This is a genomic window from Pseudomonas germanica (genome assembly GCF_019614655.1).
Classification (GTDB): Bacteria; Pseudomonadota; Gammaproteobacteria; order Pseudomonadales; family Pseudomonadaceae; genus Aquipseudomonas; species Aquipseudomonas neuropathica.
The window spans coordinates 3582372-3639227 of sequence record NZ_CP071586.1 but is presented as its reverse complement, the minus strand read 5'-3'; the positions used below and the strand labels follow the sequence as shown (position 1 = coordinate 3639227).

Here is a 56856-nt window from a genome sequence, read left to right as displayed (position 1 = left end):
GCCTCGTTCTCCATGCTCGAAAGCCATCTGGAGGCCGGTGCGAGCAGCGGTGATCGCCATCTGACCGACAGCTCGGAGCAGGGCGGTTATGTCCTCGAAGGCGAGCTGACCTTATGGCTGGGCAACGACGAAGAACCGATCACGCTGAAGGCCGGCGACAGCTTCCAGTTCGACAGCCATACCCGCTGCCGCTACGGCAACCTCTCCGAGCAGATGACCCGCGTGCTCTGGGTCTACACCTGATCACAACAAAGGATGAACACGATGGACGCTGTCTGCGCTGACCTGCTCGCCGAAGTGCGTGCCTTTCGCCAACGCTACCCCGAGGTGCGTTATGTCGATCTGATTTGCCTGGACATTCCCGGGCACTTCTATGGCAAGCGTTATCCAATCGACATGCTCGAAAAAGTCGCCGCCGGCAGCGTACTGAAGCTGCCGCAGAATTGCGTACTGTTGGGCGTGCAGGGTGGTTTGTTCCCGATTGGCGATTACTGCTTCAACGACGGCGATCCGGATGCGGTGCGCCGTCTGGTGCCGGGCACACTGAAACCGGTGACCTGGGAAGCGCAGCCGCTGGGGCAGATGCTGATCACTTCCGACGGCACTGAAAAGCCGATCGAATTCGAACCCCGTGAAGTGCTCGCACAGGTGCTTAAGCGCCTGGCGCGCAAAGGCATTCACCCGGTGGTGGCCTTTGAGCTGGAGTTCTACCTGTTCGATAAAAAGCTGCGCGACGGTTTGCCGCAATTTCCTCGCGACGACCTGACCGACGACGCCGATGATCAACCGAACCTGCACATCGAACGTCTTTCACGCTTCGCGCCGGTGCTCGATGACATGGTCGAAGCCACTCGGGCGCAAGGTATCGACGCCACGGTGATTACCGCTGAGCTTGGCCCTGGACAGTTTGAAATCAACTTCGGCCATCTCGACGACGGTTTGCGTGCGGCGGATTGGGCGGCGTTATTCTGCCGCAGCACGCGAGGTGTGGCGCTCAAGCATGGTTATCGCGCCAGTTTCATGGCCAAGCCGTACTTGCAACATCCGGGCAGCGGCATGCATGTGCATGTCAGTTTGTACGACGCAGCCGGCAATAATCTATTGGCGGCCAATGAGCAGCAGCCGTTACGCCATGCAGTCGCCGGATGCCTGGAATTGCTGCCGCACAGCATGCCGATCTTCGCGCCGAACCAGAACTCAATGCGCCGATTGGGCGGCACGGTGAACACCGCGACCAAAGCCAGTTGGGGTTTTGAGGATCGTGATGCGTGTTTGCGGATTCCGGAATCGGACGCAAAGAACCTGCGGGTTGAATATCGCTTGGCGGGGGCGGATGCCAATCCGTATCTGGTGCTGGCGGCGATTCTGGTGGGGCTTGAACACGGGCTGGAATCGGCTAAAGAACCGATCACACCGCTGAATGAAGACCGCAACAGCGGGATCGATTTTCCCAAGGAAATGTTAGAAGCCGTGCGTGCGATGCAGCATCAGCCGCAGTTGCGTGAGGGCTTGGGCGCAGAGTTTGTGGATGTATATTGCGAGAATAAACGCCAGGATCATTTGGCATTCATGCAGGAGATCAGTGCGCGGGAGTACCGGTGGTATTTGTGACACCTGCAAAGCAGTCAGCCTTGAAGGGGGCAGGTGCCGAGACTCCACTATACTGCCCCGCGACATCATGGAAGCTTCGTAACAGGGACGGCGATATCGATCATGAACTACAGACGACTGGGACGCTCGGGACTCAAGGTTTCCGCGATTGCGATGGGAACCGCACAATGCAACTGGTGGGTCGACGAGCCTACCTCACGCCGCTTGTTCGATGCCTATGTCGAAGCGGGCGGTAACCTGATCGACACCGCGGATGTCTACCCGGTTCTGGGCGACGGTGTCGGTGGCAAGGCTTCCGAGGCGTTCGTCGGCCGCTGGTTGCAAACCACGGCCAGGCGTAATGAGGTATTGCTGGCAACGAAGGTGTCCGGGCGCATGGGACCTGGGCCGAATGACGAGGGGCTTTCCTGGCGGCACATCGTCAAGGCTGTGGAGGGTTCGCTGGAGCGATTGCAAGTCGACTGCATCGATTTGTATCAGGCCCATGATGACTACGATGATATTCCGGTCGAAGAAACCCTGCGCGCCTTCGAACATCTGGTGCAGCGGGGCATGGTGCGTTACGTCGGTTGCTCCAACTTCAAGGCCTGGCGCCTGATGAAATCACTGGCGATCAGCGAGCGCAACGCACTGGTCGGCTACGTCAGTGTTCAAGAACGCTACAACCTGCTCGAACGGTGTCGTGTCGAATCCGAACTGCAGCCATTGTGCGTGGAAGAGGGCGTCGGACTCTTGCCGTATAACCCGCTCGCCAAGGGCTTTTTGTCTGGCCTGTACCACCCGCAGGCAGGATTGCCGGATTCTCCGCGCGCGCCGGGTGTACAGAGAGATTACTTCAACGAGCGCAACTGGCAGATCCTTGAATCACTGCGCCGGATTGCACGGGACTGCGACAGCACCTGTACGCAAGTCGCACTTGCCTGGTTGCTGGCGCAACCTGCGGTGGTGGCACCCGTGGTGGGGGCCAGTACTGTCGAGCAATTGCGCGAGATCATGGCGGCGCCACAACTGCACCTGCCGGCCGCCGATGTCAGTCATCTCAATCAGATCAGCCAGCCGCCGGTTCAATAGCCATCAAGCACTGCTTGCCGGCCGTCCGGTGCGCAAGCCCAGTCTGACTTGCCGCAGGTAATCCTGGCGATTGTAAGGGTTGGCCAAGGTGCGCTCCCGGCGAGGCGCAGTGCCCGTGACTGGCGTATACGTGGCCAATTGGCTTTCCATAAAACCAAGGCCGCTGGTGACATCGGGTATCTGGTGCTGCAACTTGTAGATTCGCGTGGTGACGATCGAGCCTTCGATCCGCGCGGTCTCTGCGTCCAGCGTGGTGCCATGGATTGTGGCCCCGGCCTTGGCCAGCAAACCATGCACCGCGCTGCTCAAGGCCGCCGGCACTTCGATGCTGAACTGGCTGCGCGGCTCGCAGACCGCGGTGCCGGCGCGGCTGATCGCTGCAGCCAGTACCAGCGGTGTGAGGTGTCGAAAATCAGCCGCAGTGCTTGAGGGCGATGCATAGTCGACGGTGGTCAATATCACCTCGCAATCGTGAACCATCCAGCCGCACGGGCCTTCCTTGAGACTCTCGAAGACCGATTCTTCAATCGCTTTGTAGAAGCTCGTCGGCATCAGCCCGGCATGGGCTTGACGAATGAATGTGAGTCCCGATCCTGCCGTCCCTGGACTGACACGAATACCAATGGTGGCGAGAAACGGGTTGTCGGGTTCATCGATTGATTCCTGGGCCTGACCAGACGCTTGCAAGGTTTCAACGCAGATCGCCGAGCTTTCCTCGAAGACCGCCTCGATGGCGTACTCCTCTTGCAGCGTGGCCAGGATGATTTCCTTTTGCACCTCGCCGTACAGCGAAACGAACATTAGCCCCGCCGGGTTTCGGCGCAAATCGATCAGTGGATCCTGTTCGGCCAGCAGGCTCAATGCTTCCCAGAGGGCTTTGGTCTGCGCTGGCAAAGCGGCTGAAACATGGGTTTCGATCGCCGGCGGGGTAAAGGTGCGCGCGGCTGTGTTGCGTTCTCTGCACGCGCCGATCCGATCGCCGATGCGCACGCCTTCAAGCCCGGTGACGCAAGCGATCTGGCCTGCGCGGGCAAGCGTTGCCGGTTGCAGACCGCCGCTTTCGGAGACCTGAATGGCGGTGATCCGGCTGGTGCCTTGCGGCGTCTCGATCGATTGGCGTACGTGCAGCGCGCCGGCCTGGACACAGACATGAAAACGCCGGTGCCCACCCCAGCCCCGGTCGATCTTGAATACCGAGGCAAGCACAGGTGCCTCGGCATCGTGACATCTGGCCGGGGCCAACCGCGTGAGCGTCTCGATCATCTGTGCGACGCCAACACCGGTAATGGCGGACCCGGCAAACACCGGATTGACCAGGCCTCTGCCCAGTTGCTCGCGCACCACTTGTTCAAGGCGCGAACCGTCGATTGTCTGCGCCGCCGTCACGTAGTCGTGCAACAACGTCTCATCGTGTTCGCACAGCACGTCCAGCCACTGTGACGTGACCTCGGCTGACGCCTGATCAATGCGTTCGACCGTGGCCTGTGCCGTGCCGGCGTCTCGCACAGTGCACAAGGCCAACGGGTGACTCTTGAGCTGAGCCTGGAGAGCCTCCAGGGTGCGCAGGAAATCGGCGCCTTTACGATCAACCTTGTTGATGAAGAAAACATGAGGTATCGCCATTCGTTGCAGGGCGTTGACCAGTACCCGGGTTTGCGCCTGAACCCCCTCGACGGCCGACACCACGACGACGGCGAGGTCGAGCAAGGCGAGCGTACGCTCCACCTCGGCAATGAAATCCGGGTGCCCGGGGGTGTCCAGCAGATTGATCAGCAGGTGGTTGAGCTCGAACGAGGCCACGGCGGATTTGATCGTGATGCCACGCTCCCGTTCCAGCAGCAGGCTGTCGGTGCAGGTGTTGCCCGAATCCACACTGCCCAGGCGCAAACGCGCACCGGCATCGAACAGGATCCGTTCGGTAAGGCTGGTCTTGCCGGCATCGACGTGCGCGAGGATTCCCAGATTAAGGGACTTCATGGTTGATCGCTCCTGATCATACGGCTGACGAGGCGGGTGTCGGCCGGTCGAACTCCATTCGAATGCGCTGTCCCACGGCGGATACATCCAGTTACCACCGGTGACGGTTGTTTAAACTAGTTGAGGTTTGTAGGTGCGTCAATTCACCACGGACTGTTGCAATTTGTTTCTGCTGTACCTTTTAACGCTGAAGGTGCCGAAATTGCGAGGCGCGACGGCGGGTAACTTTCTGTGCACCGTCGCGCATCGCAAAAAACATGATCGGGTTATTTTTCATTTAAACCATTGATACACGTCGAAAAACGCCAACGGAACTAACTAGAAGGTTCGTTTGGCCCTGGCGCGTGCCTTTCACAAACTTTCTTGACGTATCTTCGGACGACAGCTAAATCTTACGTCGCTGCAATTTGCAGCAAACTTTAAATCACATGGAGACAGTGAAATGATCAAATATCAAAGCGTACAAAATCGGATGCTGTCGGCGCTGTTCATCCTCTGAGAAGCAGTAACTTCCATTTCGGCCGCATTGAAAGATTCGGTCGTGAACGAAGTAACGGAATCGCATGGATATGCCATGCATACTTTTAAAAAGGAGCTTCAACATGATTAAGTTCAATAGCGTACAGAACCGAATCCTTTCGGCACTGTTCATCCTCTGATTGTCCGCTGTACACAAGATACCGGTGTCTTGTGAGGTACGGCCGAAGCATTGTTTCGGCCGTATTTAATCTCGACAGCGCAGTTTCTACATGTCATTAGGGAAAGTGATATGCACAGCAAATTGGACGATGCTTTTTCGCGCGCCGTGTTTTTCTATGATGACTCAGGTGCCCATCCGACGAATTGGTCGCGCTCCGTGTGTGCGGGGCTGGCGGAGCAGAACTTCGATGAGGTGCCTTACCGGGTGCCTCAACTGCTTGAGCCCTCAACGCTGATTGAAGTGGCGCAGCGCCACGCAATCGGTGTCGACGAACTGGAGTTTTTTTCTTACCCGATGGATGGCCCGGTGACCAAGGTCAAGTGGTTGGCCGACATGCTGGAATGGGCCCCGCCGGTGCAGAAATTGAGCCTTGCACAGTGTCTGGCCGCCAGTTGCAGGTACCGTTACGCCAATCAGGTATTGACCAAAATACCTTACGAGGCACTGTTTCCCGACCAGCGTGTGACATTTCATCTGACCCGGTTTGCCATTCAGAACCGTCTTGAAATGACCACTTCGCATCAGCAAGACTTCACTGCGCTCAAGGCATTGCTACAGGCTCAACGTATGCCACCGTCCAGGGTTCTGGACGTTTGCTCGCAGGCGATTGTCTGGAAACTGAAAGGCGATTCCATCGATGATGAATTGAATAAATGGTTCATCGACGCTGGCGAAAAGGCCGCCCGGCAGATTGCTTCGAGCGACGCGCCGGTGGATCTGGTTTCGCTGTCATCGTTCTATCGCGGACTGGCCATGGTGCCGGCAGCCCGGGGCGATGTGGCAACCACGCGACAATACATGCTGCTGGCCGAAGAATATGCCGATGCGGTCATCCGTGGAGAAAAAGGCGCGAGTATTCCGGCAAGGGAAGCGCGCAAGACTGTTTACGAATCCAAGCTCAAGGAAATGCTCTATGTCGCCCGCGACATCGAGAGCGCACGCCAGGTGGCCGACGAGTTGATCGCCTACGATCCTCACTGGAGCATTTCCTATCACGAGGCTGCCGAAATCGAAGTCAAGGATCAGCAGTGGCAGCGTGCGTTGCAACGTTATCAGCAAGCTTACGATATCGGTTTTCCACGCGTGACGTATTCGCAGTACATGATCGGTGCCTGTCATCAGCAAATGGGTAACTTCGATCAGGCACTGGCGGCATTCAAAGACACCTTGTCGCTGGACACGACCAATATATCCGCAGGCGTCGCCGGTTATGAGGTCGCCTTACAGCACCTTCCAGAACAATTACCTTTCTTCAGGTCCTGCATCGACCGTTGGCAAGCTGACGGTATATTGCCCGACGAATATCGAGGGTTAGTCCAATGAGCGCTGCACTCGACAAGATCAAGATAGTTGCTGTGGATCATATTCAACTGGACGTCGCCGACATTGAAGAGAGTCGCGATTTTTATGCGCGCGTGTTTGGCTTCGAAGTCAAGGAAGTGGGCATTCGCGCATTTACCCGCTGGATGACGATCGGTGCCAATGAAACACTTTACTTATGCATGCATGAATATGCAGAAGGCCGCGGCGTAAAAAACGACGGACTGGAAATTACCCACTTCGGGATTTTAGTAGAAGACTTCGATCGGGTGCTGACGCAACTTCGCGATCACGGCGTAAAGTTGCTGCCGGACTATGAAGTTCAATACCATTCTTCACGTTCCGTTTATTTTATTGATCCTAACGGTTACAAAGTCGAAATCTCCGAGAAGTACGGCGGCGGTATCGAAAGTGCCAGGCACACCTCATGCTGAACGGACCCGGAACGGCATATGCGCAGCACCTGCAAAGCACTTGGTACAAAAACAACCAGGCGCTGCGCAGCCACAGACCCTGGCGCGAAACCTCGCACAAGAACTGGCAGGCTCCTCCTGCTTTTCAACGCACGGTTTCCTGCGACGAGAGGGTATGGAGCATTCCCGGCAGGATCGCTGATGACCGGATTCTGTTCGGCTGCTGGGACAACAGCTTGCAGTGCGTACGCTTGAGTGACGGCGAGCCGCAGTGGCGGTTTGCGACTCAGGGACCGGTCTATAGCTCGCCCGCCGTGTCGGCGGACGGCAGTTTCGTCGTGGGCTGCGAGGACCATCTGCTACGTCGCATAACCTGTGACGGCGAATGCCTGTGGACGTTTCAGGCGCAAGGGCCGTTTCACGCCAGCCCGACCATCGACTCCGCCAGACATATCGTCTACGCCGGCAGCTACGACCATACGCTCTACGCCGTCGACCACGTTTCGGGCACGTTGCTGTGGAAGCAGTCCTTCGACGAGCAGGTTGAGGATGACCTCTATAGCTCGCCGGCACTGGACGGGAACGGCAATGTCATCGTCGGCACAGACAATGTGCTGATGTGCTTCAGCCCCGAAGGCGAGGAGCGCTGGAGAATTACCGAAACCAGCCGGTTTGAAGGCACTGCTGCGATCGATCATGCCTCGGGGCGCGGGATCATCGGCACCGAAGTCGACGGCAAGATCATTGTCTTCGATGCTGCCGACGGTACGGTGCTGCGGCAATTTCACACCGACGGTTTCGTGGTCTCGTGTCCGAGTCTGTCACCGGAAGGTGTGGCGTACGTCGGCAGCAATGACGGTCACGTGTACGGCATTGATCTGCACAGCCTGAAAATGTTGTGGCGGGTCAATCTCGCCTGCGAGTTCCGCTACACACCCTTTACCGTGCTGCCAAGCGGCGACGCGTTGTTCGTCGGCACCGACGAGCGTTTGCACTGCCTGGCGCAACATAGCGGACAAACCTTGTGGCAACTGGAGCACGACACGGGATTTCATTCCTCTCCGTTGCTCACTGATGATGGGCACCTGGTGATTGGCTCGCACCGTAACGCTGTGCATTTTTATCAATGGATCCGCTAGCGTGGATCGAACCCCGGCAGTAAACAGGAGTGGTGGATGAGTCACGAACTGCAAGTCGAGACGCTCTTCGACGAATGGGCCATCGAGGATGGCGCGGTGGACATGGCGCGCGAGCATTGGGCACGGGTCGAGCCGGTATTGTCCGCGCTTGAATCGTCTACAGGTCGCTACCTGGAGATCGGTCCGGGCAACGGATATGCCCTGGAGTATATGGCTCGCTCGAAGTTTGCCAACGGCTATTGCCGGGCTGTGGAGCTCAGTCAGGAAATGGCGCGCATGTGCAGAACCAGAGTCGAGGATTGCAACAATGTCGACATCGATGTCGAGAGTTTCATGAACTGGCGCCCACCGGCGGGCATGCAGTTTGAGCTGATTTTTTCCATGGAGGTGTTCTATTACTTCGAAGACGTCACCGCCGCTATCGAAAAAGCCGCCGGCCTGCTGGCGCCCGGTGGCGAGCTGATTGTCATGGTGGACTATTACGAAGAAAGCGAAGAGTCGCAGGGATGGGAGCAAGAGCTGGAGGTCAAGCTGACACGCTGGTCACGAAGCCGATTCCTCGAAGCTTTCGAAGCGGCTGGCCTGCAAGCCGTCAGCCAGGAGGAAAAACGTGGTGGTGTGCACGAGCATGGCGTAACGCTCTGCACCCGAGGCACAAAAGCCTCGACAGGCGTAGCTGCGTGACGCAGCGCAAAAAACCATTGCGGCAGTCGCCAGGTGTAGCGGGTGAGCGATGTGCTTTGCGGGGAAGGCGCCGGTGATTTCCCATCTGGATCACGTCGTCTACCCCGTGTCGCAAGGCCTGTTCGATGAGGTCATCGGTCAGTTCACCCGCGCAGGCTTCATGGCGCATACGCGACAAGTGCGTCACGATGATGGCCGCGTCAGCGCATTCTTCCGGTTGAGCGGCGGGTATCTGGAGTTCTGCACGGGCAACGCGCCGGGGAGCGATCGAGGCTGTTCAATCTGGCTGTGTTCAACGGATCTGATGGCACATCTGGCGTGCCTTTTGCCCTCGCAGCGCGCAGCCCTGGCCCTGTCGGCCAAGGCTCCGGCGGGCGAGACGGCGCCGGCCTGGCTGATCGCCGACTTACCCGCCGGTGATACGGGCGATGTCAGTGTGTCGCTCATCGAGTACGTGCGCGGCATCGGTGGCGACCTTGCCACTCAAGTCTCGGATAACGGTTTGTTTGCGCTCGGTGGAGTGTCATTGCTCTGTGCCCGGCCAAAGCAGGAACAACACCATTACTTCACACACCTGGATGACCGGGTCAGCATCGCAATGGAGCCGGGACGCTTGATGATCGGTCAGCAGCGTCTGGCCTTTCTTGAGCGTCAGGCGTTACCCGGCAACGCGTCGACCGCTCTGATGGCGGCGCCGTGTCTGGTGCACCTGATCACGGTCGACGTCGATCGGACGAAGGCGTTGCTGCAGGCGGCCGGTTTCAAACTGCAAGAAGTACTCGGCCTCGGCCTGTTGGCTCGATCGAGTCTGGCGCCTGCGGTTTGCCTGGTGATCGACGACGGTTTGTCTGTGCAAGCCCATCACGATCAACTGCTGGCTCGCCGTGGCTGAGTACGCCAACATACAGGGATCGCCACCGTTACATGCTGGCGTGTTGACTGAAGTGAAGGATGCGGGATTTCAAGGATAGGTATGTCAAAAGCAATCGAGCTGTGTGGTATCAGCAAGGTTTACGAGGTTTACCGGGCCCGTGACGACCAGTCGCGCAGCCTGTTGCGTTACTTTCGTCGCGAGAAGACGTACGTGCCGGCTGTTACGGATGTTTCCTTCTCGATAGACGCGGGTGAAGTGGTCGGTTTTCTCGGCGGTAATGGCGCGGGCAAGACCACCACGCTGAAAATGCTCTCGGGTATCGTGCGACCGAGCGGCGGCCATCTTTCGGTATTGGGCCATGACCCGTTCAAGCGGCGCGCGGAGTTCCTCAAGTCGATCGCCCTGGTGATGGGGCAAAAGCAGCAACTGACATGGGATCTGCCGGCGCTGGAGTCCTTCCATCTTCATGGTGCGCTGTACGATATTGCGCCTGTCGAATGCAGGCGCCGGATCGATGAGCTGTGCCAGTTGCTGTCGGCCGGTGACATCATTCGGCGTCCAGTCAGGAAGCTGTCGCTGGGCGAGCGGATGAAATGCGAGCTCATCCTGTCGCTGCTGCATCGCCCGAGTATCCTGTTTCTCGACGAGCCGACCATCGGCCTCGATCTGGAGATGCAGGTCGCCATCCGCAAATTCCTCCTTGAGTACAATCGCGAGTCCGGCGCCACGATTATTCTCACCTCACATTACATGGCGGACATCGAGGCATTGGCCAACCGCGTCATTGTGCTGGACCAGGGACGCGTGGTGTTCGATGGCGCACGTCAGGCACTGGTCAAGGCGCACGTCAATGAACGCCAGGTCAGCCTGCGCTTTTCCTCGCAAGTGGGCAGTGACGAACTGAGCGTTTACGGCACTCTGCTCAGCCTGGACAGTGATAGTGCCGAGTTGTTGGTGCCTGAAGAGCAATTCGCCGACACCGTGGGGCAACTGCTGGCGAACTTTCCGGTGACAGACATCTCGATCCAGACGCCCTCCCTGGAGCAGGCGTTTCCGCGCCTGCTGCTGCCAAAGGAGCACGCGTAATGGTTGCGCTGGCTTCGTGGCCCGGCATTGCCGGACGCCTGCTGCGCACAAGCGTGCTGGTGACCGTGGTCTACCGGGCGCAGTTGTTTGTCTGGTTGATCAGCGGCGTCGCACCGTTGTTCATGATGATGATTTGGTGGGAGCTGTCACGGGACAAGGTCATCGGCGGTTATGCGCCCAGTGATTTCGTGGCGTATTTCCTCGGCATCTATCTGGTCAGACAGCTGACTGCCGTATGGGTCATCTTCGTTCTGAACGACGAAATCCGCCAAGGCACGCTGTCCGGTCGACTGCTGAAACCGGTCGCACCTTTCTGGTTTCACGTGGCAGAGCATTTGGGGCAGATGGTGGTGCGCGCACCGATCGTCATCACCGTGTTCTGTGTCGGCGCCTCGTTGTTTGCCATCGACCTGGCAGCTGTCGCCTGGCGATTACCGTTGTTCCTCGTCTCGCTGGTGCTGGCCTGGATCATTATTTTCCATATCTATTACTGCGTCGGCCTGCTTGCGTTCTGGATGGCCAATTCGCTGGCGCTGGATGCAATGGTCTGGTCGATGTACACGGTGCTGGGCGGCATGCTGATTCCGGTTGACCTGTTTCCCGAAGCGACCCGTCATCTGGTGGCGCTGCTGCCGTTTTCCGCCTCACTGGATTTTCCGGTCAAGGTGCTGATCGGCAAGGCCGCCGACGGCGATCTGCTGCAGGGGTTTGCGGTGCAACTGTTCTGGGTGGTGCTGCTGGTGGGGCTGCGTCGGGGGCTGTGGCGCCAAGGGTTGAAGCGTTTTTCGGGGGCCGGCATATGAACCTGCGACCGTTGAAAGTGCTGCTGGCGCTGATCAGGCATTCGATGCTTGCGGAACTGGAGTTTCGTATCAATGCCGTCACCAATGCCCTGAACACGGTGGTCGGGATGCTCCTGGCGCTGTACTTCCTTGATGCCATGTTCAGCGAAGTCGGAAGTCTGGGCGGCTGGAACCTGCATCAGGTACTGGCGCTGTTCGGCGTGGCTCTGGTGCTGGAAGGTTTGCTTGAGGTCTGGCTGTTTCCGAGCCTGCATGCGCTGTCGGAGCAAGTGCGCACCGGGGATCTGGACTACATGCTGGTGCGCCCGGTCGACAGCCAGTTTCTGGTGTCATGCTCGAAAATCAGCCTTTGGGAACTGCCCCGCGTATTGATCGGGCTCGCGGTCGTTGTGTATGCGATGCACAGCGAAGGTGCGCTAGGGCTGGGCAATCTCGCGGCGTTTCTGGGGTTGATGGCGGCAGGGGTGGCGATTTTCTACTCGTTGTTCCTGATTACCTGCACCTTGTCGATCTGGTTTGTGAAGATCGGTGATGTCTGGATCATCAGCTACACGCTCATGGAGATCGCGCGGTTTCCGGTCACGGCGTTTCCGCAGACGATCCGCATGGTCCTGACGTTTCTGGTCCCGGTGTATTTCGTTTCCAATGTCCCGGTTGCGGCGGCGATGGGCATGGTCGGCTGGCAGGAAGTCATGGGCGCGCTGCTTTTTGCCGTCGCGTTTGTTTGTCTGTCACGGGTGTTCTGGCTGTTTGCGCTGCGCTCTTACAGCAGTGCCAGCAGCTAGCGCTTGAGAAACCGCGCAACTGGATGCGCGGCAATGAGGATCGTCTACACAGGGAAGTCTTCGATGAGTCGTTATTCCGGGCCTGTTTTCGACGCGCACGTGCACACCGAATTTGCGCGAACGGACAGTCTGCAAGCATTCAAGGCGCTGCAAGCGCGCTTCGACATCCGCGCATCCGTAACGGATTCGCATAACCCCGGTTGCGATGCCGGGCAGTTGCAGGCGCTGGGCGTGGCCAGGTGTGCGGTCATCGCTCAGCCTGAGTGGTCGCCAGCGTCGCTGGCGCAGGGACTGGCGCGCGGTATCTATGGGGCCATCAAAATCAATCTGGGATTTATGCATGTGCATGCTGACGATCCCAGGCTCATGCCGCTGTACGCTCTGGCGCGTGAGTTTGATGTTCCTGTGCTGTTCCACAGTGGCGACACAGGCTGGCATCGCTCCAAGCTCAAGTACGCCCACCCACTCAGCCTGGACGAGGTCATCGTGGACCACCCGGACGTGAACTTCGTTCTGGTTCACAGCGGTAACCCGTGGTTTACCGATGCCGCTGTGCTGGCGGCGAAAAACCACAATGTCTGGCTCGAACTCAGTTCGATCATCGAAGGATCGCTAAGCGACGTTTCGCAAGCCACGCTTGGCCGATTGATGGTCGAACCGATCCGCTGGATGCTCGATTACACCGGCAAACCGGAGCGGTTCCTCTTCGGATCGGGCTGGCCCAGCGTCGACTACCCTGGCTACGTGGCCGCGTGCGCCAGTGCCATCGACGAGCAGTATCACCGGCAAGTGTTCTTTGACAACGCCGCACGACTGTTCAAGTGGACGGAGGAAGAGGAGCCGACATGCGACGAGCGCTCCTGAAAAAAACCAGGCAAAAAAACTCTCGTGCCCCGGTGTTTCGCGGTTACCTGAAAAACAAGCTGCATGCGGCAGCGCTCGCCGACACCTGTCGAACCCTGGCCGGTGCCCGGTTTGCCGGGCGCGGGGCAGGGGAGCCCGGTGCGTGGCGAGCCTCCCTGTGGATTGCGCGAAAAGTACGGGCGCAGGGGTTGACGCCCTGGCAGGGCCGCCGGGGCCTGTTCCAGTCAGTACCTCTCGGTTGCGCCACGGCGCGATCCGGCGCCGAAAGTTGTCGGACGATTATTCAGGGTGATACCCGCTACGACCTCGAACAGGACGATGAACTGCTGATTCGCTCACAGCAAACCAGGGTTTGGCTCGACCACGCGCCTTTAGTCTTTGTCGGCTATGGCATTGTCGCTGCGCAGTTCGACTGGGACGATTACGCCGGACTGGATGTCGTCGGCAAAGTGGTCGTGGTGTTACCCAATGATCCTGGACGCAACAGCCCGGGAGGCGAACTGTTCCTCGGCCAGCGCATGAGTTACTACGGGCGCTGGGAATACAAGTACGAGGAAGCGGCCCGCCAGGGTGCGGCGGGCGTCATTATCGTCCACACCGATGAACTGTTCGGCAGCGCGTTTCACCTTGTGCAGGACGAAATGCGCCGGCCGTTTCGCTTTCTTCCGCACGCTGTGCGCAGTCGGCTGGATTTCGAAGGGTTCTGCAGTGAACGGTTTGCCCGGCGACTGTTAGCCGACGGCGGTGTTGACCTTGATGCATTCATCGCTGCCCCCAGGCCAATGGCGGGACGCCCGTGCCGGCTCGATGCACACCTGCAACTGCGGCTCGATTGCGACATTGTCATTCGGCATTGCCGGAATGTGCTGGCGATGAAAAAGGGCCGACTGTTTCCCCGCCAGTGTGTCCTGTTCTGCGCGCACCTGGATCACCTCGGCAAAACCGCCGACGGCAGAGGCTATTACCCCGGCGCTGTCGATAACGCGATCGGTGTGGCGGTCTTGCTTGAGCTGGCCAGGCGTCTGGCCGCCACGGCGCCGCTGCGGCGCACGGTGCTCTTTGCCTGGACGTCTGCCGAGGAGGTCGGCATGCACGGTTCCGCACGGGTCGCACAGTTGATCCGCGAGACGGGGCTGGATGTGGTGGCGGCGCTCAATGTCGATGGTTTCGTACCGATTGGCAGAACCCGTGACCTGTTTCTGGTGGACGGCGATCAGTCCGATTTGCCCGAGGTGTTTGTCAGCGCTGCCCACACCCTCGGGCGCAAAATCAGCCTCGATGAAGAGCCTTCGGCGGGATATTTTTTTCGCTCCGATCAGGCAAGTTTCGCCAAAATTGATATCCCCACGGTGCAGGTGAGCACTGGCGACGATTTGCTCAAAGGAGGCATCGAGGAAGGCATGAAGCGGCATGATTTCTATGACTCGAACACCTACCACCGCACATCCGATACGTTCAACCGCTACTGGGATTTCGCCAGCCTCATCGCTGACGTCGACGTCCTTGAAGAAACCCTGCATCTGCTCGGCGACTCGTCACTGCGTCCGGCGCTGCGGGGGCGTTAACGGCCGGGCTATCGACCTTGTAGGCAATGATGGCAATATGTCACCTCTTGGAGAGGTAGCGTCCGGCGCGAAGCGAAGCCGGATGTCATGCGTATAGGGACGAGGAATATGGCTTCGATTCAGATGGATGGTGAGGACAAAACCGCAAAGATCAGCGACTGGGCGATTCGCTGGAGCGACAAAGACGCATTGCTGGAGCTGACCTGTCACTACCCCTCCAGGAAAAAATACACCCGCCCGCTCAGTGATTGCCTGGTTTCGCCCACCCGCGAGTTGAGCAATGCCTTGCTGCACCAGCGCGGCAGCACCAAGCCCATCGCCAGCGCTACGATTTACGGTGAGCGCTATGCCGTTGTGCACTACCCGGACAGTAAAAAGCCCTATGTCTACAAGATGGACGGCATCGGCTTTTCCGCTCCGACACCGATGAAGGACACGCCGGTCTTCCGCTATCTCACTACCGTGGCGAACGCGCGACAGCATCACGCCAAGTCGCAGAATGATCGTGAAATTGCCGACAATGTGGTGCGCCAACTCGAAAAACTGCCGGCCATCGCTGGCACAGCCTTGCAAGCCTACTGTACCGGGCGCAACGGCACTCTGGCGCCGGGGCAGGGGCTCATCTATCCATTCGGGCTGAACGAGAGTCAGCTTCAGGCCGTCGAGCGGGCGTTCAGCGCGCAAGTCAGCGTAATCGAAGGCCCGCCAGGGACCGGCAAGACCCAGACAATCCTCAACATCCTCGCCAATATTCTGCTACGTGGGCAGACGGTCGCGGTGTTGTCCAACAACAATGCTGCTGTGGAAAACGTCTACGAAAAACTGGAGAAATACGGCCTAGGCCACTTGGTCGCGAAGCTTGGCAACCAGGACAAACGCAAGGCCTTCTTCTCCGACCTGCCTGCGTGGCCGTCAAGTGTGCCGGAGCCGGCACTTTCCCTGGATGAGATCCAGGCCTTGCTGGCCCGCTTGAAACAGCATCTCCAAAACCACAACAGGGCGGCGCAACTGCAAATCGAGCTGGACGAGTTGGTCATCGAGCGACGCTACCTGCAGCAGTGGCAGGCAGAAAGCGCTGTGCCGGTCACAGCCTCGCTCGACAAGTACGGCCTGACACCGCGCAAGACGGCGGACCTCATGGCCTACCTGGCTTACCTCGGCGAGCAGCGCATTCATCTCAAAGACCGTATCGAGCTACTGTTCAAATTCAGGATCTTTCGCACCAGGCCATTTGCCGACGGCGAGGCGCGGATGGCCGTTTTCCATGCACTGCAAATGCATTATTACGACCAGTCGCTGCGCGACAAAGAAGCGCAACTGCGCGAGTGTCGCGAAGCATTGGCACGCGCGAATTTCACGGCGCTGCTCAAAGAACTCACAACCGCTTCGATGCAGCATCTCAAGCGCCATATGCAACTTCAGGTAATGCCGTCGGACAGCTTTGATGTCAAAACCTACCGTGAGCGTTTCGATGCCTTTATGCAGCGCTTCCCAATCCTGGGCAGCGGCACGCACTCCATCGTCAATTCGATCGCGCCGGGAGCGGTCCTCGACTACGTGATCATCGACGAAGCCTCTTTGCAGGACATCGTGCCGGGTATCTTGCCGCTGGGCTGCGCCAAGAACCTGATTGTCGTGGGTGACAACCGCCAGTTGCCGCATATCCCCGTGAAACTTGGGCTTCAAGCGCCCGCCGAGGCCTACGATTGCGAGCGCTACAGCTTGCTGGATTCATGCATTGCCGTGTTCCAGGACGCGCTGCCCAGAACCCTGCTGAAAGAACATTACCGCTGCCACCCCAGGATCATCCAGTTTTGCAACCAGCAGTTCTACGACAACGCACTGGTGCCGATGACCGAGGACAACGGCGAAGAACCCCTGCGCCTGGTGGTGACCGCCAAGGGCAACCACGCCAGGCAGAACACCAACCTTCGGGAACTGGACTCCCTGTTGAAGGTGCTTGAGGAGGAGGGGCAACCCGTCGGAATAGACGGCGAAGGCCGCGGTTACATTGCCCCGTACAGGGCACAAGTCAACCTGTCCGGCACGCACTTGCCGGCGGATTTCGTCAAGGACACCGTGCACAAGTTTCAGGGGCGCGAATGCGACGAGATCGTGTTTTCCACGGTGCTCGACAAGAAACGCTACAACCAGGCGCGTACACGCCTGGATTTCGTCGACGACCCCCGCATGATCAACGTGGCCGTTTCGCGGGCCAAACATCGCTTCACCCTGGTGACCGGCGACGAGGTGTTCACGGACAACAATGGGCACATCGCCGCGCTGATTCGCTACATCAGTTATTACGCGCAAGACGAGCAGATCGTGCGCGCGCCCGTGGTGTCGGCATTCGACTTGCTGTACCGCGAGTACGACCAGTCTCTGGCACGCCTGGACGCCCGCTTGCGGCCCGAGGATTCACGCTACAGGTCCGAGCAGATCGTGGCACAGTTGCTGCGCGAAGCGCTGTCCGCCCCGGCGTGCCAGGCATTGAAGTACCACACACAGATCCAGCTGGATAAGCTTGCATCGCCGGTTGGCCTCAGCTGGACAGAGCCGCAGCGAGCGTTCATGCGGCGCGCCAGTTGCGATTTCGTGATCTATTTCAAAGTGGGCAAGCAACCGATAGGGGTGATCGAAGTCGATGGCGGGTATCACGACCACCCCGTACAGGCAGCTCGGGACGCCATGAAAAACGAGATTCTGGCTAGAAGTGGCATTCCCATTCTGCGGCTGCGGACCGTTGAGAGTGATATTGAGCGCAGAATTGGCGACTTTATCGGGCAGTGGGCCAGTCCTGCAGATAGCGCATAAGCACTGGACCAGAGGCCCTCAGATACTGAGGGTCTGTCCCCAATTGATCCGGGCAAGGAACCGATTGCGCCGCTGAATGAAGATCGCAGCAGCGGGATCGACTTCCCTAAAAAGATGTGCGAAGCCGTGCGTGCAATGCAGCCGCAGCCGCAGCCGCAGCCGCGTGGCGGGTTGGGCGCGGAGTTTGTCGATGATCTCCACAGTCGTTGCGCAGAGACGCAAGGAAAGTGATGCCGAGTAACAAATCGGCCCATTGAAAGGAATCATGTATGACCACCCCTTCACCTGCTCACACCCTGAGGGCGTTGCCTGATCTTGATTACTATCACAGCCGATCGGTGCTGCTGCCTGTTGAAATAACCACTCTTGATGCCTGGAACTGCATGCGGGCCAAGCCGGGGCTGGTCATGCGACTGGCGTTTCGAACGAGGGATGCGATTTCCTCGTTAGTTGGCGTGAAGCGCATCGGCGGTTTCTCTGGCGCCCGTCGAGAGGCAATACAGGCTGGCGAAAAGCTGGATTTTTTTCTGGTCGAGCATAGTGCCCCCGACGTGCTCGTTCTGAGCGTAAGAGACCGACATCTGGATGTCATGATCTGCCTGTCGATAACAGATCATGTGTTCACAATCACATCGTCTGTCGTAACGCATAACGTCTTTGGGCGCATCTATATGTTGCCGGTGGGCGTAGTCCATAAGGTGCTGATCAATAGGGACCTCGGGCGTCTCAAGCGGAATACTGGCGCCGCCCAAATGTAGTTAACGGCGCCAGCGGCGGGACAGCTGCTGTGGGGCAGAGGCAGACGTTGACGGTGGAACGAGTAGAAGCAAGAAGATTTGGAGTGGAACCATGCAATGCACCTGCAACGGTCAAGACAACCTGGTAGATATCAGTCAGTGTTACACGGCGTTTGTCGCAGGAATGCGCTGCCTGGCAACGGGTGACTGGATCAAACTATTGCAATGTCCCGGGTGCGGGCAGTTTTGGCGAGCGGATGAGTGGGATAAATATCAAACCCTGTACGCCCGCAAACTGGACTCGCCCGAGGGCTGGGAATCAGCTGAAATGGAATCTTTGATAAAGCTACGCATCGTCGAGAATCATGGCGGTCTGGGTACATCTGCTTGTCTGGCGAAGGACTGCCAGCAACCTGTACTCAAGGGAAGAGCCTATTGCGTTGACCACTTTTATGAAACCGGAGCAAGAGCATGAACTGCTGAAACTGGCCAGTAGAGCGGGATTAAAGAACAGATCACGTTTTTCTGAATGGGGTCTTCCCTGAATTTTTCCCCCGCCACTCAACCCTTCAACGACATCGGCTTGTCCCCACCCGGCGGCAAACCAAACAGCTTCCGCACCCGATTAAGAAACGCTCCATAGGGTCGCCCCAGAGCCAGCATCATCACGGCCGCACCCAGTGTGCCGCGCACCAGACCTTCGCCCGATGCACCACTGAAGGCAATGATCGCGGCATAGATCGGCACCTGAAAACTGACCAGCGCGATGCTGTCCCATAACAACCTCGACACCCGAGCCTGACTGGCGCGCTTCATTAACCAATCGCGCCAGATACCGTAAGGTCGCGCGACCGGAATCATCAGCGCCGCGCCCAGCAGGCGCGCGTGCAGAACCTGATCCCACGTCATGCCGGCAATCAAACGTTCATTGAGGATGCCGGTGGTGGTGAAAAACAGGATCAGCGCCGTGGTGTCTGCAATAAATGCAGTCCGACGCGTTGACTGTTGCAGGCGTTGCGGCACCTCAATTCCCCTTTCATGGCTTAGCGTTGATCTTTCCTCAGCTAGACGCCGGCGCTTCATCGTGCTGTGACAGCGGCTGCACGGCGAGGTGCGGCGATTCGCCGAAGTACTCGATCAGCAGATCCGTGAGCACGCGGATCTTGCGCGCGGGGTGCGGGCCCGGCGCGCGGAGGAGGTAGGCGCCGGCCGGGGGCGGTGGATGGTTGGTCATGATCGGCACGAGTGCACCCGAGGCAATGTGTTCGTGGGTGAGGCAATCGGGCAAGTAGGCGACGCCGAGGCCGGCAGCTGCGGCCGCGGCGAGGGCCGTGCCGTTGTCAGCCTTGAAGCGTCCTTGCGGGCGAACCGTGATGACCTTGTCAGCCGCCATGAATTGCCAGGCTTCGGTGCCTTGCATGAGCGCCTGATGAGCGTGCAGTTCGTCCGGGGTTTCCGGGGCGCCGTGCGCTTTGATGTAGTCGGGGCTTGCGACGAGCTTGGTGTAGACCGGGCCGATACGCCTCGCGATCAAGTTGGAGTCCTGCAGATAACCCACGCGAATGGCGCAATCATAGCCCTCGGTAATCAGGTCAACGAAGCGATCGCTGTAGCAGGTCTGCATGTGCAACTGAGGATGACGGCGAGCCATTTCCGCCAGCACCGGGGCGAAGTGTGTCGGCCCGAACGACAACGGCACTGCTACGCGCAAGCGACCGCGCAGGGCGCCGGCGGGCAGGATGGTTTCCTTGGCGATGTCGATTTCGCTGCAGACTCGGGCGGCGTAATCGCGGAACGTCGCGCCGGCCTCGGTGAGTGATGCCCCGCGCGTCGAGCGTGCCAGCAGTTGCACGCCCAGTTCTGCTTCAAGCCGGGCCAGACGGCGGCTGACGATTGATTTCGAAACCCCGAGCCGCAGCGCTGCCTGTGAAATGCCCCCGGCATCGGCCACTTCGACGAAGGTTTGCAGTTCTTCGATATCCATTCCCGCGTTCCCCTTGGCGCGACACAGTTCGCCTCGGGATGCTACTACTGCCGCGAACAGGGGAACAGCACAATGGGTTTTCCAGGCACGGCGTCACTCGCGTGCATTCTGGAACCCTTAGCCGCACGGGCTCCGGCCGTTTCACCCGCGTGCGTTACCCATACAAAAGGACCTGCAAATGGCAAGCGAACCCCTCCGTAACCCGCACACCGATCAACTGCTGACGCCCGACAATTCAGCGTTGATCATCATCGACTATCAACCGGTTCAGGTGTCCTCGATCCGCTCGATGCCACGGGATGAACTGGTCTTCAATATCACCAGCGTTGCGAAGGCGGCGCTCAACTACAACCTGCCGATCATCCACTCGACCGTCAATGTCGCGACCGGCCGCAACAAACCGCCGATTCAAGAGTTGCAAGCGGTGCTCGGCCATCTGCCAACCTATGACCGCACGTCGATCAACAGTTGGGAGGACACCGGGTTCAAGCAGGCAGTCAAAGCGCTCGGGCGCAAGAAACTGATCATGACCGCGCTGTGGACCGAAGCCTGCCTGACCTTCCCGGTGCTCGACGCCATTCAGGAAGGCTATGAAGTTTACGTGCCGGTCGATGCGGTGGGCGGCACGTCGCTCGCTGCGCACGAGGCGGCGTTGCGCCGAATGGAACAGGCGGGGGCGAAGCTCATCAGCCGGGTACAGATGTACTGCGAACTGCAGCGCGACTGGGCGCGCGAGGTGACCGTGCCAGGCTTTATGGGCGTGTTCGAAAACTTCGATGGCTTCAACGCTGAAAAGGCGCTGGAGGCGGCGGGCAACAAGGCCTGATTCACGAGGTGTTGCTGAAGGTGGCGTGGGCGATAGCCGGCGCTGCCTTCATTTGGCCTGTTTCAACGCTTGAAAATAATCTGAACCGCTGTCGGAGCCGCTCGCCTAATGATTAGCTTGTGGTCAATCGCACAGGCGATGTGTCAATAACGGCACACTCCGAGAGGTGGTCAACGTGGCTAAAGACGAAAAGAAAAGCAAAGACAAAGGTGACGCTTCGAAAGCCAGCAAGGACTTGAAAGACAAAAAGTCATCACCTGAGAAGAAATCAGCGGCAGCCTCAGCGCTTTCAAAATCTTCCGACAAGAAGGACAAGAAAAGAGACGCCGAGCCGAAGAAGTCGGCGAAAAAAGCCGACAGCAAACCTGAGAAGGCCAAGGATTCGAAGAAGGCTGATAAGCCGGCCAAAAAGAAAAAGTGATCTAGAAGGCAAGAAAAAACCCGGCAATTCGAGCCGGGTTTTTTATTGTCTGCTTTTCGGGGCCTCAGAGCGCTGCTTTCATCTGCAAACCAAACACCAGTGCATTGTCGATGTCCTGCCCGGAAAACGCGCCCGGCTCGATGATGTACTGCACATTTGGGCGCAGGGTCAGCCAAGGCGTGGCCTGATAACCGTAGCCGAGTTCGATCAGTTGCTCGGCGCTGTCCAGGTTCGGCAACGCCGTGCCGTTGTTCAATGCGGCGTCCTGCAGCACGTCACGGCTGCGCGGGTTCGGCACGGCGCGTCCGTAACCCAGGGCGACGGTGTCACGCGGGCGACCTTCGAACGGTTTGTACAAAACCACCCCGGTGCCATACCACTTGCTGAACGGCGACGCCGCTTCGCTGGCCGCCGAGTATTGGCCGAAGGCATGCAGGCTGCGGCCTTCGGAAGTTGGCGAGTTCCAGACCGCCTGATCGATCAGCAGATAATGACCGCCGCGACCGGACACTTCTTTGTCGCTGCCGATGCGTTTTACGTCGGAGCTGTCGTAGTAATAGCCGAGCTTGTATTCGCCAGGCAGCTCGCCCGCGTGTTTGTAAACCAGCTCGATCGGCACCACGGTGCCGGTGGTGTGTTTTGGCCCGAGGTGCCAGGCACGGCTGGAGTTGCCGTTGCTTTCCGGGTCGACGTTGAACTCGGCCACGCGCAGTTGCCAGGAAGACGACAAGTCGTATTTCACCCGCACACCGAGGCGCGCATTGGGGTAGTTGGTCCAGCCGCTGCCGCCGGACATGTTCAGCGGATGGCCGCAGAAACCGGCGTTCATGAAGTTGCACAGAATGCCGCTGTCGAGGCCGCCGAGGTCGTTGCCCATGGCCATGTAGCCGAGTTTCACATTGAGTGCTGGAGTGAACAGCGTGCGCTCGTAACTCAGTTCGGTCAGGCGCGTGTACAGGCCACCGTAGTTTTCCTGGATCGGCAGACGGTTGCCGACCAGATCTTCCGAGGCGCTGTTGCCGCGACGATCGTTGATGGTCAACTGGACCTTGCCGGCATTGTCGACGCCGTACAGTTTGCTCAGGTCGAACTGCACGCCGAGCTTGATGTTCTGCGAGTAACGCGCCGAGCGATGCAAACCACCATCGGCGTTGTAAGCCATTTCGCCGCTGTAGTCGCCAGTGAACTTGATGCCCTGTTCATCCATCTGGTGACGCAAGCCACCCCAGTCGCCGGTGAGGGTGCTGCGGGTCAACAGATCGGAATCGTTGTCGGCCAACGCGGGGAGGGCGGTGGTGCACGTCAGGCCCAGCAACAGGCCTTTGAACAGGTCGGAACGGGAAAAACCAACAGCCGATAGCATGTAAATCTTCCTGCAAAAAACATGAGCAATAGGGGGAAAGCAGCGCGGCACCCGAAGGTGCCGCGCTTTACGTGAACACCGTGGTTTACGGCAGGGCGTAAGCCATCACGTAGTCGCCGCGATCGGTTGACTGACGCGCACCACCGGCGGTGATGACGATGTATTGCTTGCCGGTTTTCGGCGAAACATAGGTCATCGGGCCACCTTGGCTGCCGACTGGCAGACGTGCTTTCCAGACTTCTTCACCGTTGCCGCTGTTGAACGCGCGCAGGTAGAAGTCCTGGGTGCCGGCGATGAAGATCAAACCACCTTGGGTCGACAGGGTGCCGCCGAGGGTTGGCAGACCAATCTTGATCGGCAGGTGCATGCGGATGCCCAGTGGACCGGTGTCTTCAACGGTACCGACCGGAACCTGCCAGGCGACTTTCTGGGTTTTCATGTCGATCGCAGTCAGCGTGCCGAACGGTGGTGCCTGGCACGGAATGCCGGCTACCGACAGGAAGCGGTTTTTGTTCACGGCGTACGGCGTACCTTTCAGCGGCACGGCGCCCATACCCGTGTTCAGCGCTTCGCCGCCACCAGCAGCCTGGCCTTTGTTCTGCGACGGGATCATCTGAATCCACAGGCCCAGACGCATGTCGTTGACGAAGATAAAGCCGTGTACCGGGTCAGTGGAGATGCTGCCCCAGTTCATGCCGCCCAGCGAACCCGGGAAACTCAGCGATTTATCGGTGCCCGGCGCGGTGTACAGGCCGTCGTAGCGCATGCCTTTGAAATCGATGCGGCAGAGCAACTGATCGTACGGAGTAGCGCCCCACATGTCCGATTCGGTGAGGTGCTGTGCGCCGATTTGCGGCATGCCCAGCGATTTCGGCTGGGTTGGCGAGTACGGTTCGTTCGGGATGTTCGCCGCTTTGACCGGGACTTCTTTAACGTCGGTCAGCGGTTTGCCGGTGGCGCGGTCGAGCACGTAGATCTGCCCGGCCTTGGTGCCGATGACCACTGCTGGTACGGTTTTGCCGTCCTTGGTGAAGTCGATCAGGCTTGGCTGCATCGGCAGGTCGAAGTCCCACAGATCGTTGTGCACGGTCTGGAACACCCAACGCTCTTCACCGCTGGTGGCGTCCAGCGCGAGGATCGAAGCGCCGTAGGTGTGATCGAGTTTGCTGCGCTCGACACCATAAATGTCGGTAGACGAGCTGCCCATCGGCAGGAACACGGTGTTGGTCGCCGGGTCGTAGGACATCGGTGCCCAGCTGTTCGGCGTGCTGCGCACATAGGTGCTGCCGTCTGCCGGCGCCTTTTTATCCTGCGGGTTGCCCGGGTCGAAGGCCCAGCGCATGGCGCCAGTCATCACGTCAAAGCCACGGATCACGCCGCCGGGCATGTCGGTCTGCACGTTGTCAGCCACGCGACCGCCAACCACCACGGTGGTGCCGGCCATCAGCGGAGCGGAAGACAACTGATAGTAGCTGTCCGGGACATCACCCAGACCGGCCTTCAGATCGACCTGGCCATTGTTGCCGAAACCCTGGCAGAACTCGCCAGTGTCAGCATCAACCGCGATCAAACGGGCATCGATGGTGTTGGTCAGCAGACGGCGCTGGCAGTTGGCGGCCGGCGCTGGTTTGGCTTCGATGATTTTCGAATTGGCTGGCTGAGCAATGGCAGCGCTGGCGTCGAAATAGGCCATGCCACGGCAACGCTGCCAAACTTTCGACTGGGCGTTGATCGCGTTCTTCCACAGCTCTTTACCGGTGTCGGCATCAAGGGCGATCAGGTTGTTGTGGGGGGTGCAGATGAACACCTTGTTGCCAACCTGCAGCGGAGTGAGCTGGTCTTCAGCGCCATTGCCATCGCTCTCGGCGACGTCACCGGTGTGGTAGGTCCACGCGACTTTCAGTTTGTCGACGTTGGCGCGATTGATCTGATCCAGCGCGGCGAAGCGGCTGCCACCTTCGGTATTACCGTAGTGCGCCCAGTCCTTTTGCGCCTTGTCCGGCTCGACCGGGGTCAGGCCCGGGCCAGTGCCGGTGGCGGCAACGGTCGGGTGCGCGACGAACATGTTGCCAGCCGCCACGGCCACGCCGACCGCCAGCACCGCAGCCACGGCGTAAGCGCCGCGACCTGCAACACTGCCGTTGGCACGCTTGAGCAGAGGATAAACCAGCGTCACGACCAGGCCGATCACGCTGAACATGAACAGGCGCGAGAACACCGGCCAGAACACCAGCCCGGCATCGCTCACTGCCCAAATCGCTGTTCCAACCAGAAACGCGGCAAACAACCAGGCACCGGCTGGCTTGTAGCGCGCGATCAGCAGACCGGAAACGGCCATGACCAAGCCACCCACCAGGAAGTACCACGAGCCTCCCAGGCTGACCAACTTCACGCCGCCCGCAGCCAGCGCCAAGCCGAGCAGGGCGATGACGACGCCCAGCCCGACCAGAATGAATTTTGATATGCCCGAGAGGCGTTGACTCTGCTTCACGTTGAATGTCCCGTTGAAATGAGGAGGGCATTATATAGTTAGGTAACTACCTAGTTAAATCACTAATTCAGTAATAAAGTGTTGTTGGATTTTTGATAACCCGCTTGGGCCGCAAATAGCGCTCTAACAGGCTTCAGCAGAGCTTTTGAAAACCTGCAAAAGACGCCGTTTTGTCAGAAAAAATCATGGTTATGACAGCATTTCTATTTTGCTGTTTTCAGTCAGCCAACAACGTTCAACTGACGCACGGCCCTAAAACCAGCTTAGCGGGTACGCGACAAATGGCGCGGCCCCGCTCGTTACCAGTTGATGTGCGTGGTTCGACTCATACGGGCGTAGTGAGCGAAAACGGAATGCGCAGCTCTTCGACAGGCCCTGTATCGCGCCCGCACATTTCGTCGTGCACGCATTGCTGCACCAGTACGCAGGGAAAGGCCGGCACGGTCTGTAGCAAGTCCCGCAGGTGGGTGATCGAGCGCAGGTGCATCGGCTTGGCCGCGTCATCCAGCAAGGTGAACTGGCCGTGATCCAGGCGGATCCGCGCCAGATAAAAACCACCTTCGAGCGACAGCAGCTCCAGTTCACGTATTTCACTGTTGGCCGCACGTTCGGTGAGGGCTTGCAGGTTCATGCTTCACTCCTTGCCTACCAGGGTAGGCGTTCTCCATCGTAGGCAAAGAAATGGCCGCTGTCGGCCGGCGTCAACTGGTCAATCAAAGTCAGTAACTGTTCAGCGGCAACGTCTGCCGGACGGGCGCTGGAGGCGCCGCGAAAAGGTTGCGACAACCCCGACACCACCGTGCCCGGGTGCAGACTGAGCAAGCGACTCTGCGGGCGCGTGCGTGCCAGTTCGATGGCGGCGGTCTTGATCAGCATGTTCAGCGCAGCCTTGGAGGCGCGGTAGGCGTACCAGCCGCCCAATCGGTTGTCGCCAATGCTCCCGACCTTGGCCGAAAGCATCGCCATCGCTCCCCGAGGATCGAGCAGTGGCAGGAAATGGCGCAACACCAATGCCGGTCCCAGCGTGTTCACTTGAAACACGGTTTGCAGCGCATCCGGATCGATTGCGCTGAAGCTTTTTTCCGGTTTGATCCCTTCGCGATGGAGCAGACCGGCCGCGTGGATGATCAGTTGATACGGCGCTTCGCCTGCCAGTTCGGTGGCGGCACTGGCAATCGTTTCGTGCCGTTCAAGGTCGAGCGCGGGGAGCGTACGGCGCCCCAGCGCACGAACGTCGGCACAGCGCGGATCCTGTTTCAGCCGTTGGCAAAAGGCTGTGCCGAGGGCGCCACTGGCGCCGATCACCAGCGCGCGATAACCGTCGCCGAGCGAGGCCAGGGTCAATGCGCGGTTCATTCGCTGACTCCGGCACCCTGGCGACGGAAGAACAATGTCACCTGTCCGACCTCTACGCCGAATTTGGACATGCTGGTGCGGTTAATCAACGTGTCCTCGTCCATCAAGTACATCCAGTCGTCCATGCTCATTTCGTAGGTCGAGTCATCGACCGGCAGGTTCAGGCGATAACGCCAGTGCAACGTGTTGCCCGCGACCTGGCCCTCGGCGACACCCACCACGTCAGCCGCGCGACCGCTCCAACGCCCCTGGCCTTCAGGCGTGAGGGTCCAGACGCGGCGTTGGCGGGTGCCGTCGCTGTACAGGAAGCGCTCGTCGAGAATCAGGTTGTTGCCCTCACGCCGGCTGACGATGTTGACCTCAAAACGCTTGGCCACCTCACCGCTGCGCTTCTGAAACATCCCCCAGGCTTTGACGGGCTGGCTGAAAAAGCGCTGCAGGTCCAAGGCCGGTTGTTGCTCGGCATAACGGGCAACATCTACGCTGCCGCAGCTTGCGACGCTGAGTATCAGTGCCAGTAACAGCAGAAATCGGGTCATCGCCTAACTCCCTGAAACACACAAGTGAAGAGGGTGAGATTCGAACTGTCGGCTTGTACAGTGACTGTCCTCTGTATAGCTTTATCGCCGCCCGATCAGTTGCAGAAATTCCTGCCGTGTCGTCGAACTATCCCGGAAAGCCCCCAGCATCACGGAGGAGGTCATGACCGAATTCTGCTTCTCAACGCCGCGCATCATCATGCACATGTGCCGCGCTTCAATGACCACCGCCACACCGGCGGCATCGGTGATCTGCTGAATGGCGTCGGCAATCTGCCGCGTGAGGTTTTCCTGGATCTGCAGGCGCCGCGCGAACATGTCTACCACCCGCGCGACCTTCGACAGCCCCAGGACCCGGCCGGTGGGGATGTACGCGACATGTGCCTTGCCGATAAAGGGCAGCATGTGGTGCTCGCACAAGGAATACAGCTCGATGTCGCTGACGATCACCATTTCATCGCTCTGCGACTCGAACAGGGCACCGTTGGTGACGTCTTCCAGGCTCATCGTGTAGCCATTGCACAGGTACTGCATCGCTTTGGCGGCGCGCTGGGGTGTGTCCAACAGACCTTCGCGCTCGGGGTTCTCACCGACGCCGACGAGAATTTCACGGTAATGGCTGGCTAATAGTGGGTTCATTCAAGGTGCTCGCGGCAGTGCTGTGCGTGAGGCCAATCCATAGCGAAAGAGTTGTACGCAATGAAGTGCTTTGTATAGGTTTTATTGAAGATAGGCTGAAAAAAATCACCTGACAATGAATCGGCAATCTTTTTTATGCAGATGCGAAAACCTCACATCGCAAAATGTGAGGTGGCGCGAGGAGCGGGAAGGGGGGGATGACAGTGAGCGCTACGGCAGAAGCAGGAGCGCGGGGCACAACCAGGCGATGTTGTGCGGCGTTCTGATTGATTTGGAAACCGTCAGACATCCTGACGGTTCCCGATTGCCGCACCTCAAGCGTTCTCTGCAAGCCTGCGCACGTCACCCAGGGAGTCACGCTGCATCGACTGCAGGTTCTTCTCGATGGTTTCGCACAGCGCTTCCATCTGAATCTGATGCTCGCTGTGGCGAAACGGACTTTGCAGATCGGTGCCGATGCGCTCGATGGCCAGCAGCATAAAGCCCACCACGGTCGACGCCAGCGGCGTGAACCAGCCCAGGGATTCCACTAGTCCGATCGGTACGATCAGGCAGAACAGCGAAATAAACAGCCGCGGAAAATACACATAAGGGTAGGGCAGCGGCGTATTCGCAATCCGCTCCATGCCACCCTGGCTGTTGGACAAGTCCACCAGCGTCGATTCCAGCCGCGCCAGGCGAATGCTGTCGAGGCGCCCGGCCTTGTATTCCCGAGCGAGCAAAGTCGCCGAGCCAGTGAGGATGTCGTTGGCAAAGTTATTGGTGGTGCCGCTGCGGGCGAACTCCTCGGCGGGAATGAACGCGCGGACTTCCTCAGGGCAAGGCTGGCCTTGCAAATGCGCTGCGAGGCAATTCACATAGGCGACGTGGCGGCGTAATAGAGTCGACTTGACCGGATTGACCTCGTTGTCAGCGTCATCCAGCAACGTCAGCACCTGCCGGGCGAAACTGCGCGAATTGTTGATCATCGAACCCCACAGCGTCCGTGCTTCCCACCAGCGGTTGTAGGCGCTGCTGTTGCGGAAACTGATCAACACAATCAACGCCGAACCCAATAAAGTCAGGGGCATGAGGGGTAAATTCAGCTTGGTGTTGAGAAACAACATGAAGTCGACAGTGACAGCGATGTCCCAGAGCAACAGCCAGAACAAGGCCCAGCCGACGTAGCCCAGCGTTTTGATGATCAATCGGTATTTTCTGACGATGGCAGCTTTCAAACGGAAACCTCGTGGCGAGCGGTAAGCGTTAACGCTTTAGCTCGGACGCTGTTTTCGGGGGAAAGGTTCGCTCATCGATGCAGCGCCCGAGTGATCACCGGCAAAGACGTTACACGCTATGTGCTCGATACGCCTGGCACATCCATATTGATCTTGCGCCAGCAAGCTTCCGACAGACTGTAGACCGAGAACGCCATCAGCCCCAGGGCTATTACCATCAAGATCAGCCAGCCAGCGGGTAGATTCTGCAGCGCATCGAGCGCTTCCTTCATACCCGGGGGATCCATGGCCCGATAGGTAGAGCCGCTGATTGCCAGGAGCAATGCGATCTCGATAAACACGACGCCGCGCGCGATCAGGCCAAACCGCGAGACCGGGCGGACGTAGCGCATGACCTCTTCGTCGGCCTCGAAATACTTCTCGAACGACGCTTTCCAGCCCTTGATGATGTGAGCAATGCCTACACCGAGCGGCACGAGGGCGATCAGGTACACCAGCCAGTTCGAATGTTCCCAGGACAGAAGATTCGCCAGCCAGTCTTTGGTTTGTCCTGCGGAATTGCCCGAGCTTTTAATCCCGCTGATGAGCAGGCCCAATGCAAAGAACGCCAGAGCACCGTTGACCAGACCTCCCACAAACAACCCTGTGCGGATCACCAGACCTTTGAGTTTTGTGCCGTGATGATCGACATCACGCGTTGCCTGCAGGACACGCCAGGCGGCAAATGCGAGCAGTCCCGCCACGACAAGTCCAACCAGAAAATAGCCGAATGGCTGGCCTAACAAGGCTTCCAGACTCTTGTGGCTGTCCTTCGGTTTAGTCGAATCCTGGGCTGCCAGCAACGCAAAGATACCGATGATCAGATAAAGCATTCCTCGGGCGGCATAGCCTCCCCGAGCGAGGAGTACGAGGTTGCGTTGCGCGGACATGGGGGTATTCCTGAGAGGTTATAAGAGAGCAGACCCTTCTTGCCGGGAGGGGTTCTATGACCTGTCGAAGAACGCCGTGAGCGGATTTCCATAGATGACTCAGCAATAGCCGGAATCGTCATTTGATCGAAACAACGACCTTGCCCTTGGCGCGTCCCTGCTCGACGTATTTCAACGCCTCTGCTGTAGATTCAAAGGGGAACGTTCGATCAATCACCGGTTTGATGATGCCGGCCTCGACCAGTGCGCTGATCTGCTGCAGTTGGGCGCCGTTGGCGCGCATGAACACGAATGCGTAATTGACGTCCTGCTTGCGTGCCTTGCGCCGAATGCCGAGGCTCAACAGGCGCATGACCTGCTGCAAGGGCCAAGACAAACCTTGCTCCTGTGCGAATTGCGCGGTGGGTGGCCCAGAGATGGAAATCAGCTGGCCACCGGGCTTGAGCACCTTGATTGACTTCTCCAGGACATCAGAACCGAGGCTGTTCAACACCACGTCGTAGTCGTGCAAGACACTTTCGAAGTTCTGCTGTTTGTAATCGATCACCACGTCAGCCCCTAGCGCCTTGACCCATTCGACATTCGCGGTGCTGGTGGTTGTGGCGACAAAGGCGCCGAGGTGTTTGGCAAGCTGAATGGCAACGGTGCCGACGCCGCCGGAGCCGGCGTGAATCAGTACTTTCTGGCCTTTTTTCAGCTGGGCGGTTTCGACCAGCACTTGCCAGGCGGTCAGTGCCACCAAGGGCAGGGAAGCAGCCTGTGCCATGTCGGTATTGGCCGGTTTGAGGGCAATCGCATTTTCGTTCACGGCGATCAACTCAGCGAAGGTGCCGATTCGTGCTTCGGGTGGGCGAGCGTACACCTCGTCTCCCGGTTTGAAGCGTGTCACTTGCGTGCCGACTTCAGTCACCACGCCTGCCAGATCGTTGCCCAGAATCAATGGAAACGCGTAGGGGAGGATCAACTTGAATTCGCCGGTGCTGATCTTCGAGTCCAGCACGTTGACGCTGCTGGCATGGACCTCGATCAAGACGTCGTGAGAACCCACTGCCGGGAACGGCGCTTCGCCGATGCGCCCGGGGTGTTTGCCATAGCGATCAATCAAAAAAGCTTTCATCGAGGTGCGGCTCTTGTCGGTGTACGGATGGTAGTCGGTGCGTTGCGGATTCGATGCAGTGCCTTGTGACTGCATCGAATCCGCAACGCATGCTCGCTAGCTGAAGATCACTCTGGCGTCTGGTAGCGCTGGGCAACCTCAGATTGGCGGATTTGCCCGATCAGGCCCAGCCGTGAGCCCTGCAGGGCATCCCAGCGCTCTGCTTCGTGCAGCGGCGGAATGGTCACCGGTTCGCGACGATCGAAGCCGACGAGCGCAGCATCCACCAGATCACCCACCTCCATGATTTCGCTCAAGGTGTTGATGTCGACGCCGGAGCGATCCCAGATTTCCGTGCGTGTGGCGGCCGGCAACACGGCCTGCACGTAGACACCCTGAGGCGACAGTTCCAGGCTCAGTCCTTGGGACAGGAACAATACAAACGCCTTGGTCGCGCCGTAGACCGTCATGCCGAACTCCGGTGCGAGGCCCACCACCGAACCGATGTTGATGATCGCACCGTCACCGGCCTTGGCCAGGCGTGGAGCGATGGCGCTGGCAAGCCGCACCAGTGCGGTGGTGTTGAGGGCGACCAGTTGCGCCACTTTATCGGTGCTTTGCTCGACGAAATGGCCGGACAGCGCCGCGCCAGCGTTATTGACGAGGACGCCGATACGGGCATCGTCGCGCAGGCGGTTTTCAACAGTGGTCAGATCGCCGGGTTGGGTCAGGTCCGCCGGGATCACATCGACGGCGACGTCATGTTCGCTGCGCAAGCGCGCAGCCAGTGCATCCAGGCGCGCCTGATCGCGGGCGACCAGCACCAGATCGTGGCCGCGTTGCGCAAAGCGTTCGGCGTAGACCGCGCCGATGCCGGTGGAGGCGCCAGTGATCAGAACAGTAGGGCGAGTGCTCATGGTTTATCTCTCTTTGAGGGTGTGAGAAGCAGAACGCGCTCAGCTTGCGCTGATGCTCGATTCAGCCAGCGGCGATTGAGGTTGTTCCGTGCCCGTTGATGAAGATCGATGGTGCGAGCAATTAGGATGATGATCTAAATCTAAACTGTCAACGGTTTTGATTATGGCCAACATCTATGTATCATCGGACGCAGGATTTCCCCGGAAACACGAGGTATTGCACGTGAGAGTGACCAAGGCCCAGGCGCAGGCCAATCGAGAACACATCGTTGAAACCGCCTCAGAGCTGTTCCGTGAGCGCGGCTTTGACGGCGTCGGCGTGGCGGACCTCATGGCGGCCGCCGGTTTCACCCATGGTGGTTTCTATAAACACTTCGGGTCGAAAGCCGACCTGATGGCCGAAGCCTCGGCGTGCAGTCTGGCCAAATCGCTGACAGCCGCTCAAGCGCTGGATGTTCCGGGCTTCATCAACGTCTATGTGAACAGAGAACATCGCGACGGACGCGGCGACGGTTGCACCATGGCCGCGTTGGGCGGCGACGCGGCGCGTCAGTCGGCTGAGGTGAAAGCGACGTTTGCCGAGGGCATTGAGCACACCCTGCAAACCCTGGGCGAGAAATACCCGAGCGGGCCGGATGCCGAGGCGGGTGAGGGGCGCAAGAAGATGATTGACCTGCTGTCGCGGGCCGTCGGCGCGATTATCCTGTCGCGTGCCTGCCCGGATGATTCCGCGCTGGCAGACGAGATTCTTGAGGTATGCCGCGCAGAAATGCTCGCTTCGTTGCCTGCCGATAACGCCGTCGCAGAGTAGCAGCGCGGCTCATTCAGCGAGCGCTTTGGCCCTGACGATGGAGAACGCTTGCGGCAGCTGGGCGCCATTCTTCGCCGCAAGAATCTCGGCCATCACGCTGACGGCGATTTCCGCAGGCGTCTTGCTGCCGATGTAGAGGCCGATCGGCCCGTGTAGACGCGCAAGCGACGCCTCGGTCTCGCCAAAATGCTCGATCAGGCGTTCGCGACGCAGCTGGCTGTTGCGCCGCGAGCCGATGGCACCGATGTAGAACGCCGGGCCGTGCAGCGCTTCGAGCAAGGCCAGATCGTCGAGTTTGGGGTCATGACTCAAGGCGACGATGCAGGTGCGCAGATCGACCGCGAAGTCGCGGACCACGTCGTCCGGCATGCCGACAATGCGCTCCACACCGTCTACCGCCCAAGTCTCGATGTACTCGGGACGCGGATCGCACACCGCCACCTTGAAACCGTTGAACAAGGCCATGGTCGCCAGATACTCGGCCAGCGCGCCGGCACCGATCATCAGCATTCGATAGCCCGGCCCCAAGGTGTTGAGCATCTGCACGCCATCGAAGCTGAACTGTTCCGGCGTTGCGGTCGGTTCGAGCATCACCTGACCAGACTCCAACGCCAGACGACGGCGAACCAGTTGCCCGGCGTCCAGTTGCGTCAGCAGTTCATCGAGCGACTGCCACGCCGGGTTGAACTCAAGGATCAGTTCAAGCGTGCCACCGCACGGCAAGCCAAAGCGATGCGCTTCATCGGCGCTGACGCCATAGCGCACCACTTGCGGCGCGCTGTCGCTAAAAGCGCTGCCGCCATGGGCCGTGGTATAGCGATGGATCAGATCGTCCTCGATGCAGCCGCCGGACACACTGCCCACCACGCGACCATCGTCACGCAAAGCCATCATCGAACCGGTCGGACGCGGTGAAGAACCCCAGGTGCGCGCCACCGTGGCGAGCAATACACGCTCGCCAGCGGCAAGCCAGTCCCGCGCTGTGCGCAGGACCAGCAAGTCGATGCTTTCCATCAGTGTCTCCTCTTAGCGCATCTGCAGAATGATCGGGCTGCTGCTGGCCGGATCGGTGTGTTCACGCAGTTTGCCCACCGTCTGCGCATCAACCGCAGTGCTTTGGTTGCCCCAGGTGCTGCGCATGAAGGTCAGCACTTCGGCGATCTGCTGATCCGACAGCTGTTCACGGAAGGCCGGCATGCGATAGGCATCCGGCACGCCAGCCGCGACGACACGCTGCGAGCCATTGAGGGTGATGTTGATCGCCGAGGCGCTTTCCTTGGCCAGTGCAGAAGTCGCGCCGGCCAGCGGCGGCATCCATTCGGACTGGCCCTTGCCGTCCAGACCATGGCAGGAAGCACAGCGCGTCACGTAGGTATGAGCACCGGGCGAGTCGAGACGCTCCGCCGCCGAAACGGCTTGATACTGCCAAGGCTCGCCATCGCGCTGGCGGTCGCCAGGCAAGGACTTCAGGTAGTGGGCAATCGCGGTCAGATCGTCATCGGTCATGAACTGCGTGGAGTTGTTGAATGCTTCGGTCATCGAGCCGTAGACCACCGCATGTTTGTTGCGACCGGTCTTGAGGAACTGGACGATCTCCGGTTCGCTCCAGCGGCCCAGCCCGGTGTTGTGATCATCACGCAGGCTCGGTGCGTACCAGCCATCGAGCAAAGCGCCAGCGAGGTATGGCTTACCGGCCTCATCCAGTGCCTTTTCGTTGAACGCCAAACCGCGCGGCGTGTGGCAACTACCGCAATGCCCGGCGCCTTGAACGAGGTAAGCGCCACGGTTCCACTGTTCATCCTGCGAAGGTTTCGCCGCATAAGGCTCGGCGTCGACAAACACGCCATTCCACAGCGCAATCGGCCAGCGCAGGTTCAGTGGAAACGGAATCGCACTGGGGATGTTCGCCTGTTTCACCGGCGCCACGCCTTTCATGAAGAACGCATACAGCGCACGCACATCGTCATCACTGAGCTTGGCGTAGGACGGGTAGGGCATCGCCGGGTACAGACGGCGACTGTCGGGCGCCACGCCGTGGCGCACCGCTCGGTCGAAGTCCGCCAGGCTGTAGTGGCCGATGCCGGTTTCCGTGTCCGGGGTGATATTGGTCGCATGGATTGAGCCCAGCGGTGTGGCCATTTCCAGGCCGCCAGCGAATGGCGCGCCCCCTGGCACGCTGTGGCAGGCCACGCAATCGCTGAGTCGGGCGACGTATTCGCCACGGGCGACCAGTGCCGGATCGATGTCAGCAACGGCGATCTGATGGGTTTCAAGGCGCGAGACAGGCTCGCGAGTGACATACCAGGCCAGCAGGCCTGCCGCGACCAGGCACGGCACTGCCAGCCAGCCAGCGGTTCTTGCGAATCGGCTGTTATTCATGGACGCTCCGGCGCTGATCAAGTGAAGGTGTGTCGGCTCATGGGCAGGCTGCGCACCCGCTGACCGGTTAGCCTTGCCACCGCGTTAGCGACGGCGGGCGCGACCGCAGGCAGCGGCGGTTCACCGATGCCACCCATTTTTTCGCCACTCTCGACCACACGCACATGGACCCGAGCCATCCGCGCAGGCGGCAGGATCGGATACAAGTCGTAGTTGCGCGCCCGGGGTTTGCCATCAATCCACACGGCTTCTTCCACCAGGGTTTGCGACAGCCCCAGCGCCACGGCGCCATTGACCTGCGCTTCGACAATCGCCGGGTTGACGATGCTGCCCGGGTCAATCGCTTGCCAGATATCGTGCACCTTGACTTGGCCGTTCTCGATGGACACCTCGGCGATCACCGCCGTCTCTGTACCGAACGGTGAAGCCATGGCCACGCCGCGCGCACGTTTACTGCCATCCTCGGCGGTAAACGGCCCGCGCTTCCAGCCACCGGACAGTTCACCCACTGCTTGCAGCAGAGTGGTCAGGCGTTTGTTGTCGCGTAACAGATGCAGGCGCAAATCGAACGGGTCTTTGCCGCCCTTGTCGGCCAGTTCGTCGAGGAACGATTCATAGAAGAAGTCGTTGAGCGAATTGCCCACCGAACGCCAGTAACCGAGCATGGCCGGGCCTTTGACGTAGATCTGCGCGATGCGCTTGTTAGGGATCGCGTAAGACTTGCCGGACAAGCCTTCAAGTGCCGTCGGATCGAGCTTCTCACCCTGCTTGCCGGCGAGGGCTTCGGTCGGGCCTTCGGTGGCACTGATCGCTTCGATTGCCAGCGGCCAGCCGTCGCTGTCCAGTGCGGCACGGAAATTCACTGCGGCAACGGGACGAAGCACGTCACGCAGGAACTCTTCTTCGCGACTCCAGATCAGTTTGACCGGGCGGCCAACCGCTTGCGCCAGCGCGATCGCCTGCGGATAGGGACTGGCCGAATCGTAGAGGAAATGCCGGCCAAAGAACCCGCCCAGCAGCGGCGAATGCAAGGTGATGCGCGAAATATCGAGGCCCGTGCGTTTGGCGATGTCCGCACGGAACATGTCCGGCGCCTGATTCGGCAACCAGACTTCCAGCGAACCGTCCGGGTTGAATCGCGCCAGTGCCGACGGCGGCTCCAACTGCCCGTGGTTCAGGTATTGGTTGTGGTAAGTGGCGTCGATCCGGGTCTTGGTTTCCTTGAGAATCGCCGCCACGTCGCCTTCATGTTCATCATCTTTGGCCGGGCCTTTATCTTCCGCGAGGCGCTTGAACCAGGCATCGCTGGAAAAGTCGGCGGGCATCGGCCGCACTTTGCTGTCGGCCGTTGGCTCTTGCCAGTCGACCTGGATCGCCTCGACAGCACGTTTGGCGTGCCACCAGCGCTCGGCGACTACCGCCACGGCACCCGGCAGACGATGCACGGAATGCACGCCTTTCATTGCCTTGACCTGCTCTTCGTTGCGCAAAGTGCCGACCGTCATGCCCAGGCGCGGGGCATGTTGCACGGCGGCATGGAGCATGTCGTCGACCTTCAGATCGATGCTGTACAGCGCCTTGCCGGTGGACTTGTCGTAAGCATCGAGGCGCTTCACCGGTTTGCCGATCCAGCGGAACTGGCTCGGATCACGCAGCTTCACGGAGGCCGGATCGGGAACCGGCAGATCCATCGCGCGTTCGGCCAGTTCACCGTAAGCCAGCGAGCGGCCCGACTTGGCGTGCACGACTTTGCCTGGCTCGGTGCTCAACTCGCTCACTGGTACGCCAAGTTGCTGCGCACCCGCCTGCAATAACATGGCGCGGGCAAGGGCGCCGAGGCGGCGCATCACCGGGTAACTCATGCGCACCGACATGCTGCCGCCAGTGATGCGCATGCCGTTTTCTAACACCACATAGGCTTCGCCGGGCGGCGCCGCTTCGACCAGGAAGGTCGCCGGGTCGGCATCCAGTTCTTCACCGACAATCTGCGCCATTGCCGTGAAAGTGCCTTGTCCGCCTTCCATGAACGGGCAGAGCAAACGCACGCGATTGTCCGGACGGATCTCGAGAAACGCCGGGACCTGCGTGCCGCGCTCAGCCGTCGCCGTTGCAACGGCAGCTTGCACGCGTGTCGCACCAAGCGGCAGACCGAAGCCGAGAACCAGAGCGCCGACGGCGGTACCGGTGAGAAAACGTCTGCGCGAAACATTGATCGGTTCGTGCAGATCCAATACCGAGGCTTGCTGTGAAGGGTCGATACGAACGTTCATCACGCTTCTCCCTTGCCGGCCAGTTCATGCACGGCTGCATGAATCGCGTTGTAAGTACCGCAGCGGCACAGATTGACCATCGCTGCCTCGATCTGCGCATCACTCGGTTTAGGGTTTTGTTTGAGCAGCGCAGTGGCGGCCATCACCTGCCCGGACTGGCAGTAGCCGCACTGCGCGACCTGCAGATCGACCCAGGTCGAGACCACCCGTTTGCCCACGTCATCGCTTTCGATCGCCTCAATCGTGGTGACCTCGCGACCGACGACACCCGCCACCGGTGTGACGCACGAGCGCACGACGTTGCCATCCACCAGCACCGAGCAGGCGCCGCATTGCGCCAGTCCGCAGCCGTACTTGGTCCCGGTCATGCCCAGATCATCGCGGATCACCCAGAGCAAGGGCGTATCGGCGTCGGCATCGACCTGATAGGTCTTCTGGTTGATTCGTAGTTCCATGATTCACCCGCTGATCATCGGTTGACGTGCATTGTTATGAGCGGTGACACGCGGCGAGGCGCATCCGCGTTTTTCGTTTAATTCGCGACTGTGCCGAGCGCTTCTGCCTCGAATGGCTGCCCGCGCAATAGGGCGATGTCACGACTCGGCGCGGTGCCGAACAGCCGGGCATATTCGCGGCTGAACTGCGAAGGACTTTCATAGCCGACCGCAAACGCCGCTCGCGAAACGTCCAGGCGTTCTACCAGCATCAGCCGTCGCGCTTCGTTGAGCCGCAGCCATTTCTGGTACTGCAGCGGACTCATGCCGGTGAGCTGGCGAAAATGATGGTGAAAGGTCGGCGCGCTCATCTGCACCCGCGCGGCGAGATCGTCGATGCGCAGGGCATCGGTGTAGTTGACCTTGAGCCAGTCGATGGCCTTGGCAATGCGGTAACCCTGGCCATCGACGGCCGTGATCTGCCGCAGCCGTGCGCCTTGATCGGTGTGCAGCAGCCGATAGTGGATTTCGCGCAGAATCAGCGGCGCCAGCACGGGGATCGCCTCGGGTTCATCAAGCAATGCCAGCAGGCGATCGAGTGCGCCTTCCAGGGCAGACGACAGACTGCCAATCGCGGCGCCCGTGCCCGTTGCTGGCTGCCGCTTGGCCGGCAAGCCGCTCTTGGTGATGACCTCAGCGAGCATGCTGACATCCAGCTTCAGTACGAGGCCGACACAGGGCCGCTCGGGGCTGGCAAGCATCACTTCGGAGTTGGCGGGCAGATCCAGCGAAGTCACCAGAAACCGTGAAGGGTCATAGCTGTAGCCTTCACCACCGACCCACAAACGTTTTTCGCCGCGACCGACGAGAATCAGGCTGGGTTCGATCATGCACACCACGGGCGGCGCTGGCTGGTCGCGACGAAACAGCGACAGTCCGGGTATGGCCGTGGCGAAGTCACCCGGCGCACTCACGCGCGGGTCAATGTGCAACGCCAAAGGCGATTCCTCGGGCAGAGGGGTTGGGATCATGTCGGGTCACTCCTGTTGACTGAACTCTAATCCGCGCGCGAGACGTTTCCTATCCATCACCCTGCATCGCCAGAGGATCAGGCAAGCATTCAAGAGGAATGCGCTAGGGAAGGGCCGGATTGACCGGGAGAATGTGTCTATCTGTTACAGGGGCAGTGCCCGGATGGGCGTCAAACTGCTTGCCCCTGCGCATCACACCCACAGGTTTTTCGCACCACAGGTAGTTCCCATGACGTTTCCTTCTACAGATCCTTCTAAAAGAACAGGCGGCTGGAGCGCTGTGCTGGCCATGTCGCTGGCCGCATTCGCTTTGGTCGCTTCAGAATTCATGCCCGTCAGTCTGCTGACGCCGATTGCAGCCGACCTGCATATCACCGAAGGCCAGGCCGGGCAGGGCATTTCCGTGTCCGGTGCCTTTGCCCTGATCACCAGCCTGCTGATTGCCTCGGTCGCCGCGCGCATCGAACGCAAGAAATTGCTGCTGGGCCTGACCTTGCTGATGATCGTCTCCGGTACGGTCGTTGCGGTCGCGCCGGGCTACCCGTCATTCATGTTCGGACGTGCGCTGATCGGGATCGCGATTGGTGGTTTCTGGTCATTGTCGGCGGCGACCGCAATGCGCCTGGTGAAGCGTGAACAGGTTTCGCGAGCGCTGGCCATCGTCAATGGCGGTAACGCGCTGGCCACGGTCATCGCCGCTCCGGCAGGGAGCTTTCTCGGCTCGCTGATCGGCTGGCGTGGGGCATTCTTCTGTGTGGTTCCGGTCGCAGTGCTGGCCGCCGTGTGGCTGCTGATCAGCCTGCCGTCCTTTAAGGCGGAACGCCAGGCCGGTAGCGGCAACGTCTTGCGGCTGATGAAGCAATTGCCAGTGGCCTTGGGCATGGTCGCCGTCAGCGTCTTTTTCATGGGCCAGTTCATGCTGTTCACCTATCTGCGTCCCTTTCTTGAAGGCGTGACGGGCGTCAGTGTCTCAACCTTGTCCTTGATGCTGCTGGGGTTGGGACTGGCCGGTTTTATCGGCACTTTTTTGATCGAACGGTTCATGGGCCGCGGCCTCTATCGCACGCTGACCATCATCCCGCTGATCATGGCGGCCATCGCGCTGGCGTTGGTCAGCTTCGGCAAATCACCGGTGCTGACCGCCGTGTTGCTCGGCCTCTGGGGACTGGTTGCCACGGCCGCGCCGGTCGGCTGGTGGACATGGCTGGCGCAGACGCTGCCGGATGATGCGGAAGCCGGAGGCGGCTTGCTCGTGGCCATTGTGCAACTGGCGATCGCCGGAGGCGCGATCATTGGTGGTCTGGCTTTTGACCTGAGCGGATACAAAGCCACATTCGAGCTCAGTGCTGCGGTGTTGGTTGTCGCGTCAGTGCTGGCCTGGGTGGCGGGGCGCAATGCCACGGAGGTTCATCTTGTCGAGGCGAATGCGCCGGCGGGAGCTTGATGCCCATCTGAAATTGGGCGAGTGTAGAACGTCAGTTTTCAGCATATGTACTGGCGCAGCTCGTTGACCCAATAAAGCCAGACTTGACCGAGTCTTCGATCGCTAGAATTGACGGTGCCCGCGGTTAAGCGGGCACTGCTTTCTATATGGGAAAAAGGCCTACACGCCTGCTTACCACTTGTAACTCACTTTGGCGGTAATCTCGCGACCCGGGTTGTAGAAGTTCGCCGTGCCGGAACCGACCACGTGCTGCTCATCGAACAGGTTGCTGAGGTTCACCGCAAGGTCGGTGCCTTTGGCGATCTTGTAGTTGAAGGCGGCGTCGAACAGCGTGGTGCCATCGCTTTTGTCGGAGTTGGCGGCATCGAAGTAATAAGAACCGACGTAGCGCGCCCCCAAGCCAACGCTGACATCAGTCGCGGGCACGTCGTAATAGCTCCAGAGCGAAGCGGAATGCTTGGGTGCCGTGGAGAACTCATTACCCTTCAGCGAACTGCCGTCGTATAACGAACCGCGCAGTACTTCGGACTCCATATAGGAATAACCACCGATCAGGCTGAGGTTCTGCGTCACCTGCGCTTTCGCCTCCAGGTCGAGGCCACGCGCCCGCGACTCGCCCACGGTCTGTTGCTCAATGATGCCGCTCGGCAGCACCACAGCGATGGTGACGTTTTCCTGGGTCAGGTCATAAACGGCTGCGGAGAACAGTGCGTCCATCCCCATCGGCGCATACTTCACGCCCACTTCGTACTGCCGGCCCGTCTGCGGGGTGACGCCAACCTGCGGCGGCGAGACCGATTCCACCATGCTGATATAAGTGGACACCTCGTCGTTGACGATATAGGTCAACGCACCTCGGTAGGAGGTTTCGGAGAAAGTGTCTTTCTCTGTGGATTGCAAACCTTTGCTGGTCAGGTCCATCGAGTCGTTGCGCACACCGCCGGTGACGATGAAACGCTCGTAGAACGACAGGTTCTGCTGAAGGAATACGGCCTTGGTGGTCGCGTCTCGCTTGTTGACGGCATATGGCGCGATTGAGCGTGAGACGCCAGTAAACACGGGGTTGGCAATGTCAATCGAGGTCGTCGGGGCGTAGACCGAGCTTTCCTTGGTGGTCGAATCAAGGTACTCCACACCCACCAGGCTGCTGCTGTCGATGTTCTCGAAGCGGGCATCGTATTGCAGCATCAGATTGCCGTTGAACTGGTCGGCTTCGGTGTCCGTTCCAAACTGATAGCGGTCAACGGTGGTACCGACACGTGCGGCGCTGTCGCTGAGGTAAACGTAGCCAAAATCATCGGTCAACTTGCTGTAACGCAGATTGCTGCGCAGTACGAAGCCGTTGTCGAAGTCATGGGTGACGTTACCGCTGAGACTGGTGCGCTCGACATCGTGAAAGTTGTAGCTGGGCTCGCCATAAAACTTGCTGCGGTCGTATTCCTTGTCCAGCGGATAACCGCCACTGTTGGGCGAACTTTCGGTTTTCAGGTAGTCCAGAATCATCGTCGCCGACGTGTAATCCGTCGGTGCCCAGGTCAGGCCACCCATAAACAACTGGTTATCGTCCTGCGAGTGATCGTACTCGCGGTCGCTGTTTTGGCCTTTGGCAGTAAATCGGCCGGCCAAGGTTTTCTCGTCGTTCAGTGCATCCCCCACGTCGATACCTGTCTCGACATGATCAAACGATCCGTAGGTCACATAGCCTTGGCCAAACTGCTCGAAGCGCGGCTGTTTGCTCACGAAGTTTACCGAGCCCCCAGGGTCCGCCGGGCCAAACAGGGTGGAGTTGGCGCCGCGCAGAATCTCGATGCGCTCATAAGCGAATGGATCTTCGCGTACGCCGCGCATCGAACTCAGGGTCAAGCCGTCACGGTAAGTGGTGGCCTGGAAGCCGCGGATCTGGAAATAGTCATTGCGGTCATCCGTACCGTAGAAGTCAGTGATCACGCCGGGCGTGTATTGCAGCGCCTCTTCCGTGGTGCTGACGCTGCGTTGCTCCATTTCCTTGTTGGTAACAACTGATACCGATGCCGGTGTGTTGAGAATGCTGGTTGCCACTTTTCCGCCAACCCAGAGTTCCTTGGCGACCACCGAGTTGGCGTCGTCGTCGGCACTGACCCTGACCTTGGCATTGATGATGAGGGGGGCAAGGCGGTAGTCCTCTACATCCGTTGCGTCGAGTTCCAGCGGGCCGGCGGTCTTGGCTTGAGGGATCAGCAAGTAAGCATTCGGGCCTTGCTGTTCGATCTGCAATTGGCTCCCCTGCAGCAACGATGACAGCGCTGCCGACGTATCGAGCGAGCCATTCACGCCGGCAGTGGTGCGGTTCGCAACACTCGACGCGTCGAAGGAAAGACTGATGCCGGCCTCGCGCGCAAAGCGATCAAGCGCCGGCGCCAGTGGGCCGGCAGCGATGTTCCATTGCTTGACTTGATTGCTGTGGTCAGCGCTCGACGTTTGCGCCAGTGATGGCAATGCGTAGCTGCTGACGATCAAACCCAGCATCGCACCCTGCAAGGCACGATTTAATGGATGGCGCTGTGAAACCGGGGACGAACTCATTTTCTCGCTCCAAGAAAGGACATCGACAGACTGGCCTGTATTCCGGCCTTCCTTAGAGGTCGAACGATAATGAGAAACCACCTCATTATTTTTTAGGTGGTTTTGATGGGCTCAGGTCGCAGCGGTCACGGTTACCCAGTAACGGGTTCGGTAATCAATGTGCAAGCGCAGTGACTGCGCGATCAGTGCCAGAACCTGATCGTTGTCGCCGAGCTGGAAGGTGCCGGAAACGCGGCGATCCGCGACCTCTTCGGCGCAGCGCAATACCCCGGGGCGATAGCGCGACAACTCCACGATGAAATCCTTGAGGCGCATATGGCGCGCACTGATCACTCCGTCACCCCAGCTCCACAAATCGAGGCCGTTGTCGCTGAACGTTCGGGCGCTGCTTGAGGTAAACAGCAGTTGATTGCCTGCCTGAACGCTGCGGCTTGCAGGACTTTGACTGGCGCCGGGGAACACTGTGACTGATCCTTCCTGAGCCGCGACCAGCGTGCCTTCGTCCAGCTCGCGTGCCAGAAAGCGCGAACTGTGAGCGCGCATGATCCCGTCACGTGATTGCACCCAGAACGGTCGCGCTTGCGGCGAGTGTTGATCGGCGCCGACATTCACGATGATTTCACCCCGTCGCAGGATGATCAGGCGTCGCTGGGCGTCGAAATCGCTGTCGACGGCGCTATCGCTATTGAGCTGGATAAGGCTGCCATCATCGAGTTGGAAGCGTCGTTGCTCGCCGGTGCTGCTGCGCTGCTGCGCAAGCATGGCGGGTACGGGTGTGTAGTCCTGGCCGAGCCAGGCTGCCGTGCCAACGGTGGCCAATATGCCCAGTAGCTTCAGGCTGTCCCGCCGCCGCATTCCCTGATGGCTGCCATCAAGGGTTTGTCGCGCCAGTTGAGCGGGTACGCCGGCAAATTCATCCCCAAGCGTTTCCACACGCTGCCACGCCAACACATGCTCTGGGCGCTGCTGCAGCCAGTGCTCAAAAGAGTGCTGTGTTTGTTCATCGGCTTGATTGAAGCGCAGGCGCACCAGCCATTGGATCGCCTGCTCAACAATGGCCGGATCGAGCGCCTGCGGCTCAGGCCTCGACATAACGCAAGCGATAGCAGTGTTGCAGGGCCGTGGCCAGGTCGCGCTCAATCGTCGCCCGGGAAACACCGAGCTTTTCGGCTATTTGCGCGCATGTCAGACCGTCGAGTCGGGCGAATAAAAACGCCTGACGAACCCTTGGTTTAAGCATGCTGAGCATGCGGTCTATGCGCTCCAGCGCATCAAGAATCAGCAGCCGGCTTTCTTCCGAGGGAACCTCGTGTTGAGGCAGCAACGTGACGCTTTCCAGGTAGGCACGTTCGAGTTCGCGACGACGATACTGATCAATCATCAGTCCGCGGGCGATACTGCTCAAATAGGCACGTGGTTCGCGCAAGGGGCTGGTCTGACGGGATTTGAGCAGACGTACGAAGGTGTCCTGCGCCAAATCTGCTGCGTTATCGCGACATCCAATGCGTCGGATCAGCCAGCCGTGTAACCACGAGTGGTGGGTGCGATAGAGCAGCCCTAGATCTGCAGTACCTAGCGTTTCATCGCTGCGCATCGAATCCCCGGAAAGTACATGATTGATAATTAATCGCATTCTACTCAGGCGACAGGCCTTAGGCAAATACGAGGCGTTCAGCGTTCGCATTGGCGCGAATGGCGTCAGCTTGTAGGGGCTACGAGTGGAAAAAAGCGTCCAGCGTCTGGACGATTTGAACGCTAACCACCGGGCACTTTTTCGTACAGACCCTGGCCAGTAGAAGGCTGCTCAGTGCGCCAATGACGGTTGGGTAGCGACCGAGACAGTGAAGACCACGACAAACAGCACGACGACTCCCCAGAAAATCACCATGACTGTCAGCATGACGACCTTAAGGCCTTGATAAAGCCTGCGCAGCCAATGGCCTTCGGGGTTTGCTTCAGAGCGAGTTCTTAGTACGCCTTTCAAATAGAAGCCGAGGAGCGCCAATAGCGCGCCATCGATTGCCAGTGCAGGCAGACCGGCTACGGGGAAAATGCTTTCCCACCGATAGAAAGAAGACCGGCTCAGAAAGACCACATAACAAGTCAGACTGCCGTAGGGCAGTGCTCTCCACCATTTGCCGGCCAGCGCGCCGACAATCAGGCACATGATCACCATGAACGGGCTGAGGAGAATATGGAGCATCCAGTCCAGTACGTTGGGCAAGTAGTCCGGGGAGTGGATGCTGCGCCAGAGGTATTCCAACATTGTTCGGGCTCCTGCCGTCCATGAAGTAAGTGCTGCTGCGGTGCTTCCGTGCTGCAGCACGGTATCGGCGTGTTTTTGGGTTACATAAGGGCTGTTGGCATTTTGTCATCCTCTAGCGGCCGCTCGCGCCACGGTCATCAACCCTCGCTCTGCCAAGCTCAGCTTATCTCTGTTGATCCCCCGATAAGAAAAACCGATACCTGCTTAAGGATTTCCCAGAGGCGGGCGGTATACCTGCGGCTTTACAGTCACCGTCATCGTTCAGCGTGGACGGTCTACTTACAGGCCTTGTCCGTCGGGACTTCTACAAAAATAAGAAGGTGACAGCATGAGTAGTGAAACGGTCGATATCAAAGCGTGGATCGACAACCGAAAAGTGGTGCCGTACCAGTGGCTGATTATGGGTTTATGTTTTTTCATAGTGCTTTTCGATGGCTTCGACGTCGCGGTGATGGGGTTTATTGCCCCCTCGCTGATTCAAGAGTGGGGGCTTTCGAAAGCGGCGTTTGGCCCGGTGATGAGCGCGGGCATGGTTGGGCTGGCGATCGGCGCGCTGACCGCTGGCCCTTACGCCGACCGAATCGGCCGCAAAAAGGTGCTACTGACGGCAGTGACTGGCTTCAGTGTGCTGAGCTTGGCATGCGCCTTTGCACGTAATCCCTACGAGCTGGCTGCCTTGCGTCTGCTGACCGGTGTGGCGCTGGGCGCAGCGTTGCCCAACACCACCACACTGCTGTCCGAGTATTTGCCGGAACGCAATCGGTCACTGTTCATCACGATCATGTTCACCGGGTTCAACATGGGGTCGGGGCTGGGCGGATTTCTCGCCGCGTGGTTGATTCCCCATCACGGCTGGCAGTCGGTGTTGCTCGCCGGCGGGATTCTGCCGATGTTGCTGCTGCCCTTGATGTGGCTGTTGCTGCCTGAGTCGGCGCGTTTTCTCGCCGCACGCAACGCGCCCGTCAGCCAGATCGCCAAGGTGCTGAACAAGCTGGGCGGCACGTTTAGCGCAACGACGAAATTTGTCATCGCCGAACCGCAGGCTCAGCAAAAAGCACCGCTGCGCTTGTTGTTCACCGAAAGCTATCGCTTCGGCACGCTCGCTTTGTGGGCGACTTACTTCATGGGGTTGCTGGTGATCTACCTGACCATGGGCTGGATGCCGACCCTGCTGCGTGAAGGTGGACTGTCCATCGAACGCGCCGCGACCATCACCGGCCTGTTCCAGATTGGCGGTACCGTCGGCGCCATCGCAGTTGGCTGGGCGATGGACCGGCGCAATCCGAACGCGGTAATTGCCACGTCCTACGCACTGGGTGGCGCTTTCATTCTGCTGCTGGGCGCCTTCAGCCTTGAATCCAGTCTGCTGGCGTTCGGCGTGGTGGCGGCAGGTTTCTGCATGAGTGGGGCGCAAACCGGCCTCAATGCTTTCGCGCCGGGGTACTACCCGACAGATTGCCGCGCCACGGGCGTCAGCTGGATGCTGGGTATCGGCCGCTTCGGGGCTATCTTTGGTTCACTCATCGGTGGCGCGGTGCTCAGCCTCGGGCTGGGGTTGCCGCTGCTGTTTGCCCTGTTGAGCGTGCCTGCCTTTATCGCTGCACTGGCGATCATGGCCAACGGTCATGCACGGCGCCGAGTCAATCGGGCCTTGCTGACGCATTAATCTTTTTCGACAAAGGAACTCGTTATGGCACGCATCATTGGTGGCCTTGCTGTATCTCACACCCCGACCATCGGCTTTGCGGTTGATCACGACAAGCAGCATGAGGCCGCCTGGGCGCCGATCTTCCGTGGCTTCGAGCCGATCAAGGTGTGGCTGAAGGAGCAGCAGCCGGATGTGCTGTTCTATATCTTCAATGACCACGTGACGTCGTTTTTCTTTGATCACTATGGTGCATTTTCCCTCGGTGTCGATGAGCGTTACGAAGTCGCCGATGAGGGCGGTAATCCACGCGAGTTGCCGGGGATCGCTGGCCATGCGGCGCTGTCGCGGCACATCGGCGAGAGCCTGGTAGCGGATGAGTTCGACATGAGTTTCTTCCGTGACAAGCCGCTCGATCATGGCTTCTTCTCGCCGATGTCGGCACTGTTGCCGTGCGAGCCGGACTGGCCGGTGGAGATCGTGCCGCTGCAGGTTGGCGTGTTGCAGTTCCCGGTGCCGAGTGCGCGGCGCTGCTACAAGTTGGGCCAGGCGCTGCGCCGGGCGATCGAAAGCTACCCCGAGGACTTGAAAGTGGCCATCGTCGCGACCGGCGGCGTTTCCCACCAGGTGCACGGCGAACGCTGTGGTTTCAACAACCCGGAGTGGGACCAGCAGTTCATTGATCTGTTGGTCAACGATCCCGAGCGCCTGACCGAAATGACCCACGCCGAGTACGCCGCGCTGGGGGGCATGGAAGGTTCGGAAGTGATCACCTGGCTGATCATGCGCGGCGCGCTGTCTGCCACGGTGAAAAACCTGCACCAGGATTACTACCTGCCGTCGATGACCGGCATTGCCACACTGTTGCTGGAAAATCAGGACAGGCCCGTTCCCGTCGACGTCATCGCGCGGCACTTGCAGCACATGCAGCATCAGTTGGCGGGTATCGAGAAGCTCGAAGGCACCTATCCGTTCACCCTGGAACGCAGCGCCAAGGGCTATCGGTTGAACAAGTTTTTGCATCGCATGATCGAGCCGCACTGGCGTCAGCGTTTCCTTGACCAACCCGAGGCGCTGTTCGATGAAGCAGGACTGAGTGATGAAGAGCGGGATCTGCTGCGCCGCCGCGACTGGCGCGGATTGATTCACTACGGGGCGATTTTTTTCGTGCTGGAAAAACTCGCTGCCGTGGTCGGGGTGCCGAATCTGCAGATCTACGCGGCAATGCGCGGACAAAGCCTTGAGGAATTCATGAAAACCCGTAATCAGCAGGTGCTCTATTCGGTAGCGGGCAAGGCCCCGCGCTAACGTCACGGCGTCATCGGCGGCTCGTTCCGGGCCGCTTCGCAACACCCTTGAATGACTTCACTGCGCCCGGTTCATGCGGGCGTAGCGGACTGCTTCATCCCAAAAAAAATGGATAACAATAACAATGAAAATCACCGCCAATACTCGCGTAGTCTTCACGCTGTCCGCCGTTTGTGTTCTGCCTGTCGAGGCCAGCGCCGCAGGCTTTGTGGAAGACGCCAGCGCCAATCTCAACCTGCGCAACTTCTACATCAATCGCAACTTCACCAACCCGGCCAATGCGCAGGGCAAAGCCGAGGAGTGGACGCAGAATTTCATTCTCGATTTCCGCTCGGGATTCACCCAAGGCACCGTCGGCTTCGGTGTGGATGTGCTGGGCCTGTATTCGCTGAAGCTTGACGGTGGGCAAGGCACGGGTGGTACGCAATTACTGCCGCTGGACAGTGATGGCCGACCTGCCGATCAATTTGGTCGCCTGGCTGTCGCCGGGAAAATGAAAGTCGGCAAGACCGAAATCAAGCTCGGCGAGTGGATGCCGGTGTTGCCGATATTGCGTTCCGACGACGGTCGCTCGTTGCCACAAACCTTTCGTGGCGGGCAGGTCACTTCTCAGGATATCGCCGGGTTGACCTTGTATGGCGGTCAGTTCCGGCAGAACAGTCCGCGCAACGATTCAAGCATGGAAGACATGTTCATGCAGGGCAAAACCGCGTTTACCTCTGACCGTTTCAACTTCGTCGGCGGCGAATACGCGTTCAACGAAAAACGCACGATGATCGGCGTGTGGAATGCTCAGCTAAAGGACATCTACCAGCAACAATATCTGCAATTGGTTCATAGCCAACCACTGGGTGACTGGACGCTGGGCGCCAATCTTGGCTACTTCTGGGGGCGCGAGGATGGCAGTGCCCGCGCAGGCGATCTGGACAACCGTACGTTCTCGGCATTGCTGTCGGCACGCTACGGCGGCAACACGTTTTACCTCGGTTTGCAAAAGCTCAGCGGCGACGATGCCTGGATGAGAGTCAACGGCACCAGCGGCGGAACGCTGGCCAACGACAGCTACAACAACAGTTACGACAATGCGCGGGAGAAATCCTGGCAACTGCGCCATGACTACAACTTCGCCGTCCTTGGCGTGCCCGGTCTGACCCTGATGAACCGTTACATCAGCGGCGACGATGTGCATAGCGGGGCCGTCACCGACGGCAAGGAATGGGGGCGCGAATCCGAGTTGGGCTACACGCTGCAAAGCGGTGCGTTCAAGAACCTCAACCTGCGCTGGCGCAACTCGAGCATTCGCCGGGATTACAGCAGCAATGAGTTCGACGAGAATCGCTTGATCATCAGCTATCCGTTGAGCCTGCTTTAACCGCTTCATTGGCCTGAGTTCGGATCACCCGGCGGATCATTTCCATCAACGCCTGCGCCACCGGTGAGTGCAGGCAGCCGCTGCGGTAGGTCAGGCCAATGGCTCTGGCAGTCTGTTTCAATTCCAGCGGCAAAATGCACAACTCGCCGGACGCGATCTCCTGTTCCAGTTGATGGGCTGAAACGGCTGCGAGCATGTCCGAGCGTAACAACAGTCCGCGAATGATCGCCATGTCGGCGCTTTCCACCACCGGGGAAGGCGCCGGAATGCCGAAACCGGCGAAGCATTCCTCGAGCATCGTCCGCGCCGGTGAGCCGGCGCGAGGCAATACCCAGCGCGCGTTGCCCAGATGATTCTGCAAATCGCCGTTGCCGCAGAGCGGATGATCACGCCGCGCAAGCACGACCATTTCTTCCGTCAGCAGTGACTCGCCGACCAGGTCGCTGGCATAGGTCGATGAACGCAGCGCACCCAAAATGAAATCCACATCGCCGGCACGCAACTCGGTCGCCAGCAGGTCGAAGGGACTTTCATTGGTGATCACTTGAATGCCGGGATGCTCTGCCATCAGGCGCACGATGGCCTCGGGCAGGATACGCGTGCGGCCGAGGGGCAGGGCACCGACGTGTACAACACCGTGCAAGGCGCCGTGAAGGGCGGTGATGTCGGTGTCGATATGGCGCAACTCGTTCAGCGCACGGCGGATTGCAAACAGGATGTCATGACTGGCGCGGGTCGGCTGCAAGCCGCGTGGCGTGCGCTCGAACAGCGATTGGCCGCAGCCGTTTTCCAGCACTTTCAGCGTCGAACTGACGGCCGGTTGGCTCAGGCCCAGCAGACTGGCCACGGTCTGCATATGGTGGGTTTCACAGAGTTTGATGAACACTTGCAGGCGTCGCGCCTGGAACAGATAAAGCGGTTCAATCGCGGCTTTTTCACCTAGGCCGAGCAATGTCGGCACGCTCCCAAGCTCCGCCAGCACCCGTCGCGCTCGGGGCAGCAAACGCTCTCCGAAATTGGTCAGGCGCATACCGTTGGCGTGGCGCTCGAACAGCGTCACGCCCAGGCGGGCTTCAAATTCCGATATGGAGCGGGTGACCACTGATTGCGCTCGGTACAGCGCGACTGATGCCTTGGAGACGCTGCCGTGATCAGCTACGCGGACGAAGGCACGCACGTGCATCAGATTTGGCAGTTCGGGGTTTTCCATCGGGCGAGGACTCTGCGGATCGGCGGTTCAGGCGACTATGCCGCCGGCATGTTTGAGTGGCAATAAAAAAAACGCATACCTCGAACACTCGAACGCATTACTCCGTCGGCGGGGGGCGATGCGATGCTCTTTCGCAACGCAAGAGGAGAATCCGCAATGATCGATTCAACCAAAAACGCGCTGGTTGTCAGCGCCCACTCAGCCGATTTTGTCTGGCGTGCCGGTGGCGCCATCGCTCTGCATGCACAGCAGGGTTACCACGTTCACATCGTCTGCCTGTCGTTCGGTGAGCGCGGCGAATCCGCCAAGCTGTGGCGCAAGGGCGAGATGAGCGAAGACAAGGTCAAAGCCGCACGTCGCGAAGAGGCTCTGGCCGCCGCCGACATTCTCGGAGCCAGTGTCGAGTTCTTCGATATCGGCGATTACCCGATGCGCGCCGACAAGGAAACCTTGTTCCGTCTAGCCGATGTTTTTCGCCGGGTGCAACCGGAGTTCGTTCTCAGCCACTCGCTCAAGGACCCGTACAACTACGATCACCCGCTGGCCATGAACCTCACGCAGGAGGCGCGCATCATCGCCCAGGCCGAAGGCTATAAACCGGGTGAGAAAATCGTCGGCGCACCGCCGGTCTACAGTTTCGAGCCACACCAGCCCGAGCAATGCGAATGGCGCCCCGATGTATTGCTCGACATCACTGATGTCTGGGACAAGAAGTACGCTGCCATCCAGTGCATGGCCGGGCAGGAGCATTTGTGGGAGTACTACACGCGCGTTGCCCAGCAACGTGGTGTACAAGCCAAACGTAATGTCGGGATCACCTCAACCCGCAACATCGTCTATGCCGAGGGTTACCAGAGTATTTTTCCGCGCGTCACGGAGAATCTGGGATGAGCGAACATATCGGCAAGACAGGCGTTGTCGTGCGCAATGTTCAGCGGGCCGAAGCGGTGCTGGTCGATGAGTTGAAACGCTTCGGCGTGGCGACCATTCATGAAGCGCAGGGTCGCAAAGGACTGTTCGCGGCTTCGATCAGACCGATTCAACAAGGCTCGGTGATCAGTGGTTCAGCCATCACGGTACTGGTCGCTCCGGGCGACAACTGGATGTTCCACGTGGCCGTCGAACAATGCCGGCCCGGCGATATTCTCGTGGTTGCGCCAAGTTCGCCGTGCACCGACGGCTACTTCGGCGACCTGCTGGCCACCTCGCTCAAGGCCCACGGCGTTCGGGCGCTGGTAATTGATGCGGGCGTGCGCGACACCCACACTCTGCGCGAAATGGACTTCCCGGTCTGGTCCCGCGCCATCAGCGCGCAAGGCACAATTAAAGAAACCTTGGGCTCGGTCAACCTGCCGCTGGTGTGCGGTGGGCAACTGGTCCATCCGGGTGACGTGGTGGTTGCTGATGACGATGGTGTGGTGGTCGTGCGACGCACCGAGCTGCTGCAAGTCGTCGAAGCCAGTCGCGCCCGCGCCGACCTGGAGGAACAGAAGGCCCTGCGCCTGGCCAAGGGCGAACTGGGTCTGGACATCTACAACATGCGCGCGCGCCTGGCGGAAAAGGGTTTGCGTTACGTCGACAGCCTTGAAGAACTGGGAGACTGAGCATGGCGCAGACCCGCATTCCCTGTCTGTTGATGCGCGGCGGTACGTCGAAAGGCGCTTACTTTCTGGCCGACGATTTACCGCAAGAGCCCGCGCTGCGAGACCGCGTGCTGCTGGCAGCGATGGGCTCACCGGATGCGCGGCAGATCGACGGCATTGGCGGCGCTGATTCGCTGACCAGCAAAGTGGCGATCATCAGACCGTCAAGCCGCGCTGATGCAGATGTCGATTACCTTTTCGCCCAGGTGCTGGTGGATGAGCCGCGCGTCGATTACGGTCAGAACTGCGGAAACATCCTCGCCGGTGTCGGTCCGTTCGCCATCGAGCGTGGGTTGGTGGCAGTGACAGCCGATGTCACCCCAGTGCGGATCTACATGGAAAACACCGGACAGATCGCCATCGCCCATGTGCCAACGTCTGATGGTGAGGTGCGCTACGACGGCGACGCGCGTATCGACGGCGTGCCGGGGCAGGCCGCACCGCTGATTGTCGAATTCGAGGATGTCGCTGGCGCCAGTTGCGGCGCGATGTTGCCGACCGGCAACGCCCGGGACGTGATCGACGGCGTTGAAGTGACCTGCATCGATAACGGCATGCCCGTGGTGCTGATCAACGCGCAAGAGCTTGGTTGCAGTGGCTATGAGAGTCCCGCGCAACTCGATGTCAATGCTTCACTGAAACAGCGTCTGGAGTCCATCCGCCTGGAAGCGGGGCAGCGCATGAATCTGGGTGATGTGAGTCAGCGCAACGTGCCGAAGATGTGCCTGATTGCACCGCCGCAGGTGGGTGGGGCCATCACCACACGCAGTTTCATTCCCCATCGCTGCCACACCAGCATTGGCGTGTTCGGCGCGGTCAGCGTGGCTGCCGCCTGCCTGATCAAAGGCAGTGTGGCGGCGGACATGGCGGTTGTGGAGGAGGGCGAGGTGAAACGCCTGTCGATCGAACATCCGACGGGCGAGTTCACTGTGGCGTTGCGCTTGCAGGACGAGCGATTGCTCGGGTGCGGGCTGATGCGCACGGCTCGGTTGCTGTTTGATGGCCTCGTCTGCATTCCATCAGCGGTCTGGAGTGGCAGGGCCGTTAGTCAATCAGGAGAGTGCTTCTCGCAAGTACACGTAAAGAGCTGAAAAAAAGCGCAAGCGATCCACCCATGTGGAGCAGGTCGCGCGTCCCCCAGAAACGACAAAGCCCTGAATAGTCAGGGCTTTTTTGTATCCAGTGGAAGCTCGGTGGGTGAGTCGCTTTGATCTTCTTCAAGCTTATTGCGCAGTTGGTTTAGAACCTGGTGAGTGGTCTCGATTGCATCGACGTCCAGACCCTGTGAAAGCTCGTTGATCCAAGGCGCTTGAAGCTTCATTGCAGAATCGAATGCTTGCTTTCCAGCTTCAGTCAGCACAACCAGCTGCGCCCTGCGATGGTGAGGGTTGGGCTGAAATTCCAGCAAGCCATCCTTGACCAGATCGTTGACGATCCGTTGCACGTTCTGTCGATTCGCCCCCATGTCGCGAGCAATCCATGAAACCGGTTGTGCTCGTTCGGCGTACACAATCGTACCCAGTAATTGCCAGCGGGCGCTTGTCAGACCTAGCTCCGCGACGAGTCGATCGCCTGCAGTAAGCAGACGCGCACTTGCTCGAAAGATCTCAAGAACCAGATCGCTCGTGGCGCGTCCTGCGGGAGTGTAGTTTGTCTTTTTCATGGCGCGAATCCTTCCACGTTGACACCATGATGTCAATCGCAGTAGGTTTGGAGCGTGAAAACCAAATTGTCATCATGATTACAATGTAGAGGTCGCCATGCTTTCTATTCGCCCCCTTGACCCGATCGTCCCCATCACTCAACAGCTGCAGTGCAGCGAAGCTCCAGTGGTATTGATCAATCTCTTCACTGTCGACGCAGACGATATACCTGACCTCCTTTGCGCATGGGAGCTGGATGCCAACTGGATGAAACTACGTGCCGGTTTCATCTCCACGCAGCTCCATCAGGCCATCGGGGGCAGCAACATGTTCTTGAATTACGCCGTATGGGAATCGGTAGAGCGGTTTCGTGATGCTTTCAATGACCCAGAGTTCGCCAATGCCTTGGCGCGTTATCCCTCAAGTGCCTTGGCCATGCCGCATCTGTTCAACAAGGTAGCGGTGTCGAATATCTGCACGGCCTAAGTATTAACCAACTGTCTGACGGTATTAGATAAATGCTTAGACGATTACATTTGATCGCCAGTACGCTGGCACTGGTATGCATCGCCACCTTCTTTCTGTCGACCATTTTTGTCGAGCTCATCGGATCCCGACACTCAATAGCCTCACTCAAGCACCTGATCGTGAGTCCCGGGCTTTGGATACTGGTACCGGCAATCATCGCGACCGGTGCAAGTGGAGTGTTAATGAGTCGGAAACGACAAGGACGACTGGTCGCTTTGAAGAAGAAACGCATGCCATTCATTGCCGCCAATGGCCTGTTGGTTCTGCTGCCGTGCGCCATTTTTCTTAACCAATGGGCGTCGGCGGGAAGTCTGGATACGCGTTTTTACTTCGTGCAGGTAATTGAACTGATCGCAGGGGCCACCAATCTCGCATTAATGGGGATGAATATGCGTGACGGCCTGCGCCTCAGCGGACGACTGCTGCGGGTTGCACCTCACAGACAGTAAGCTGAATACTTGCTTCCGTTTGTTTTAAAAGCTGGGGCGAAATCTGCCATTCGTGATCGGCTGCTATCGGCCAATAACAGTCATCCTGGCTTGGCATTATCTGGAATGACTTAGGTTTCGATATCAAATCTGCCCAATAGCGCGGCGCCGTCAGTGACACCTAAAATTTGATCGATCGCAGCGATTTTTTGGGATGCGCCATCGAGCGCAAAGTCAGCATTGGTGTAAACAGCCTCCGCCTCGTTATGAAGTGCATAGGCAATATGCGCCGCCACGCGAACATTCGTCGGAGCGTCTACACCGCTACCCAGATAATCAACAAGTAAAGTCTTGATCTCTAGCAATGCGAGGGCGAGTAGTCTGTTTTGGTCAGTCTGCATATCGGGAACCTGGATATTGCAATGCGGGGTACGAAACGAATTTCCCGAGGTTATACAAAACGTTGGATAGGCAAAAGCAAATGACCGCTCCAACCAGATGTAGTGTCACTAGACTTCCCTGATTCATTTCTCTGGCAGGCTTCATCAACACGGCGCCCTCATGGTTCGTCGTCCCAATAATCAAGCGTAGTCCCGGGCCGCTGCACAGCGGTGAACGCGCGCGCTCCATTGATTGTGACCATCGCCTGATATTTGCCGGAGTCCGGGTATTGGCAGACTTCGGGGGTTTCTCGGGTGCCAATGGACAGGTACTTCAGCGGCGCATCCGAGGTGTTGATGATCTGATGCGGATATTCGGGGCCGGCCGGAATGAAGATGACGTCGCCGCTCCGGATCGGCAACATTTCACCCGCCACGCGCAGGGTGCCAAACCCTTCCAGGATGACGAACATCTCTTCCTGAGCATAATGAAAGTGGTAGGGACAAGAACGCTTGCCTGGCGCGACGATGTCCACCGACGCACCGAGTTTCTGCGCGACGGTGTCAGTACCGAGGCGCGCGCCATGGCTCTCGTAAAGAGGGTCGCGGCGCTCGTATTGCAGCGGCACATCATTGAAATTGCGAATCATGCGCGCAGCTAAAGCACAGGGGTCATTGCTCATTAATCACTCCCGAAAGTATCTGTACGGGCATCCCGCCTGTCGCCCAAACGAACGGTATTACTGTTGGCGCGGACATAATAATTATCAAATTCACCGCTTTCGACAAATACGAAACCATGGCGGATATAAAAGCGATTTGAAGCGCTTTCTTTGAGAGCGCCAACTTTAATAGGGCGTCCGATCTCATCCGCCTCTCTGAAAATCCGAGTGAGAACTTCGGTGCCTATCCCCGCTCCTTGAGCGCTAGGTATCACATACAAGTGGTCGAGCAGGAGCTCGCTCTGATGGTCTTTGAGAACGACAAAACCGACCATATCACCTGATACTTCTATGCGGCGCGTGCTGCTAGCGTCGAAACCACTATGAAACCGTTCGCGCGCGCGATCAGGATCAAATCGCCCAAGCCGCTCCAGGCTTTCGCGCATGGCCTCAATCCGAATGGCTATCAGATCTTCTAGATCGCAGTTTGAAGCGCGGCGTAAAACGACAGCAGATTTTTGATCAGGGGAAGGTGACATAACAAGCGCTCCAAGCATGGCCGGTGACTCATTATAGAGAGCATGAGTCGCATAACCAGTCACGCCGGCCCATGCCCGCT

The 56856-nt window shown here is 59.1% G+C and carries 55 protein-coding genes and 1 pseudogene (1 of these 56 cut by a window edge); 29 read left to right on the top strand and 27 right to left on the bottom strand.

All coding sequences use genetic code 11. The annotated features are described in order from the left end of the window. The 3 genes from J0G10_RS16265 to J0G10_RS16255 form a co-directional block, all read left to right on the top strand. Positions 1 to 243: the final stretch of a helix-turn-helix domain-containing protein gene (locus J0G10_RS16265; RefSeq protein ID WP_220556227.1), read on the top strand. 315 nt of this gene lie to the left of the window's left edge; only the last 243 of its 558 coding nucleotides appear in the window; its start codon lies beyond the left edge, outside the window; its stop codon occupies positions 241 to 243. A 21-nt stretch (positions 244 to 264) separates the two neighbouring features. Further along, a complete protein-coding gene (locus J0G10_RS16260) occupies positions 265 to 1611 on the top strand; it encodes a glutamine synthetase family protein (protein ID WP_220556226.1) in 1347 nt (448 codons plus the stop codon). Positions 1612 to 1713: 102 nt separating this feature from the next. Further along, the gene (locus J0G10_RS16255) at positions 1714 to 2682 is read left to right on the top strand and encodes an aldo/keto reductase (protein WP_245397983.1); all 969 of its coding nucleotides are present in this window, start codon (positions 1714 to 1716) and stop codon (positions 2680 to 2682) included. 3 nt (positions 2683 to 2685) lie between these two features. Here the strand turns inward: J0G10_RS16255 and J0G10_RS16250 are convergent, their stop codons facing one another. After that, the gene (locus tag J0G10_RS16250; protein WP_220556225.1) at positions 2686 to 4659 is read right to left on the bottom strand and encodes a GTP-binding protein; all 1974 of its coding nucleotides are present in this window, start codon (positions 4657 to 4659) and stop codon (positions 2686 to 2688) included. Positions 4660 to 5428: 769 nt separating this feature from the next. Between J0G10_RS16250 and J0G10_RS16245 the strand changes: the two genes are divergently transcribed. The 14 genes and pseudogenes from J0G10_RS16245 to J0G10_RS16180 all read left to right on the top strand — a co-directional run bounded on the left by J0G10_RS16245 (position 5429) and on the right by J0G10_RS16180 (position 18918). Beyond that, a complete protein-coding gene (locus tag J0G10_RS16245; protein ID WP_220556224.1) occupies positions 5429 to 6682 on the top strand; it encodes a tetratricopeptide repeat protein in 1254 nt (417 codons plus the stop codon). Beyond that, entirely contained in the window at positions 6679 to 7113 is a 435-nt protein-coding gene (locus J0G10_RS16240; protein WP_095049038.1) for a VOC family protein, read from the top strand. The genes J0G10_RS16245 and J0G10_RS16240 overlap by 4 nt, the downstream gene beginning before the upstream one ends. Beyond that, on the top strand, positions 7107 to 8231 hold the full coding sequence (locus J0G10_RS16235; RefSeq protein ID WP_095126028.1) for a PQQ-binding-like beta-propeller repeat protein: 1125 nt from the start codon (positions 7107 to 7109) through the stop codon (positions 8229 to 8231). Before J0G10_RS16240 ends, J0G10_RS16235 begins: the two co-directional genes overlap by 7 nt. Before the next feature lie 36 nt (positions 8232 to 8267). Then, on the top strand, positions 8268 to 8915 hold the full coding sequence (locus J0G10_RS16230) for a class I SAM-dependent methyltransferase (protein ID WP_095049036.1): 648 nt from the start codon (positions 8268 to 8270) through the stop codon (positions 8913 to 8915). Positions 8916 to 8988: 73 nt separating this feature from the next. Further along, positions 8989 to 9807: a hypothetical protein gene (locus J0G10_RS16225; RefSeq protein ID WP_141231859.1), complete on the top strand. Its 819-nt coding sequence runs from the start codon at positions 8989 to 8991 to the stop codon at positions 9805 to 9807. An 81-nt stretch (positions 9808 to 9888) separates the two neighbouring features. Then, positions 9889 to 10875, top strand: a complete 987-nt coding sequence (locus J0G10_RS16220; protein WP_095049034.1) for an ABC transporter ATP-binding protein — start codon at positions 9889 to 9891, stop codon at positions 10873 to 10875. Then, complete coding sequence (locus J0G10_RS16215; protein WP_095126026.1) at positions 10875 to 11678, top strand: ABC transporter permease; 804 nt, start codon at positions 10875 to 10877, stop codon at positions 11676 to 11678. Before J0G10_RS16220 ends, J0G10_RS16215 begins: the two co-directional genes overlap by 1 nt. After that, positions 11675 to 12463, top strand: a complete 789-nt coding sequence (locus tag J0G10_RS16210; protein ID WP_095049032.1) for an ABC transporter permease — start codon at positions 11675 to 11677, stop codon at positions 12461 to 12463. Before J0G10_RS16215 ends, J0G10_RS16210 begins: the two co-directional genes overlap by 4 nt. 63 nt (positions 12464 to 12526) lie before the next feature. Next, positions 12527 to 13327, top strand: coding sequence for an amidohydrolase family protein (locus J0G10_RS16205; RefSeq protein WP_176471316.1), 801 nt, complete (start codon positions 12527 to 12529; stop codon positions 13325 to 13327). Further along, the gene (locus J0G10_RS16200; RefSeq protein WP_095049030.1) at positions 13309 to 14892 is read left to right on the top strand and encodes a M20/M25/M40 family metallo-hydrolase; all 1584 of its coding nucleotides are present in this window, start codon (positions 13309 to 13311) and stop codon (positions 14890 to 14892) included. The genes J0G10_RS16205 and J0G10_RS16200 overlap by 19 nt, the downstream gene beginning before the upstream one ends. A 108-nt stretch (positions 14893 to 15000) precedes the next feature. Then, positions 15001 to 17706 carry an AAA domain-containing protein gene (locus J0G10_RS16195; protein ID WP_220556223.1) on the top strand — a complete coding sequence of 902 codons (2706 nt, stop codon included), beginning with the start codon at positions 15001 to 15003 and terminating at the stop codon, positions 17704 to 17706. Between the two features lie 51 nt (positions 17707 to 17757). Then, positions 17758 to 17898, top strand: a pseudogene (locus J0G10_RS30010) (glutamine synthetase); the annotation flags it as partial. Between the two features lie 77 nt (positions 17899 to 17975). Beyond that, positions 17976 to 18464, top strand: a complete 489-nt coding sequence (locus J0G10_RS16185; protein ID WP_095126022.1) for a DUF2867 domain-containing protein — start codon at positions 17976 to 17978, stop codon at positions 18462 to 18464. A 91-nt stretch (positions 18465 to 18555) separates the two neighbouring features. Then, positions 18556 to 18918, top strand: a complete 363-nt coding sequence (locus J0G10_RS16180) for a hypothetical protein (RefSeq protein WP_220556221.1) — start codon at positions 18556 to 18558, stop codon at positions 18916 to 18918. Positions 18919 to 19004: 86 nt separating this feature from the next. Here the strand turns inward: J0G10_RS16180 and alaE are convergent, their stop codons facing one another. Then, the gene (alaE, locus tag J0G10_RS16175) at positions 19005 to 19466 is read right to left on the bottom strand and encodes an L-alanine exporter AlaE (protein ID WP_220556220.1); all 462 of its coding nucleotides are present in this window, start codon (positions 19464 to 19466) and stop codon (positions 19005 to 19007) included. A gap of 37 nt (positions 19467 to 19503) precedes the next feature. After that, complete coding sequence (locus J0G10_RS16170; RefSeq protein ID WP_095126019.1) at positions 19504 to 20427, bottom strand: LysR family transcriptional regulator; 924 nt, start codon at positions 20425 to 20427, stop codon at positions 19504 to 19506. A 178-nt stretch (positions 20428 to 20605) separates the two neighbouring features. Here J0G10_RS16170 and J0G10_RS16165 point away from each other — a divergent pair, with 178 nt between their 5' ends. Beyond that, on the top strand, positions 20606 to 21253 hold the full coding sequence (locus J0G10_RS16165; RefSeq protein ID WP_220556219.1) for a hydrolase: 648 nt from the start codon (positions 20606 to 20608) through the stop codon (positions 21251 to 21253). 166 nt (positions 21254 to 21419) lie between these two features. Then, positions 21420 to 21674, top strand: coding sequence for a hypothetical protein (locus J0G10_RS16160; RefSeq protein ID WP_220556218.1), 255 nt, complete (start codon positions 21420 to 21422; stop codon positions 21672 to 21674). A gap of 64 nt (positions 21675 to 21738) precedes the next feature. Here the strand turns inward: J0G10_RS16160 and J0G10_RS16155 are convergent, their stop codons facing one another. From J0G10_RS16155 to J0G10_RS16110, 10 genes are all read right to left on the bottom strand, one after another. Beyond that, complete coding sequence (locus J0G10_RS16155) at positions 21739 to 23037, bottom strand: carbohydrate porin (RefSeq protein ID WP_220556217.1); 1299 nt, start codon at positions 23035 to 23037, stop codon at positions 21739 to 21741. A gap of 85 nt (positions 23038 to 23122) precedes the next feature. Beyond that, positions 23123 to 25528 (bottom strand): glucose/quinate/shikimate family membrane-bound PQQ-dependent dehydrogenase, encoded by a 2406-nt coding sequence (locus J0G10_RS16150; RefSeq protein WP_220556216.1) that lies wholly within the window; start codon positions 25526 to 25528, stop codon positions 23123 to 23125. 325 nt (positions 25529 to 25853) lie between these two features. Continuing rightward, positions 25854 to 26159 carry a DUF6482 family protein gene (locus J0G10_RS16145; protein WP_077572938.1) on the bottom strand — a complete coding sequence of 102 codons (306 nt, stop codon included), beginning with the start codon at positions 26157 to 26159 and terminating at the stop codon, positions 25854 to 25856. Positions 26160 to 26173: 14 nt separating this feature from the next. Beyond that, positions 26174 to 26884, bottom strand: coding sequence for an SDR family NAD(P)-dependent oxidoreductase (locus tag J0G10_RS16140; protein WP_220556215.1), 711 nt, complete (start codon positions 26882 to 26884; stop codon positions 26174 to 26176). Beyond that, a complete protein-coding gene (locus tag J0G10_RS16135) occupies positions 26881 to 27423 on the bottom strand; it encodes a DUF3833 domain-containing protein (protein ID WP_095126016.1) in 543 nt (180 codons plus the stop codon). The genes J0G10_RS16140 and J0G10_RS16135 overlap by 4 nt, the downstream gene beginning before the upstream one ends. Positions 27424 to 27504: 81 nt before the next feature. Beyond that, positions 27505 to 28062: a GTP cyclohydrolase I FolE gene (gene folE, locus J0G10_RS16130; RefSeq protein WP_034154114.1), complete on the bottom strand. Its 558-nt coding sequence runs from the start codon at positions 28060 to 28062 to the stop codon at positions 27505 to 27507. A 314-nt stretch (positions 28063 to 28376) separates the two neighbouring features. Beyond that, the gene (locus J0G10_RS16125) at positions 28377 to 29279 is read right to left on the bottom strand and encodes a bestrophin family protein (protein WP_095049020.1); all 903 of its coding nucleotides are present in this window, start codon (positions 29277 to 29279) and stop codon (positions 28377 to 28379) included. Between the two features lie 116 nt (positions 29280 to 29395). Further along, positions 29396 to 30208: a DUF1206 domain-containing protein gene (locus J0G10_RS16120; protein WP_095049019.1), complete on the bottom strand. Its 813-nt coding sequence runs from the start codon at positions 30206 to 30208 to the stop codon at positions 29396 to 29398. A gap of 118 nt (positions 30209 to 30326) precedes the next feature. Next, positions 30327 to 31325 carry an NADP-dependent oxidoreductase gene (locus tag J0G10_RS16115; protein WP_220558870.1) on the bottom strand — a complete coding sequence of 333 codons (999 nt, stop codon included), beginning with the start codon at positions 31323 to 31325 and terminating at the stop codon, positions 30327 to 30329. Between the two features lie 107 nt (positions 31326 to 31432). Then, positions 31433 to 32221, bottom strand: a complete 789-nt coding sequence (locus tag J0G10_RS16110) for an SDR family NAD(P)-dependent oxidoreductase (protein ID WP_220556214.1) — start codon at positions 32219 to 32221, stop codon at positions 31433 to 31435. Positions 32222 to 32444: 223 nt separating this feature from the next. On the opposite strand from J0G10_RS16110, the gene J0G10_RS16105 reads away from it, so the two are divergent. Further along, positions 32445 to 33032 carry a TetR family transcriptional regulator gene (locus tag J0G10_RS16105; protein ID WP_220556213.1) on the top strand — a complete coding sequence of 196 codons (588 nt, stop codon included), beginning with the start codon at positions 32445 to 32447 and terminating at the stop codon, positions 33030 to 33032. A gap of 9 nt (positions 33033 to 33041) precedes the next feature. Here the strand turns inward: J0G10_RS16105 and J0G10_RS16100 are convergent, their stop codons facing one another. From J0G10_RS16100 to J0G10_RS16080, 5 genes are all read right to left on the bottom strand, one after another. Next, positions 33042 to 34046: an XdhC family protein gene (locus J0G10_RS16100; protein ID WP_095126014.1), complete on the bottom strand. Its 1005-nt coding sequence runs from the start codon at positions 34044 to 34046 to the stop codon at positions 33042 to 33044. Positions 34047 to 34058: 12 nt separating this feature from the next. Next, positions 34059 to 35411 (bottom strand): c-type cytochrome, encoded by a 1353-nt coding sequence (locus J0G10_RS16095; protein ID WP_095049016.1) that lies wholly within the window; start codon positions 35409 to 35411, stop codon positions 34059 to 34061. Between the two features lie 17 nt (positions 35412 to 35428). After that, a complete protein-coding gene (locus J0G10_RS16090; RefSeq protein WP_220556212.1) occupies positions 35429 to 37681 on the bottom strand; it encodes a xanthine dehydrogenase family protein molybdopterin-binding subunit in 2253 nt (750 codons plus the stop codon). After that, on the bottom strand, positions 37681 to 38136 hold the full coding sequence (locus J0G10_RS16085) for a (2Fe-2S)-binding protein (RefSeq protein WP_007955170.1): 456 nt from the start codon (positions 38134 to 38136) through the stop codon (positions 37681 to 37683). Before J0G10_RS16085 ends, J0G10_RS16090 begins: the two co-directional genes overlap by 1 nt. Before the next feature lie 77 nt (positions 38137 to 38213). Then, positions 38214 to 39146: an AraC family transcriptional regulator gene (locus J0G10_RS16080; RefSeq protein ID WP_095049014.1), complete on the bottom strand. Its 933-nt coding sequence runs from the start codon at positions 39144 to 39146 to the stop codon at positions 38214 to 38216. Positions 39147 to 39375: 229 nt separating this feature from the next. On the opposite strand from J0G10_RS16080, the gene J0G10_RS16075 reads away from it, so the two are divergent. Further along, positions 39376 to 40590, top strand: a complete 1215-nt coding sequence (locus J0G10_RS16075) for an MFS transporter (RefSeq protein WP_220558869.1) — start codon at positions 39376 to 39378, stop codon at positions 40588 to 40590. A gap of 171 nt (positions 40591 to 40761) precedes the next feature. Here J0G10_RS16075 and J0G10_RS16070 read toward each other — a convergent pair whose 3' ends face one another. The 4 genes from J0G10_RS16070 to J0G10_RS16055 form a co-directional block, all read right to left on the bottom strand. Further along, positions 40762 to 43152 carry a TonB-dependent siderophore receptor gene (locus tag J0G10_RS16070; protein WP_220556211.1) on the bottom strand — a complete coding sequence of 797 codons (2391 nt, stop codon included), beginning with the start codon at positions 43150 to 43152 and terminating at the stop codon, positions 40762 to 40764. 111 nt (positions 43153 to 43263) lie between these two features. Then, positions 43264 to 44244, bottom strand: coding sequence for a FecR domain-containing protein (locus J0G10_RS16065; RefSeq protein ID WP_220556210.1), 981 nt, complete (start codon positions 44242 to 44244; stop codon positions 43264 to 43266). Then, positions 44231 to 44746: a sigma-70 family RNA polymerase sigma factor gene (locus tag J0G10_RS16060; protein WP_102899737.1), complete on the bottom strand. Its 516-nt coding sequence runs from the start codon at positions 44744 to 44746 to the stop codon at positions 44231 to 44233. Before J0G10_RS16060 ends, J0G10_RS16065 begins: the two co-directional genes overlap by 14 nt. Positions 44747 to 44956: 210 nt before the next feature. Continuing rightward, positions 44957 to 45418, bottom strand: a complete 462-nt coding sequence (locus J0G10_RS16055) for a hypothetical protein (RefSeq protein WP_220556209.1) — start codon at positions 45416 to 45418, stop codon at positions 44957 to 44959. Between the two features lie 328 nt (positions 45419 to 45746). On the opposite strand from J0G10_RS16055, the gene J0G10_RS16050 reads away from it, so the two are divergent. From J0G10_RS16050 to J0G10_RS16040, 3 genes are all read left to right on the top strand, one after another. Beyond that, positions 45747 to 47084, top strand: coding sequence for an MFS transporter (locus J0G10_RS16050; RefSeq protein ID WP_220556208.1), 1338 nt, complete (start codon positions 45747 to 45749; stop codon positions 47082 to 47084). Between the two features lie 24 nt (positions 47085 to 47108). Continuing rightward, positions 47109 to 48371: a gallate dioxygenase gene (locus tag J0G10_RS16045; RefSeq protein WP_102899740.1), complete on the top strand. Its 1263-nt coding sequence runs from the start codon at positions 47109 to 47111 to the stop codon at positions 48369 to 48371. A 124-nt stretch (positions 48372 to 48495) separates the two neighbouring features. Next, positions 48496 to 49743, top strand: a complete 1248-nt coding sequence (locus tag J0G10_RS16040) for an OprD family porin (protein ID WP_220556207.1) — start codon at positions 48496 to 48498, stop codon at positions 49741 to 49743. Here J0G10_RS16040 and J0G10_RS16035 read toward each other — a convergent pair. Beyond that, positions 49718 to 50953, bottom strand: coding sequence for a LysR family transcriptional regulator (locus J0G10_RS16035; protein ID WP_220556206.1), 1236 nt, complete (start codon positions 50951 to 50953; stop codon positions 49718 to 49720). The genes J0G10_RS16040 and J0G10_RS16035 overlap by 26 nt on opposite strands. Positions 50954 to 51109: 156 nt before the next feature. Here J0G10_RS16035 and galB point away from each other — a divergent pair, with 156 nt between their 5' ends. Genes galB through J0G10_RS16020 form a run of 3 tightly spaced genes read left to right on the top strand, consistent with a single transcriptional unit; the run spans position 51110 to position 53687 of the window. Then, positions 51110 to 51844 (top strand): 4-oxalmesaconate hydratase, encoded by a 735-nt coding sequence (gene galB, locus J0G10_RS16030; protein ID WP_220556205.1) that lies wholly within the window; start codon positions 51110 to 51112, stop codon positions 51842 to 51844. Then, positions 51841 to 52557: a 4-carboxy-4-hydroxy-2-oxoadipate aldolase/oxaloacetate decarboxylase gene (locus J0G10_RS16025; RefSeq protein ID WP_220556204.1), complete on the top strand. Its 717-nt coding sequence runs from the start codon at positions 51841 to 51843 to the stop codon at positions 52555 to 52557. The genes galB and J0G10_RS16025 overlap by 4 nt, the downstream gene beginning before the upstream one ends. A 2-nt stretch (positions 52558 to 52559) precedes the next feature. Continuing rightward, positions 52560 to 53687: a 4-oxalomesaconate tautomerase gene (locus J0G10_RS16020; RefSeq protein WP_220556203.1), complete on the top strand. Its 1128-nt coding sequence runs from the start codon at positions 52560 to 52562 to the stop codon at positions 53685 to 53687. Between the two features lie 71 nt (positions 53688 to 53758). Here the strand turns inward: J0G10_RS16020 and J0G10_RS16015 are convergent, their stop codons facing one another. After that, positions 53759 to 54259: a MarR family winged helix-turn-helix transcriptional regulator gene (locus J0G10_RS16015; RefSeq protein WP_220556202.1), complete on the bottom strand. Its 501-nt coding sequence runs from the start codon at positions 54257 to 54259 to the stop codon at positions 53759 to 53761. A 97-nt stretch (positions 54260 to 54356) separates the two neighbouring features. Here J0G10_RS16015 and J0G10_RS16010 point away from each other — a divergent pair, with 97 nt between their 5' ends. After that, positions 54357 to 54725, top strand: coding sequence for an antibiotic biosynthesis monooxygenase family protein (locus J0G10_RS16010; protein WP_220556201.1), 369 nt, complete (start codon positions 54357 to 54359; stop codon positions 54723 to 54725). 32 nt (positions 54726 to 54757) lie between these two features. Beyond that, a complete protein-coding gene (locus tag J0G10_RS16005; RefSeq protein ID WP_220556200.1) occupies positions 54758 to 55216 on the top strand; it encodes a hypothetical protein in 459 nt (152 codons plus the stop codon). A gap of 110 nt (positions 55217 to 55326) precedes the next feature. Here J0G10_RS16005 and J0G10_RS16000 read toward each other — a convergent pair whose 3' ends face one another. From J0G10_RS16000 to J0G10_RS15990, 3 genes are all read right to left on the bottom strand, one after another. Beyond that, positions 55327 to 55596 (bottom strand): hypothetical protein, encoded by a 270-nt coding sequence (locus J0G10_RS16000; RefSeq protein WP_122598316.1) that lies wholly within the window; start codon positions 55594 to 55596, stop codon positions 55327 to 55329. Between the two features lie 158 nt (positions 55597 to 55754). Further along, positions 55755 to 56258, bottom strand: a complete 504-nt coding sequence (locus J0G10_RS15995) for a cupin domain-containing protein (protein ID WP_134175494.1) — start codon at positions 56256 to 56258, stop codon at positions 55755 to 55757. Next, the gene (locus J0G10_RS15990; protein WP_102899748.1) at positions 56258 to 56776 is read right to left on the bottom strand and encodes a GNAT family N-acetyltransferase; all 519 of its coding nucleotides are present in this window, start codon (positions 56774 to 56776) and stop codon (positions 56258 to 56260) included. Before J0G10_RS15990 ends, J0G10_RS15995 begins: the two co-directional genes overlap by 1 nt. Positions 56777 to 56856 lie beyond the last annotated feature (80 nt).

Bases quoted from the DNA above. Each gene is read 5' to 3' on its own strand.
- J0G10_RS16260 (WP_220556226.1), top strand. From the start codon at position 265: ATGGACGCTGTCTGCGCTGACCTGCTCGCCGAAGTGCGTGCCTTTCGC.
- J0G10_RS16255 (WP_245397983.1), top strand. From the start codon at position 1,714: ATGAACTACAGACGACTGGGACGCTCGGGACTCAAGGTTTCCGCGATT.
- J0G10_RS16250 (WP_220556225.1), bottom strand. From the start codon at position 4,659: ATGAAGTCCCTTAATCTGGGAATCCTCGCGCACGTCGATGCCGGCAAG.
- J0G10_RS16245 (WP_220556224.1), top strand. From the start codon at position 5,429: ATGCACAGCAAATTGGACGATGCTTTTTCGCGCGCCGTGTTTTTCTAT.
- J0G10_RS16240 (WP_095049038.1), top strand. From the start codon at position 6,679: ATGAGCGCTGCACTCGACAAGATCAAGATAGTTGCTGTGGATCATATT.
- J0G10_RS16235 (WP_095126028.1), top strand. From the start codon at position 7,107: ATGCTGAACGGACCCGGAACGGCATATGCGCAGCACCTGCAAAGCACT.
- J0G10_RS16230 (WP_095049036.1), top strand. From the start codon at position 8,268: ATGAGTCACGAACTGCAAGTCGAGACGCTCTTCGACGAATGGGCCATC.
- J0G10_RS16220 (WP_095049034.1), top strand. From the start codon at position 9,889: ATGTCAAAAGCAATCGAGCTGTGTGGTATCAGCAAGGTTTACGAGGTT.
- J0G10_RS16215 (WP_095126026.1), top strand. From the start codon at position 10,875: ATGGTTGCGCTGGCTTCGTGGCCCGGCATTGCCGGACGCCTGCTGCGC.
- J0G10_RS16210 (WP_095049032.1), top strand. From the start codon at position 11,675: ATGAACCTGCGACCGTTGAAAGTGCTGCTGGCGCTGATCAGGCATTCG.
- J0G10_RS16205 (WP_176471316.1), top strand. From the start codon at position 12,527: ATGAGTCGTTATTCCGGGCCTGTTTTCGACGCGCACGTGCACACCGAA.
- J0G10_RS16200 (WP_095049030.1), top strand. From the start codon at position 13,309: ATGCGACGAGCGCTCCTGAAAAAAACCAGGCAAAAAAACTCTCGTGCC.
- J0G10_RS16195 (WP_220556223.1), top strand. From the start codon at position 15,001: ATGGCTTCGATTCAGATGGATGGTGAGGACAAAACCGCAAAGATCAGC.
- J0G10_RS16185 (WP_095126022.1), top strand. From the start codon at position 17,976: ATGACCACCCCTTCACCTGCTCACACCCTGAGGGCGTTGCCTGATCTT.
- J0G10_RS16180 (WP_220556221.1), top strand. From the start codon at position 18,556: ATGCAATGCACCTGCAACGGTCAAGACAACCTGGTAGATATCAGTCAG.
- J0G10_RS16170 (WP_095126019.1), bottom strand. From the start codon at position 20,427: ATGGATATCGAAGAACTGCAAACCTTCGTCGAAGTGGCCGATGCCGGG.
- J0G10_RS16165 (WP_220556219.1), top strand. From the start codon at position 20,606: ATGGCAAGCGAACCCCTCCGTAACCCGCACACCGATCAACTGCTGACG.
- J0G10_RS16155 (WP_220556217.1), bottom strand. From the start codon at position 23,037: ATGCTATCGGCTGTTGGTTTTTCCCGTTCCGACCTGTTCAAAGGCCTG.
- J0G10_RS16145 (WP_077572938.1), bottom strand. From the start codon at position 26,159: ATGAACCTGCAAGCCCTCACCGAACGTGCGGCCAACAGTGAAATACGT.
- J0G10_RS16140 (WP_220556215.1), bottom strand. From the start codon at position 26,884: ATGAACCGCGCATTGACCCTGGCCTCGCTCGGCGACGGTTATCGCGCG.
- J0G10_RS16135 (WP_095126016.1), bottom strand. From the start codon at position 27,423: ATGACCCGATTTCTGCTGTTACTGGCACTGATACTCAGCGTCGCAAGC.
- folE (WP_034154114.1), bottom strand. From the start codon at position 28,062: ATGAACCCACTATTAGCCAGCCATTACCGTGAAATTCTCGTCGGCGTC.
- J0G10_RS16120 (WP_095049019.1), bottom strand. From the start codon at position 30,208: ATGTCCGCGCAACGCAACCTCGTACTCCTCGCTCGGGGAGGCTATGCC.
- J0G10_RS16115 (WP_220558870.1), bottom strand. From the start codon at position 31,325: ATGAAAGCTTTTTTGATTGATCGCTATGGCAAACACCCCGGGCGCATC.
- J0G10_RS16110 (WP_220556214.1), bottom strand. From the start codon at position 32,221: ATGAGCACTCGCCCTACTGTTCTGATCACTGGCGCCTCCACCGGCATC.
- J0G10_RS16100 (WP_095126014.1), bottom strand. From the start codon at position 34,046: ATGGAAAGCATCGACTTGCTGGTCCTGCGCACAGCGCGGGACTGGCTT.
- J0G10_RS16095 (WP_095049016.1), bottom strand. From the start codon at position 35,411: ATGAATAACAGCCGATTCGCAAGAACCGCTGGCTGGCTGGCAGTGCCG.
- J0G10_RS16090 (WP_220556212.1), bottom strand. From the start codon at position 37,681: ATGAACGTTCGTATCGACCCTTCACAGCAAGCCTCGGTATTGGATCTG.
- J0G10_RS16085 (WP_007955170.1), bottom strand. From the start codon at position 38,136: ATGGAACTACGAATCAACCAGAAGACCTATCAGGTCGATGCCGACGCC.
- J0G10_RS16080 (WP_095049014.1), bottom strand. From the start codon at position 39,146: ATGATCCCAACCCCTCTGCCCGAGGAATCGCCTTTGGCGTTGCACATT.
- J0G10_RS16075 (WP_220558869.1), top strand. From the start codon at position 39,376: ATGACGTTTCCTTCTACAGATCCTTCTAAAAGAACAGGCGGCTGGAGC.
- J0G10_RS16070 (WP_220556211.1), bottom strand. From the start codon at position 43,152: ATGAGTTCGTCCCCGGTTTCACAGCGCCATCCATTAAATCGTGCCTTG.
- J0G10_RS16065 (WP_220556210.1), bottom strand. From the start codon at position 44,244: ATGTCGAGGCCTGAGCCGCAGGCGCTCGATCCGGCCATTGTTGAGCAG.
- J0G10_RS16060 (WP_102899737.1), bottom strand. From the start codon at position 44,746: ATGCGCAGCGATGAAACGCTAGGTACTGCAGATCTAGGGCTGCTCTAT.
- J0G10_RS16055 (WP_220556209.1), bottom strand. From the start codon at position 45,418: ATGTTGGAATACCTCTGGCGCAGCATCCACTCCCCGGACTACTTGCCC.
- J0G10_RS16050 (WP_220556208.1), top strand. From the start codon at position 45,747: ATGAGTAGTGAAACGGTCGATATCAAAGCGTGGATCGACAACCGAAAA.
- J0G10_RS16045 (WP_102899740.1), top strand. From the start codon at position 47,109: ATGGCACGCATCATTGGTGGCCTTGCTGTATCTCACACCCCGACCATC.
- J0G10_RS16040 (WP_220556207.1), top strand. From the start codon at position 48,496: ATGAAAATCACCGCCAATACTCGCGTAGTCTTCACGCTGTCCGCCGTT.
- J0G10_RS16035 (WP_220556206.1), bottom strand. From the start codon at position 50,953: ATGGAAAACCCCGAACTGCCAAATCTGATGCACGTGCGTGCCTTCGTC.
- galB (WP_220556205.1), top strand. From the start codon at position 51,110: ATGATCGATTCAACCAAAAACGCGCTGGTTGTCAGCGCCCACTCAGCC.
- J0G10_RS16025 (WP_220556204.1), top strand. From the start codon at position 51,841: ATGAGCGAACATATCGGCAAGACAGGCGTTGTCGTGCGCAATGTTCAG.
- J0G10_RS16020 (WP_220556203.1), top strand. From the start codon at position 52,560: ATGGCGCAGACCCGCATTCCCTGTCTGTTGATGCGCGGCGGTACGTCG.
- J0G10_RS16015 (WP_220556202.1), bottom strand. From the start codon at position 54,259: ATGAAAAAGACAAACTACACTCCCGCAGGACGCGCCACGAGCGATCTG.
- J0G10_RS16010 (WP_220556201.1), top strand. From the start codon at position 54,357: ATGCTTTCTATTCGCCCCCTTGACCCGATCGTCCCCATCACTCAACAG.
- J0G10_RS16005 (WP_220556200.1), top strand. From the start codon at position 54,758: ATGCTTAGACGATTACATTTGATCGCCAGTACGCTGGCACTGGTATGC.
- J0G10_RS16000 (WP_122598316.1), bottom strand. From the start codon at position 55,596: ATGCAGACTGACCAAAACAGACTACTCGCCCTCGCATTGCTAGAGATC.
- J0G10_RS15995 (WP_134175494.1), bottom strand. From the start codon at position 56,258: ATGAGCAATGACCCCTGTGCTTTAGCTGCGCGCATGATTCGCAATTTC.
- J0G10_RS15990 (WP_102899748.1), bottom strand. From the start codon at position 56,776: ATGTCACCTTCCCCTGATCAAAAATCTGCTGTCGTTTTACGCCGCGCT.